The organism is Fodinibius sp. AD559 (assembly GCF_052712805.1).
Window position 1 is genome coordinate 173,014 of record NZ_JBQPVW010000005.1, and the last position, 57,671, is coordinate 230,684.

Sequence of the window (57,671 nt, forward strand, 5' to 3'; positions counted from 1 at the left end):
GCAGGCCTGCGCCGTATACTTCTGGGGTATGCCATGCGTTCGTCGGATGATCACCTCTACGACGATATTTATGCTTATCATGAAGTGGAGACTTCCGATGATGCAAATTTGGCCGGAAAAATGTCATTTTTCCTCAACAAGCTGTTTTCTATTTCCAATCGTACGGATACGCCCCGAAAACCGGAAGAGTGGCGTGAAGTATTAAATGAGATCACTAATAACTTTCTTCCGGATAATCAGGATTACTTTTGGGAGCTATCCACCATCAGGGAAGGATTTAATACGTTGACCGAATACGTATCATTGGCCGGATACAATCATAACATTCCGTTTTCGGTTGTACGTCGCTGGCTTGGGGAGCAGTTACAGCAACAGTCTACCGGTGGGGGACGCATTGGTCGTGGGGTTACCTTCAGTTCGCTGATGCCGATGCGGAGTATCCCCTTTAACGTGATTGGAATGATCGGGATGGGCGAAGGCGCTTTTCCGCGCTCCAAAATCCCCATTGAATTTGATCTGATGCATTTGGATACACAGACCGGAGATCCGGTACAGTCGGAGCAAGACCGATACCTGTTTTTGGAAAATTTACTCTCGGCCCGCAGTCATATTTATTTTAGCTATGTGGGACAAAGTAATCGTCAGGATACGGATTTTCCCTCATCGGTAGTGCTGAGGGAGTTTCTCGATTACCTTGAGGAATACTATGACCTCAATACTGATGATATCATCCACAAACACCCTTTACAGGCTTTTAGTCCCGCCTATTATAGCGAGGAAAATCTGCTTAGTTACTCGAGTTCTCAGCTCAAGATAAGCCGTAACCTTGCAGATGAGAATTCCAATACAGCATTGTTTATGGATGAGGCTCTTCCCGAACCTGATGAAGATAGGAAACATCTTTCTGTTAGAGATCTGGTCGGCTTTTTTCAGCACCCGGCCAGGTTTCTTTTGCAAAACCGGCTGGGTGTATATTTAAAGGAAGAAGAGGTATTAACGGAAGAACGCGAGCCGTTTACGCTTGAAGGTTTAAGTAATTATAAAGTTGGTCAGGAGTTGTTAGATCGGTTTTTCAAGGAAAAACCGCTGGAGTCGTATCAAAAAAATATACAGGCTAAAGATATGTTACCCCAAGGGTGGAGTGGAGAGCGCGCTTTCCAAAAACGACTCAAAGAGGTTCGGGAATTCGGTGAGAATTTGAATTGGATTCTTGATCAGCAGCAAATGGAAGATAAGGAAGTGGATTTACATATCGGAGAATTTCGGCTATCGGGAAGGTTGTCAGATATTTACGAGAATGCACGCATAGCCTATCGTTTTGGGAGCATGCGTCCAAAGGACGTAATTGATTTATGGATTAAGCATCTCTGCCTGCAAGCTGTAAAACCTGAGGGACATCCCGGAATTAGCCGATTATTTACGCGTCACAAGCGAAAAGATTTTGTGGAATACCAGTTAGGAATAATAGAAGATTACGAGGTGATTTTGGAGCAGCTGCTGGAAATGTATTGGCAGGGGTTACAGCAGTGCAGCTACTTTTTTCCAGAATCCACATTTGCTTATGCGGAGGAGATCTGTTACAAAAATGGAGATCCGGAATCGGGGCTAAATAAGGCCGGCAACAAATGGATTCGGGACTATGGTTCCTATCCCGGTGAGGGAGAAGATCCCTATAATAAATTACTGCTCGGTTCCGTAAATCCCTTGCAGCAGCAAGCCTTTAAGTCGGCTGCCGAACAGTTTTGGGCACCGTTCTTTAACGCTATCGTAGAGGAGGGAGCCTAAAATGAAAGAACTTCAGCCGTTTGAAATATCGTTTTCAGGCATTAATCTCATTGAGGCCAGTGCCGGTACGGGAAAAACTTATAATATTACCTCGCTGTACATTCGAGCGCTGATTGAGCAGGAAATTCCGGTTAGTAAAATTCTGGTTGTAACGTATACCGAAGCCGCTACCAAGGAGCTAAAAGATCGTCTATTACAACGGATGCGTGAGGCTGTTTCGGTACTCAAAAATGGAGAAGTGGCTAACAAACAGGATCAGTTTCTTCATGAATTGCTTCACCATACGGATGAAAGAGATCATGCGATTGAACAACTGGAAAAGGCAATACGATCGTTTGATGAGTCAGCTGTATATACCATCCACGGATTTTGCTACCAGGCCCTGCAGGAACAGGCATTTGAAAGCCGGGCGATGTATGACGCAGAGCTTATCGGGGATGATTCTGAGCTGGTGCTCGAGGCGGTGGATGATTATTGGCGGAATTGGGTGGCCGAGGTATCGGAACATCCTAACAAACAGCCGCTGTTCAACTTGCTGTTGGATAACGGATACGAACCCGAAAAGTTGGCAAAAGAGCTGGGTCCACATCTCGGTAAACCTTACCTGAAGGTTCTTCCTGAAAATATACCATCCGTTTCTGAGATAGAAGGTACACTGCAGGAGCTCCATGCGATATTTAAAAAGTTACAGGATAGCTGGTTGAGCAACCGCGAGGAAATTTTATCGTTGTTGCTATCAGATTCGCTAAATGGTCGAAAATATCGCAAGGACTATTTAGCAAGCTGGTTTGAGTATATGGATGATTTTTTATCGTCTGAATTTGTTACAATCAAGCCATTTGATCAGTTTGCAAACTTTAGCAGATCAATGCTGGAAGAGAATCTCAATAAAGGATATGATGAGATTCCTTCTCATCCCTTTTTCGATCTGACTGAGGAATATTTATCGATGTTGGATTCGGTATTGGGATTTGAAACAACATTTAAGAAAAACCTTATAGAGTATTTGTGGGATGAACTCGAGCAGAAAAAAGAGGATCTGCAGGTCTTATCCTATGATGATCTGTTGCTGCGGCTGCGTAATGCCCTCGTAGATGGTGATCACGGGGATATATTGTCTGATAAGCTGAGAGAAAAGTATCCCATAGCCATGGTTGATGAATTTCAGGATACTGATCCGAGCCAGTATGAGATATTTAGCCGGATTTTTGCGGACCAACCTGAGTCGGCACTTTTTATGATTGGTGATCCCAAACAGTCGATATACAGTTTTCGAGGGGCAGATGTGTTTTCCTATTTGAAAGCAAAGCGTGATGCCCCCGGAGAAAATACGTATGATTTGGGACGCAATTTTCGCTCGGTGCCGAAGCTTTTGGAGGGATTCAATACACTTTTTGGGGAGCACGATAATCCGTTTATACTTGATCGTATCTCATATGATACGGTGGAGCCTGGTATGGATGCAGATCACTATAATGAGTTATTAGAGCATGGAGAATCCCATCCCCCCATTCGATTTCGCAACATAGCCCTGGGTGAAAGAGATCAGTTTAATAAAAAAGAAGCGGCAGAGCTGGCGGCTGAAGATACCGCCCAGGAAATTTACCGATTGATTGAAGAGGGGAAAGTCGAAGAAGCTATTATTGGGGAAAAGAAAGTTGAGGCAAAAGATATCGCTGTTTTGGTGAGGACGCACAAACAGGCCGCCCTGATGAGTGAGGTGCTACGTGAAAAAGGAATCAAAAGTGTACAGTATAGTCAGGAAAGTGTTTTTGAAAGTGAGGAAGCACATCAGCTCGAAATATTTCTCAAAGCCGTAACTGAGCCGACTAATGAGAACCTTATTACAACAGCACTTGCGATGCCATTGGTCTCATACAGTGCAAATGATCTTATCGATTTAAAAGAGGATGAAGAGCAGTGGGTTTCAATATTGGATCAGTTTGCTGAATGGCACAGAATTTGGCAGGAAAAAGGATTTTCACCGATGTTTCGCTCCGTGATTAAAGAGGCAAATATATCTGAACATCTCATCGGGTATCCTGTTGGAGAGCGCAAGGTTACCAACTTGCTGCATCTGGGCGAGCTGATGCAGGCTGAGGCCCAACAGCAAAAGGAGGGAATGAGAAGCTTGGTGAAGTGGTTGGCTCGTAAAAGAAAGGAGGAATCCGGCGATCGTGATGAAGAACAGCTGCGACTGGAAAGCGACCAGGAATTGGTGAAAATTGTGACCATGCACCGGAGTAAAGGACTGGAATATCCCATTGTGTTCTGCCCGTTTTTGTGGTATGGTCCCCGCTATCAGGATCAGGGAAAACCACTGGTCTATCACGATCCGCATGATTTTGAACGAACATATTTGGATCTGAATGGTAAGTTCGACAGTGACCGTAATGAAAAGCGATTACTTGTAGCACGCGAAGAGCTGGCGGAGAGCCTTCGCCTGGCATATGTGGCTATGACCCGGGCTGAGCACTGTTGCTATTTGAGTTGGGCGTATGCAAAAAGATCGGAGTTTTCACCACTTGGCCATCTGTTGAGTGATCCGGAAAAATGTGATGATCTGTTAAAGGAAACCATTGAGCAAAGTTATAATGCAGTTGGATATCAGCAGTTTGAAAGTGAAATAAAGCGATTGTGTGAAGATTATCCGTCTCTTTTTACGATGGATACTCCACCGCTGACCGAGTCATTAAATAAGCAGTCGGATCTTTTTGATACTAAAAATGATCTGCAATTATCCGTCCGCAGGTTCGATAGAGTGACACCTATTACAACGAGTTATGAGGTGTCAAGCTTCTCGTCGCTGAGCAGCTGGATGGAGGAAGATGATCCTGATGTACCTGATTATGATCAGTTCACGGATTATGGGGAACTGGAGGAGCCGGCCACTGATCAGCCTGAGAAAAAAACAATGTTTACTTTCCCAAAAGGACCGCAGCCGGGGACGTGTATCCATAACATTTTTGAAAATTATTTTTCTAACTCAGAGGACAAACATGAGGTAATCACCAATCAATTGCAGCTGAACGGTATAGATCTGGAATGGGAAAATACCGTTTCTGAAATGCTTGACTTAGTGTTGCATAAGTCACTCCATCAAGATATCAAAGGACTCAGCTTATCTGTTGTAAAAGACAGCCAAATTCCGGAGATGGAATTCTATTATCAAAATGAGGAGATCGAAACCCGTAATCTATTATCTATAATTCGAAATGGTGCGGCCCCGCATTGGGAAAATAAGGGCAGGGCGGCCTCCGGTTTTTTAAAAGGGTTTATCGATCTAACTTTTGAGTTTGATGGGAAATATTATCTTTTGGATTACAAAACGAATTATCTTGGAGATACGATAACTGATTATCATCAAGATGAATTGCAGAAAGAGATGCGGGAAGCGTCTTACGATCTGCAGTATCATATCTATACAGTGGCACTCCACCGATTTTTGAAGAAAAGGGTGCCTGGCTATTCCTATAACAAGCATTTTGGAGGTGCTTTCTATCTCTTTTTACGAGGCATGAACAAAGAGGATAGTGAAGGCATATTCTTTGATCGCCCCGATGAACAGGTGATTATTACACTGAATGAATATATAAAGGGAGGGAGCGATGGATAATACAATACAGAAGCTGGATCAGCTTCGTCAAAAGGAAATTATTCGTCCCATTGATCTGGAGCTATGTCGTTTCCTCAAAGAGCGCCACTCGAATATTTCCCCAAAAATTTTAATAGCGGCTTGTTTGGTTAGTCACCTGTACCAGCAGGGGCACGTTTGTTTACCGCTGGATGAGTATGCCGGTGAACCTATCTTTGATGATGAACGGGTAGAGACAACACTAAAAGCCCCGGCCTTGGATCCATGGCGTTTGGCCTTGGCGGAATGTTCTGCTGTTGGCAAACCGGGTGATTATAAGCCGTTGATCCTGGATGATGGAGATCGCCTATACATGCATAAACTATGGCATTACGAACGCACGCTTGCCAAGGAATTGATAGAACGAAGCCGTCGGCAGGATGACAATATTGACGAATCGCTATTGCGGGATGGGTTGAGTCGCCTTTTTTCTGATTCATCTCAAAAACAGGACTGGCAGCAGGTAGCGGCAGCAACTTCGATTCGCAATAACCTCTCCATTATTTCAGGCGGACCCGGAACAGGGAAAACCTCAACGGTGGTTCGCGTGCTGGCATTGATTCTTGAGCAGTATCAGGACAGAGACAAAAAGCTACATATTGCTTTGGCGGCACCAACAGGTAAGGCGGCAGCCCGTCTGCAAGACTCGATTATTAGCGCTAAAGAGGGGCTGGATGTTTCTAAAGAAATTCGAGAAGCGATCCCAGAAAAGGCTCAAACTCTTCATCAGCTACTGGGTGCCCGCCGCTACAGTTCAGAGTTTAAGTATAATGCCGACAATCCAATCCCATACGATCTGGTAGTTGTGGATGAAGCCTCGATGGTTGACCAGGCGTTGATGAGTAAGCTCGTAGAAGCGTTGCTCGACGATACGAGACTTTTATTATTAGGGGATAAAGATCAGTTGGCCTCGGTGGAAGCGGGATCGGTGCTCGGTGATATTTGTGATATGGATGGGAATCAGTTTTCCGAAAATTATACCGACTGGCTAAATACCTTATCGCTTAATATTTCGGATGAATTTGTAGTTGATGACCCCAGATCACTGACTGATAATATTACATTACTTACCAAGAGTTATCGGTTTTCGTCAGACAGTGGTATTGCTCGATTGAGCAAAGAAATTAACGATGGGAATGTTGATCGTACTTTATCACTACTTGAGTCAACTGATATTGAGGATGCTATATTTGAGAGCATTGTTGATAGCGGCGAACTGGAGTCCGTTTTAGAACAGAAGATTCCAAAGTATTTTCAAGATATTTTGGAATCTGAAAATCCGCGCGAGGCCGTTGAAAAGTTTAATCAGTTTGGTATTTTAGCCGCTCATCGTAAAGGGCCCTGGGGGATTGTACATCTGAACAAACTTGTTGAAGATATACTCCAAGATCATTCTATAATCCCCAAATATGCGCAATGGTATCCCGGAAAACCGGTTATTATTAACACCAATGATTATACGCTGGAGTTGTTCAACGGGGATACCGGAGTCTGTTTTCCTGATCAGAATGGGGACTTGAAGATTTTTTTTAAGAATGAAGGGGAGGTTCGGGGGATAATGCCCAGCAGGCTGCCTACCCACAATACCGCCTATGCACTGACCGTCCATAAAAGCCAGGGATCGGAATTTTATGAAGTGATGCTCGTATTACCGCGAACAATTTCAAAAGTAGTGAACAGAGAACTTTTATATACGGCTATTACGAGGGCACGCACAAAAATTACTATCATGGGTGAAAAGCCAACACTTAGAAAAGGGATACAAAAGAAAATTCGCCGCTCATCGGGTTTAAAAGACTATCTTTGGTCATAAAAAGGATGCCTTTAGGCCCTAATAAATAGGTAATCTGATCGTTATCACATCTCAATAATTAATAAAAAAGATCGGAACAAAGCCGATTCTTTTGAGTAATAACTATTGAACATACTGATCCCTGGTTACTTATCTATTGTAACCATTGATTTGTACCCCGAAAAGCCAACGTACAAAACAGGACCGGTTGATCCCGGTCCTGTTTATTTTTTTGCTCTTCTTAGCCATTAATTTTTCATATCTTTCGATATTCAAATCAATTTAAAATTAAGGCCATGAAACGTTCAAATATTCGCCGTTTCTTAAAGCTATCAAAACTGTTTTCAAAGCCACATCCCTGGCACGGTATTGATATAGGAGAAGAAAATCCTGATGTCGTAAAAGTTTTTATCGAGATTGTGCCCGGAGATACGATGAAATATGAGTTGGATAAAGACAGTGGTTATTTGAAAGTCGATCGCCCCCAAAGATTTTCAAATATTTGTCCAATGCCGTATGGATTTATCCCCCAGACATTATGTGATGAGCTTGTGGGAAAATATTGTATGCAAAAGACGGGGAGAGATGATATTGAAGGTGATCAGGATCCACTGGATATTTGTGTGATTACGGAACGCAATATTCCTCACGGCAACATCATTCTTGATGCTATTCCGGTTGGGGGATTTCGTATGATTGACGGGGAAGAGGCCGATGATAAGATTATTGCCGTGATGAAAGGCGATGCTTCTTTTGGAGGCATGAAAGATATTCAAGACGTTCCCAACCATATCGTAGAACGACTATCTCATTATTTCCTGACGTATAAACAGCGTCCCTTTAGTGATGAGAAAAGGGAAGTAGAGATCACGCATATTTACAATCAAAAAGAAGCAAAAGAAGTTATTAATCGAAGTGTAAACGATTATAACAACCGCTTTAATGTTGATAAGAAAGAGCTGTTTGAACTCATTGGATCAGGATTGGAATAGGGAAAATAGAAAAGCCTGACAGGTTGCTTGGCCCTGCCAGGCTTTAAAGTAGTAAGTAAAAAAGTAGTTTATTCTCCTGAAGTATCTTCGGGATTAACTTCAAGAAGTTCGACTTCAAAAATTAGTGTTTCATCCGTACCGATAGAACTTCCGGGGGGAGGATTTTGTCCATATGCTAAATCTCCGGGAATAAAGAATTTATATTTCGCGCCTTCTTTCATCAGTTGCAGTCCCTCGGTCCATCCCGGGATAACACGATTTAAAGGGAATGTAGCAGGTTCCCCTCGTTCGTAGGAACTGTCAAATACCGTTCCGTCTATCAGCGTGCCTTCATAATCAACTCGTACCTGGTCTCCTTTGCTTGGTGATTTGCCAGTCCCTTCCTCAAGAACTTTGTATTGCAGACCGCTTTCGGTTACCTGTACGCCTTCTTTATTTTTATTTTCGGCCAGGAATTCTTCTCCTTCTTTTTTATTACCCTTGCTCTCCTCAATTTTCTTTTGCTGAGCTTGTTGGCGTGCCTTGATTTGGAATTTTTGAATGGCCTGTTTCATTTCCATATCAGAAAGTAGTCCTTCTTGCTCATTCAGGGCTTGTTCTAATCCGGCTTTTACCAGTTCCGGATCAATATTATCACTCATGCCGCTTTCGGCCATGAATTGTCCGTTTTGGAAGCCTAAGCTATAGCTTAAACTATCAGCCTCGGTTTCGAGAGATACATCTCCCGAACTGGAATTACAACCGGAAAAGGCAAGGGCACCGGCCAAAAGAAAACAAAAAATATAAGTTGTATACTTCATAAATATTCGTAGAGGTTAATTCTTGTTATGAATTTCTGAATAGAGTTCGAAGTTATCTAAATTTTACCTTTTAAAAAATTACAGACTCTGTTAAGTGAATTGCTTAGAAAATCGTATCTTAGGGCTTCTTATTGAAAAGAATACTATATCAACGTAATTAGAAATTAAAAGAAAGCATATTGAGTTTCGAGAAGTTTGATTTGAGCAATGAGCTCATGATGGGATTAAAGGATTTGCGATACAGCGAGCCTACACCCATTCAGGAAGAATGTATCCCACTTATTTTAGACGGTAAAGATGTTATCGGGGCGGCACAGACAGGAACAGGGAAAACAGGAGCCTTTGTTATCCCGTTGCTGCAGAAAATTACACAGAATAAATCTGATGATACGCAAGCGCTTATCTTATCGCCAACCCGTGAGCTTGCCCAGCAGATTGAAGAACAGATTTTTGCGTTGGGATATCATACGGGAATCACATCTGCGACGGTAACCGGTGGCAGTGATTACGGTACACAGGTAAAAGCCATTCGGGCAGGTGTTGATATTATTGTAGCCACGCCCGGTCGGTTGATTGATCAAATGAATGTGCTCAACCTTGATTTCAGTGGGCTGGAGTACCTCGTCTTGGATGAAGCCGATCGAATGCTTGATATGGGGTTTTTACCTGATGTGATGAAAATTGTAGAACAGCTCCCCAAAGAGCGTCAAACAATGCTTTTCTCAGCTACTATGGTTGAGGAGGTACAAAAAGTCGTTGATCAGGTGATGGTAGATCCTGTAGAAGTAGAGTTTGAGGTATCTAAACCGGCCGACAGCGTTGATCAGCAGATCTACTTTGTACATCCCAAAAAGAAACTTTCTCTCTTTGAACAGCTTTTTGATGCGGATAAGTATAAAACGGCTATTGTATTTTGTGCAACTAAACGCGGGACTGATGAAGTGGAACGGATGCTCAAGAAGCGGGGCGTAAATGCTGTAAGTATGCATGGTGATCGTGATCAGCAGGAGCGAAACGAAGCCCTGCGTCTATTTAAAAACAAGACGCATCCTGTAATGGTTGCCACCGATGTGCTATCGCGGGGTATTGATATTGACGATGTGTCACTTATTGTCAACTTTGATGTACCAAATAATCCCGAAGATTATATTCACCGGATTGGTAGAACGGGTCGTTATGATAAAGAGGGGACGGCTATTACGTTTGTAAGTAATAAAGACAAAAAGTATTACCATGCCATTAAGAATGTCGTAGGTGATCAGCTAACAGTCAAGGAAATTCCGGACGAAAGCTCTCCGAAGGTAAAGGAGAAAAAAGAGCGTACTCCCAAAAAAGAATCTCGACAAGAATCAAAGCAGCAGGAGAAGAAAGAGAAAAAAAAGAAAAAACCTGTTTCAAGGGAAGAAAGCAAGTTCGCCAAAGAGTCTGAAAAGAAGAAAGACAAGCAGACTAAAAAACAGAAAAAAGAAACTGAAGATCCCGAAAAACAAGAGTCCAAACAGAAGCCTAAGCAGAAAAAAGAACGTAAACCTCGTCCGAGTGGTTCAAAAGGAAGGTCACAAAGGCAGAAAAAATCAGAGAATGGGAAGCCGGGGAATAAGAAAAGTTCTCCCAAGAAAAATGATTCAGCACGGTCGGGCAAAAATATAAGTATTCCCAAACATATCCGGGAAGCGGAACAAGAGGAGGATATTTTCCAGCCCGAAATTATTGAGAAGGCTGTTTCCCGAAATAAGAAATCCCTAAAACCTGCCAAGGGTATATGGGGTGTTATCAAAAGTCTTATCCCAAAGTTATAGTGGGATATGAAGTGGCCATTACATTTTATTTCGATTCTGATTCTAACCTTACTTTTAGGTTGTTCTCAGGATAAACAATCTTCCTCCCAAACGCTGTTATTGGCTTTGAGTGATAGTGATGGGTTGTTAAATGTTGTCGATTATCAGGTGCGGGATAATACATTCGTGAGATCCCGCCAACAGGGCCGTTATCAAGCGCATATCTTTGATGATAGCAATGTATTGCAAAAGATTAATTTTGAGAGGATTGGAATCTCTGCCGCTAATAATAGTAATCCGGAGATCGATTTTTATGTAGCTATGCCGTTACTTGCAAATGCAGACCGGATAGAAATCTATATGCTTGACGGTAGTTCCGGACACTACCAGTTGAAAACTGATAATCCATTACTGGAATGGCAGATACCCAAAAATATTGTGCCCAAAAGCCAGCGAGTGAAAGAATAGGATCTTTGTAAAACGTTCTGTAATTATGGATATTAACAACTTTTATGTTATCGACTGTTAAATCAATTGCAATTTGGATAGGGATTGTGATCCTTATTTTGATATGGTTGCCTCTACTGACGGTAAGTCGATTATTTGACCGAGATCCGGCTCGATATAGAACAGGAAAACTGTTTCGGAAACTGGGAAAGTACATTTCTAAGATAAATCCCAACTGGCAGATTACCATCACGGGGTATGAAAATATTGATGATCGCAGGCCTTATGTAATGGTCTGCAACCATCTGTCACAGGCCGATATTCCCTTAATTTCGAATCTGCCCTGGGAGATGAAATGGGTGGCCAAAAAAGAACTTTTTGATACACCGGTTATTGGATGGATGATGAAACTTGCAGGCGATATTGCGGTAGATCGGAAGGCGCCTGACCGTAGAGAGCATACCTTTAAACAAGCAATATATTACCTTAGTCACGACTGTTCTGTAATATTTTTTCCGGAGGGTACGCGATCGCGAAATGGTAAATTGAATCGTTTTAAAGCCGGTGCTTTTGATCTTGCTATCCGAGAAGAAATACCCATTTTACCAATGGTTATCGACGGAACTCAAAATACGTTGCCCAAACGCAGCTGGAAGTTCGGCGTAGCCAAGCATATTAAGTTAAAGGTGCTTGATCCCATCTCAACAGAGGGGTTGGAGAAAACTGACATTCGAGAACTTACGAATCAGGTCCGTCAGGATATTTTAGACCAACTGTCTGAGTGGCGGGATAAAGGGCCAGAAAAAATTGATAACTTGTCTTAAGGGGTAAGGGACATTTTCTGTGTAATTACCTTTGTTCCCGTACTATCAGATTGTGTCCATGCAAAAAATAAGGCATTACCCATTTGTTCCATTTGAGGATAACCGGTTCTTCGGGATTCACTAAGTTTTGCAACGGTCTTAGATTGATTAATCTGATTTCCCCCGTTAAAAGAAGCAACTTTTAGCAGTGCTTTGTTTTTCCCTTTCTCCAACCAAGACAGGTAAGAAATACCCTTGTATATTTCAGCATCTACGCGACCCAGCGAGGTACTGTCATTAAGTATGACCGGTTCACTGAACGTTGTTCCGCTATCGACAGAATAGGCATATTTAGCAGTGGGATTATCATTTGCGCCTGTATGCCATGCAATGGTCACCAATGAGTCCTCTGCAGCCAGCATGGGACCGTTTACCGGACAAGCTCCAATTTCCCAGCCGTCGTTATAAACAGCTTTGGGACTGGTCCATTCCTCTCCGTTAAATCGACTGGTATAAATATCTCGAATTTCATTATCGGTACGATTTCGATAGGCGACAATAGCTCCTTCGGATGTTTTGATGAGTGAAGTTGGACAGCAGTCGCAAACTGCATCATCTATTAGAAATCGTTCTTGTATGTTCCCATCGCGATCGATAAGCGCCCCGCGTAACGTCATTGCATAATCCAGGTTATAGTATTCCTCACCAGATCGTCCGTCCGTTTTTCGTCCGTCCAGCCAAACGACTAAGAATGTATCTTCGCCCCACGGAACCATTGATACAAATCCGTGTTCGGTAGGTGTGTCGTCGTTATGAGGCACTAAAGCCTGATTCCAATGGCCGGACTTATCTGTAGCTGAAATGTTAACATCGTAAGCATAAGGTCCGCCCGGTTTTTTGTTCAACCAATGGGCTGCAACAGGACCATCGTTATTGGCAATAATGGAAGGGAAGTCGGCCCAGTTTACAAACCAAGTTGAATCGGTGGCGATTGTTTTTGGAGCACTCCACTCGTCGTTTGAATACGAGGCGTAATTGAGGGAATGGGTTTCATCACTATTATTCGTAATCCAGCTCATATATAGTTGATTATTGGTACTATACAGGTATGGATAAACACTGTTTTGTGAAGCAGGATTTGAAAATTGCGTAGCGCTCTTAGGGGATGAATTACATCCCATAAAAACTACCGCGAGTACGAAAACGAGAATGAGGTTACTATTCTTCATTGGACGTTGTTTTTGATTCTTGCGTTTGGAGGCGGTATCCCATATATATGCCGCTTATGGTTAATATGGGTGCTGTGATCAGATACCACAGTGGTTCACTATCGGGCATCATGGAGTAGTTGATGAGCGAGACCGCTACCATCGTTAAAATAAATCCCAGGATAACTTTGGAGGCATTTTTGGCAATGGTGGTGGCGAGCAATCCCCCAAAAAGGCCGAATGCAAATTGTAAAAAGGTTACTCCTATGATCCATTGGGTCGATGGTAAATGACTAATGCCCGTGAGCGTAATATCAGCTCTAAAATAGATCGAAGTAATGACATGTATAAAACTATTAAGCGCAGCAATGGAAAAATATCCTGCTGCAATGGCGATCATGGTTCTGACCATAGTTTATGAACGATTTAAAGCTTAAAGTTGTAAAACAATAAAATTTAAATAGATAAAATAATTTTTATGCCAGAAGGACCAGAAATTTGGAGAACTGCTGATTCATTAACCAAAGCCCTGAAGGATCGACCGACAAAAGAGCTTTATTTCGCTTTTGATGAATTAAAGGATTACGAAGCAAAGCTTAAAGGACAATCTGTGGAAAATGTTGAGGCTCGCGGTAAAGCCCTGCTTACTTTTTTTGGGAATAACAAGGTCATGTATAGCCATAATCAACTGTATGGAAAGTGGATGGTGAGTGATTCCGGTGAGCAACCCGATACCAACCGATCGTTACGGGTAGCTATCCACAACGGCAAAAAGTCGGCCTATCTTTATTCGGCATCCGATATTGAGATGTTGGATAGGGAAGAGGTGGATCAGCATTCGTATATCAAAAAGTTGGGTCCAGATGTGCTGCACCCGGATACTACGTATGAGGATGTTCTGAGGCAGTATCAGTCTGATGAGTTTAAGAATAGGAAGCTGACGACCTTACTGCTGGATCAGGGATTTGTGAGTGGAATTGGTAATTACCTGCGCAGTGAAATTATGTTTTATGCTAAGGTGAACCCCCGCAAGAAATTGCGCGCATATTCTGATAAACAAAAAGAAGCGCTTGCTAAAGCTACATTCAAGCTTACTACGCGGTCATATGAAACGGGCGGTATAACCAATGATCCTGAAATTGTTGAAGCACTAAAGCGCGAGAATGCCACTTATGATGAATATCGGCATTTTGTTTACAAGCGAACAGATGACCGTTGTCACAAATGTGGTTCAATAATAAAAGAGGAGAAAAATGGAGGCCGTAAAATTTATTTTTGCCCCAATTGTCAATTGGAAGAATAATACCATCGGATGGCTGGTTTTGCCATCCAATAGATGGAAAGCTGGCTTCTTTTACCCATCCAATGGGTGAGAAAGTTATCAACTTGAAAATTAAACCTTAAAAAGGCACTCTCACGGTATGAGCTCGTTCCAACAAGATCTTAATGCACTTTTTCAACGTGATTTGAATCGTCTCATTGAGAATCTTCGAGATACACCTGAAGAAATGCTCTGGAAAACACCGGAGGGTATAACCAACAGTATTGGTGTACTGGCACAGCACCTGACAGGTAATATAAATCACTTTGTTGGTGAAGGGCTTGGAAATACAGGATATGAAAGGGATAGGGAACGTGAATTCAAAAATATACTCACCCCGAAAGAAGATCTTATCTCAAATATAGAAGATCTAAAGCATACATTGGCGACTATTTATGACGATATTGAGGATGAAGAAATTGACGCTGAATATCCAATGGAAGTGCCTTTTGAGGCAACAACAAGAGGTTTTTTGATCCATTTATATGGACACTTGAATTATCACTTGGGACAGATTGATTACCTGCGACGAATTATGTCTGAAAATGGATGAAAAGATGGCCACAGAATCATACCTTTGGGAGCCACGAAATTCTGAATTTAAAATAGAAGATGTACGTCTATGAAAGACAATGATTTTTTGAAGCCCGGAGATACCGTTGCCCATAGTAACAAGCAATTAATGGAGTCTCCTGAAATAGCCAAAATTGCGGAAACAGTGATCGAGCGGGAAAGCCTTGACTTTGGTCCTGCCTCAATCGGGTATTTTTTGGTATATCCAAACCTTTCGAAATACAAAGCCGCCAAATGCAAAAAAGCATCCCGGGAAGTAGAGTATTATTCCGGACACAATTACCTCATCGAAATTTCCGGCGAAATGTGGGATATGCTTGATCAAAAGACTCGTGAAATGGTGGTATTTCATCAGCTCTTGCATGTGGATCCCGTATACAAAGCCAAAAACCAAGAATGGAAGATGAAGGTGCGTAAGCCCGATTTTTCCGACTTTTATGAGATTAACGACAAGTACGGCAACGACTGGTATAAAACCGTGCAGGCAACGGTCTCGTCGCTTTACGATTTAGATCCCAAAAGAGAAAGTAAAGTGAATCTGTAAGTAACTTTTTTCTGTAAAATCAGGGATATGGTTCGTTCCATATCCCTTTTTTATTGGTAGCCGCCAGCTAATTGATTTCTTTAATACTGAACGTTTTATTTCCTATTCAGATTTAGTAGGGTAGCAGGGATCAGTGCAGACTTGATAATACTTAATTAAAAGTATTTTAATGAGCTTACGATCAGAGGATACAGAAGAGAAATCCGAGCAAGAGGGTATTAAAAAATATTTCGAGGTTCATAAGCCCGTCTTTTGGCCATCCGTTGTTCTGATCCTCACTATGATTGTAACCACCTTGGCGATGGGAGAGCAGGCCCAAACGGTGTTTGAGGGCGTCCAGAGTTATATTTCAAATAACATGGGATGGCTCTTTATTTTATCAGTAAATGCTTTTCTGATATTTTCGCTTGCCATAGCCTTTAGTCGTTTTGGGAGCATCCGGATTGGAGGTGCCGATGCCAAACCGGAATTTAGCACTATGGCATGGTTTGCCATGCTCTTTAGCGCCGGAATGGGAATTGGGATCATGTTCTGGAGTGTAGCCGAGCCCATCTACCATTTTTTGAGTCCGCCTATGGCAGAGGGCGAAACGGTGGAAGCGGCTCGACAGGCAATGAGTCTGACGTACCTGCACTGGGGATTTCATGCCTGGGGCATATATGCCATCGTCGCACTTTCATTAGCCTTTTTTGCGTTTAACCGGGGGCTGCCACTTTCATTCCGATCGGTTTTTTATCCCATTCTCGGCGATCGAATCGAAGGATGGATTGGTGATGTTATTGATACACTGGCTGTATTGGCTACTCTATTCGGTTTGGCTACCTCACTCGGGCTTGGTGTAAAACAGGTGAGTGCCGGCTTGAATCACCTTTTTGCTTTTCCCGATACGGTCTGGTTACAGGTTGGATTAATTGTAGGAATTACAATGATAGCTACAGGTTCAGTTGTTTTAGGGATCGATAAAGGGGTGCGCGTACTCAGCGAAGCGAATATTCGCATTGCGGTCTTGTTTTTGGTTTTTATGATGATTGTTGGTCCCACCATCTACATCATGGATTCTTTTGTTCAAAATCTCGGACATTATGCTAATAATATTTTAACCTATAGTTTTTGGACGGAAACTTATGAGGGATCAACCTGGCAAAACGGGTGGACTGTTTTCTACTGGGCGTGGTGGGTTTCATGGTCTCCCTATGTAGGTATGTTTATTGCCCGAATATCCAAAGGAAGAACGGTGAAAGAGTTTGTGCTGGGCGTGCTTATAGCTCCGAGCATTGTTACCTTTTTGTGGCTTGCGGCATTCGGTGGAACGGCCATAAATTTGGAAATGCAGGGAATAGGCAATATAGGATCTGCAGTTGAAGAGAATGTGGCAACTGCACTTTTTGTATTGCTCGAGCAATTTCCTTTAGGATTTGTAACTTCCATCGTTGCCATCATTTTGATAATGAGTTTTTTCGTAACCTCATCAGACTCAGGATCGCTGGTTATTGACAGCTTAACGAGTGGTGGAAAGCTGGATGCACCCGTCGGTCAGCGTATATTTTGGGCACAGACCGAGGGAGCGGTAGCAGCCGTGTTGCTTATTGGAGGAGGATTAAATGCCTTGCAAACGGCTTCTATAACCACAGGGCTTCCGTTTCTATTTATCCTACTATTGATGTGTTACAGCTTGTATAAGGGATTGAGTGAGGAACATCAGCGAAAAATAGAGCGTAAAGAGAAAAAACAGCGCGATTCGTATAAAGAGTTAGTCTCCAAGCTGGTTAGCAAACAAAAAGATGAAACTGCTGAATAAAACATTAAAAGGTGTCCGGTTATGAATTCTTTTAATCATTGGATGGTTGGCCTCGACCTAACGAATATGGATGATCTTGTGTTGGGCTATCTGAATTTTTTGTCAGGGATTAATGAACCTGAACATCTTACCTTTATTCATGTCATTGAGGATGAAGGAGTTTCAGAAGAGCTTAATGAACTATTTCCTGAAGTGGAGACGTCCAAATCACTTGAAAGTATTATTCGCAAAGAACTTAAAAAGAAAATAGATCGATACTTTGATGCTAACGGACCGCATGTCAATATTATAATAAGAAAGGGCAGTACAACAGAAACTCTGTTATCAGCTTTAAATGAATTTGATCCCGATCTGTTGGTGTTAGGCAAAAAAACAGGGTATGAGGGAGAAGGTGTTTTGGCACGAAAAATTACCAAATACGCGCACTGCTCACTGCTTTTTGTGGCCGAGAACTCCCAGTATAAACTTGAAAATCTTCATGTTCCCATAACCTTTTCAAAGGCTTCAGCAAGAGCGTTAAAACAGGCTCAAAAAATGTCAGGGTCAGTAGGTGCAGATCTCCATGTTCAGCATGTTTATAACTATCCGGCACAATTTTTCCCTTATATACCCTCAGATAAATACTCCGAGCGGATGAATGAGCATCTGAATAAAAAATTTGAAAAATTTAAGAAGAAGTATGACTTATCGAGTATTCCAAACTGTACTTTTACAGTGAATGATGAGGGAAAGGATGCTGATCAGATCTACAATTTGACTCTTCGCACCCGGGCAGATTTGATTATGGTAGGAGCAAAAAGTAAAAGTTCTGTGGCTGCGTTACTTACCGATGAGATGGCAGACAGTCTCGCGGAATATCATTTTGGAGTACCGGTGCTAATTTATAAAGAAAAAGAAGAACACATTGGTTTATTAAAAAGCTTATTGGATAAGGATTAGATAATCATTCTTCCTCTTCTTCAAAGAAGCGCATTTCGAGAGCTTCCAGCCGGCGCTCAATCTGTAGCAGTTTCTGTAGAATTAGCACATGTGTTTTACCGGCATCAATACCCACAGGGCTGTCATCATCCTTAATTTGTTCTAAAATCTCTTGGTATTCTTCTTCTGAAATATTCAGGCTCATAATTGTTGATTTGCTTAAGTTATTTTGACTCAAAATATTTAATCCCTCTTACATCTTTCCTGAAAGATGAGAACTGGTCAGCCACTCAAATATAACAGGTCTCAAATTAGTGGAGGTTGAAAGAGATTTTCGAAAAGTTTAAAAATACAAGATATACGGTTAAATAAGTTGAGATTATTTACCGTCATCCCCCTAATCACGATAAAAGAATCGTGAGTTTCCCCCTTCGAAGGGGGACAGGGGGATGATAGCCAATAAACTTTATATTGTAACCTTAAATTGTTATTTGATGGATATTAGTCGGTACTTTTTTAACAATCCTATAGGGATATTCATCACTTTACATTATACCCTTCGTCCTGTAAAAACGAGCGGACTTTATCTACGTGATCACCCTGGATTTCAATTGTTTTGGCATAACTCGTTCCACCGGCTCCACACTTTTGCTTAAGCTGTTTTTCCAGCTTCTCAATGACCTGCGGATTATGCTGAATATTCGAGATCATCGTAACCGTTTTGCCTCTTCGTCCGCTGGTATCCAATTTAATATTTATGGCCATAATAGTCTTTACTGTCTTTCAGGTTTGTTATTCTGATACTCTTTTTGCTGCTTTTTCCACTCATTATACTTCTCTAAATGTTCCTCATAAATCTCGTAAATACATTTTGTACATCCTGAACCGCAACAATCGGTGGGAAGGGGCCTAATAGGTTTGCGCATTTAAACAGAAATTATCCCGTTTCGCCGTACGCTTCGGGACGAGTAGTTTTGAGTTCGAATCCGTGTAGCGAATAATTCTTAAGATGCCACCACGCGCGCTTTAGCTTGGAATCTGGCAACGTAAATGATACAACCGAATGAGCAGCCCGACGTAATGTTTTATCGGCATCCGAAAACTGTTCAATATCGATAATAACGAGCCCGTTAAATGCCTTCACTTTTTTCAGAAAATAGCGCTCCTGCGGGGTCGCATACTTCGTATGAGAATGGGAGTAACTGGTATATACCCCGCAGAGCTTTTCTCCATTTTTGAAATAGAGTATATCGTCGGATTGATCAATATTGTCAAAAAAGTCATCCAATTTATCGAATGATTCTGACTCAATACGGGATGACAAGTCTGATGTATCAACTACGCGCACCTTTCGATTTAATTTTTGCTTCAGGTCCTGCAGTGCTTTCTTTTTATTGGCCATATAAAGTCCCAAAAACAAACTCAGATGATGCCGATCTTTTTCAACATCAGTTACCAGGTGATCCAATAGTTCGGTGTATAATTCTTCTCCATAAGAGACATCTTGAAACTTGTTTTCGGGCGTTTTAATATCCATCAGACTAATAAATTTTGCAGAAAGTTAGGTAAGCAGTTACAGTGATTTTGAATTTCAATTAAATATATGAAACGTATCTATCAGACCGAAGAGTTAACTTTACAGATTGTCAGCTTCTTTGGCTGAACTGGCGCAAATATCTAAGTCGTTTAGGAGGCCTGTTTTGAGGTCATAAATCAATCCATGAACGCTTAGGTCTTGTCCTTCTTCCCAAGCCTGCCGTACAAAAGGGGAGTGACAGATATTTTGAACTTGGGCCAATACGTTGAGCTCACAAAACTGTTTTAATTTGTCTTCCTCGGAGCTATTATTTTCGATCTCGTTTTTGTGTTTTCGATACACGTCCTGAATTTCTGCCAGCCAGTTGTCGATTAATCCCAAATTCTGATCCTCATACGCTGCCTGCACGCCTCCGCATCCGTAATGACCGCAAATAACCACGTGCTTAACCTTGAGCACGCTTACAGCATACTGTATCACCGATTGACTGTTGATATCAGAATGGGATATGACATTGGCAATATTGCGATGCACAAATAGATCGCCGGGACCGAGCCCCATAAGCTGGGCGGGAGGAACGCGACTGTCTGCACAACCAATCCATAAATAATTGGGACTTTGTCCTTTTGCTGATTCTTCAAAAAAATTCGGTTGTTGTTCTTTGATGTTGTCAGACCACTCTTGGTTTTGATCAAAAAGTGTAGAAAGATTTCCCATTGTTATTTCGTTACTCGTTTTGTTCAAAATTGAAGGCTAATATAACGAGACTATCGGGCTTAGTGAAATCCCCATTTTAATATTTAAAATTTTAAAAAGCCCGAGTTTGATCTATCTGCTGATATCTGGATGAAATGGGTTTTATGCTTGCTTTACCCATCTATCGGATGGCAGTTTCCGCTATACGATAGGGTTTGATCCCCATCCGGCCGCTGGGTTTGCGATCAGATGGATTTGAAATTGCTTGTTTCATCCCCGATTGGGGGATTAAATATCTATTGGATGAGCTGCCTGCACGAAGCCTTCTCGTAGCGCAGTAATTTGAAATAGAAGTTTCAGGGTAGGCGGGCAACCCCAGCCATCCGATAGGGGATTACAAACATAAAAAATAAAACCCCGTCAGCCTTTAAAATACTGACAGGGTTGATAAGCCTTTTTATTACAATTTATTGTGTTTTTGCACGACTTCCATCTATTGATTTCGTGGTTGTTTCTCCAAAAGGAGAGGTAACGGTAATAGTGAAACTCCCTTCCGTGTTAACTGCTTCATCCGGATCAGAATCTGAAATAGTTAACTGGAATTCCGTAGTTCCGGGTCCGGGTTGGAAGTAATCCCCCAGTTCTAAATCAACAATATCACCGCTTGCTTCTAATCCCTGACCAGTTGAAACTTCAATTCTGGTATCTGCGGCCATGGGATATCCGTTAACATCCGTTATCGTCACGTCAAATGTTTGACTACCGCCATTGCTGATATTAAGGGTTGTTGGATTTATATCTATATCAGCTCTTGGTGTAGTGAGCAATAGTGCAGTTGTTTTTTCAATATAGTTATTGTTTTTATCAATTGTTTGGGCAGTTACATCAACAAAGCCTGGTCCCATTGGGTGCCCTGTAGGTTCACTACCATTGGCCGATAAATTTACAGTGGCATAACCGTTCTCATTTGTTACCGCACTTCCGTTAACCAAACCTCCATTAGATGATGAAAAGTAAACTGCTGTTCCTTCCTCAACAGGATTTCCTTTGAGGTCTCCAACACTAACTGTAATACTGTTGGTATGGTCTTCGGCTACTATTCCATAGGCATCAAAATTATTTACTCGCGGAGCAACATGGAAGTTCTCTTTCACAGGAAAACCACTGGATATAGAGATAAGAACGGGCGAAGATCGAATTGTTATTCCATGATCCGGTCGCTCTATAACGGCTTCAATACGTACGGTTCCTGATGAATCCCCGGCTGCCAGGTTTGATTTCACCGTCCCCACGGGACTTCCCACACCGGTAGTTGCTGTTTGAGGGGTAATACGTTCACCGCCATTGGGACCTCGTATAATTTGGAAATTGACATCAACAGGGGAATCGACCACGCGTCCTGCCGAGTCCGTCACTTCAAATGTAAAGGTCGCATTTACATCACCCCCTGTTTCACGCACACTGATTGTACTTTCGCTTAGATTTATTAGTTCCATATTGGCCGGTCCACCTGCTTCTCCTCCAACCTGATCATCTTCGCCCTCATCACCATCGCCACCTGCATCGTCTGTGGATGCTAATTGAATTACAAGATCATCCACATCCGTATCCGGAGCCATTTTGAAATTGGTTGTCTGTGTTTCGTACCCTTGTTTTGAAGCCTCGAGCGATATATTTTGAGTTTCATTACCGGGATCTACATCAAAAGAGAAGTTTCCGGAGGAATCCGTAGTCGCTGTTTGCTGCAAATTTTCCGGTTGTACAACCTCGACCACAGCTTGATTGACGGGGTTTCCGCTTTCGGATTCAATGACTTGTCCGGCAATAATAACAGAGTCATCAGCTCCGCATGCCTGAATGAATAGTAAAACTGCGATGGGGAATAGGAATAGTAGACGATTTTTCATTGCACTAACGATGTATTAAGAGAATAGATTAGGTTCACTTTAATGAGTATCTAACACCAACGTGATTACTAATATTAAAAAATATTAATACTGAGCTTAATCTTAAGGGGATCAAATGGTATTGTCAACTATAATAATTGCTGATTAGTGAGAATACAATTTTAATTTTTTAATCTGTTTTGGTCTGTATTGGTTGTCATCTTACAGGAGGAGAGGATAATAGAAAAAATGATAAACTCGAATGGGTTTTGGAAATTCTTATATTAATGCTTAGAAACTCTTTTAACTCAAATCAACTCTTCGAAGCTTTTGTAAAAGCGTAGTTGAGAGAGGGACCGGAAAGTTTTGAATGGGAGCTAAATTTGGTTAGCATTGAGACTGAAAATATTTGAATATTAGAATTTTTTAATATTTCGTTTGCATTTGACGCTGTGAGGTGTAATCTTAGTGTTAAGATATTCGAATCAGGTTTAAGAAAAATTAACTTGTTTCATCATCTGTGAAGGCTTAATGTTCAATTGAAACAAAATTTGTAACAAATATTATTTTGTTCACTCTTGATGGGTGAACAAAAGCGAAAAGTTATTCGGGGTTCTTCGGAGCTTTTCAAAAATGATCTAACTAATAAACAATCATCTAACAAATAGGTAACAACCATGGGACAACAACAACTTTTACTCGTAATTTTGGTAACGATTATCGTAGGTATTGCTACGGTCGTAGCTATTAACACATTCTCAAGTGCAAGCGACAGTGCTAACGTAGATGCTGCTCGACAGGATATGCTAACTATGGCCTCTAATGCTCAAGGATGGTTTATGAAACCTGCTATGATGGGTGGCGGTGGAAATGCATTTGATGCTTCCAGTGGTGATGCTATTACCTTGGAAGATATCTGCCCAGGAACTGTTGAAACTAGTACTTGTAATACTGAAAATGGTTCTTATACTTTAGGTACTATTAATGCTGATGGTTTTGTTCTAAATGGAACACCAAATACTGCAGGTGGTACATTAGAAGCATTTGTAGCCCAAGATAATATTTTCCAAACTTCGGCTATGACTAATGAAGGTATAACTTATACTGCAGGTTCTTAATTATTTTTTTTAGGAACTTACTTGTTAAAAAGGCCCCAATTAATCTGGGGCCTTTTTTATTTTTAAAGAATTAATGTAGAAAATATTTTATGCATCGCATTTTCTTTATTGTGTTGTTATCGGTATGTGTGATTTTACCGGTAGTTTACTTTACCGATATCATGTTTCTCTACAATGAGAAGCGGATTATTCAATCTGGATTACTAATATTAGCTGGGATAGTGGCTTTATTCTCATCTACGCAAAAAATAAGCCGATTCGTTTCGTATTTGCCGGCATATTTTTGGTGGGGAATTCTTATTTCTTTGGTGATATTAATTATTTCAATAATAAAAGCTCCCTTTCCTTTTTATAGTGTCGTAGAGATTAGTTTGTTTATGCTTTTGCTTTGGACTGCTATGATAACGGCTCATGTAACCCAAAATAATAATTTTGGTAAATATGCAGTTATAGCATCAGCCTGTTTTTTGGTTTTTTTTTATTCGTTGAAATTTGGTCTCGGCTACACATTTTATTTGTTGGAATTTAAAGATTTTCCACTTTGGCCCGCTTCGGGATTGAAAACAGGAATTATTGGTTTTGCCAATATTCGGTTCTTTAATCAGGTACAGGCTTTTACGTTACCTTTGTTAATTGGGGGAGCTGCCATAGCTTTTTCAAAACAGAAAATAGCGGGATACTTTCTGTTATTTCTGGCAGCAATTTGGTGGATGCTGTTACTTCAATCTGCGGGCCGCGGAATTATTTTGAGTGTTCTTATTGCTGCCTTAGTCGTCCTCGTGTTTTTTAAAAAAGATACCCACAAATGGGCGTGGTATTTTTTAGGGACTTTAGCAGTGGGATATATAGCAAAAGTATTATTATTTGAAATAATAACAGACCTGGAACAAACAAAATCGATTTTGCGTGGGGGCAGTGGTCGTTTAACATTGTGGCCCAAATTATTTTTAGCTTCATTAGAGAAACCTATATTTGGTCATGGGCCAATGTCATTTGCATCTATAAATACAGATTATTCCAGAGGCCATCCCCACAATTCATTGTTACAGTTGCTCTATGAATTTGGATATCCAGTTACGATAACAATTGTGGGGGGTGTTTTTTACGGGCTAAAAAAATGGATTGATCAGACTAAAGAGCAGTTTGAGATAATAAAAGAGGATTTTGCTGAAGAGGTCGTTATTCGAATTTCTCTTACAGCCGCCTTATTCGGAGGACTTATCTATAGTTTACTCAGTGGAGTAATCGTCATGCCGATGAGCCAACTATGGTTGGCTTTGGTTTTTGGAACTATGTTAGGCTTATACGTAGAAAATGATTCAAAAGAGAAGAAACTGGCATCTATAAAGCTATATAAAGTTATTTGTTTTAAACTATTACTTTTAATTGCCTCAATTACTTTGGCAAGTGTCTTAATAAAGGACCTTCCACATTTACGTGAAAATGAAAAGAAATTTGTGAAAGAAACAAATCGAAATGTATTTCGTCCCCGTTTTTGGCAGCAGGGTAAAATTGGTGTTGATCAGATGCCAAAGATTGAAAAAAAATCGAATACTGAATCTAATTTGTAACAAACATTTATTATTCTGATCATTGTATTAGCAAAGTCATCTACGAAAAATAGGAACAAGGATTATGCCGCAGTTTAGATTACGTGCCATTTCGCCGCAGGGAAAGATGATCAAATCGGAGTTTGAGGCGGACAGCAAAAAAGAAGCCGAAAATAGAGTAGAGAAGCTCTCCCGAAAAAACGGCTTTAAGGTTAAAGGAGTTGACAAAAAAGAAACCTATCAGTACAAAGTTCAAAAGGGAAATAAAGATCCCGTTACTGGCGAACAGGAGGCTTATTCCAAAGAGGAGGTCGAAAAAGCTCTGGTAAAGCTTGGTTACAAAGTCATCCGTATTAATAAAAAGTGGTTCGACTTCAAAGGGGGCGTCCCGCAAAGTGAAGTTGTGACCTTTATTAGTCTCAGCGCTGATTTGTTAGAGCAGCAGCTTAGCTTTGATGAAATTCTTGAGTTGCTGTATGAGGACACCACCAATGCCCGCATGAAAGAGACGATTGGCACCATTCAGAAAGACCTAAAGGATGGTAAAGAGGGCGATGAGGTTTATGGCAAGCATGAGGATGTTTTTGGAGAATTTGCTTCTTATATGTTAAGTGTGGCTTCGACCAGTGGTAATATGGCGCAGGTATTTAAAAGTACGGCTAAGTTTCTTGAGCGTGACGCCGAGTTTAAAAGCAATTTGCGCCGTTCGTTGTTGATGCCCGCCATTACGGTTGTTGCAACTATTGGAGTTATCCTGTTTTATGTGGGGTATATTTTTCCCGCTACTGCTGAGGCTTTTGTAGAGATGGATATTAAATTGCCCCCCATGACGGCTGCTACACTCGAGTTGAGTTACTGGCTGCAGGACAACTGGCTGATGCTTACGCTGGCGCATGTTATTCCCATTTCCGCAGCATGGTATTGGCTTACCCAAACTCCCAAGGGGCAGCTTTGGCGGGATAAAACCATTATCAAGGTTCCGGTTATCGGTGATCTTATACACAAGACCAGTATCGAAATTTTTGCGCGCGTTTTTTATACGCTCTACAGTGGATCGGGACAAAATATTGAAGTTATTAAAGTAGCAGCCGAAGCCTGCCGCAATAAATATATGGAAAAGCAGATCAAAGAAGTGGCCATTAAAATGATGTTAAAAGAAGGCGCCGGACTTATTGAATCACTTAAGGCTACGGGAGTTTTTACGGATACCGCAATCAGCAGGTTTAAGCTTGGGGCCGAGTCGGGAGCGTTAAAACAAAATGCCAAACAGTTGGCAGAATATTACGAAACACAGACGACCTATAAAATGGATACCATTGTGGATATGATTAGTCTGGGGGTAAACCTCTTTATTATGATAGCGCTTATTGCCATTACGATTGTTTCGGCTGAATCAGCATTAATTAGCCCTAATACAGGAGGCATGTAATCTGAATTAATATTATCAACTACATAAAGGAAATAATGGGGCTCTCGATTTTTTCCTTACATTTCTGAAAGGATCATGTATATTGTAAAAGTATTTTTGCATAAATATTAGACTACTCAGCAAATTGTTTCATTTTAAATGGGAAAAGTAAATACGCGTAGACATATTGGTGATATCCTGGTAAATAGGAGTATTATTACCAACGATGAGCTTATGGAGGCCCTGGCGATATTGCGGGAAGAGCCGGACTCTTCGAACCGACGCTTGGGACAGATTCTTTATCAGGATCTTGGAGTCGATCGGCACGAGGTGATGAGTGAGATTGCCTCGATATATGCTTTTGAGGAAGTATTTGCTGACCATGATACTATTGATGAAGAAACTATCGAAGATATTAAATCTCATATTGACGAACTTCCTACCGAAGTAGTCGATGAGTTAGTACATCAAAAAGCAGTACCCCTTCATGAAAGTGAGAACACATTAACGATTGCTGCTGCCGACCCTTCGGATCCCACGCTTTCAACGATTGTCAATAAGTTAAACTTTAAGCAGCACCAAATTGTCTATTGCCGGTATGAGCTGGTAGAACAGATTTTAACTCAGGTATATGAACAGAAGAACGAGTTTCTGGATCTACTCGAAGAGATTGAATACGATGAACCGGATTTAGAGGAAGATACCGAAGAAATTGATGAGGAGGAGATTGATGCAGAAATCAACCAGAGTATGCTTAACTCTCTGGTTGAGGGTTTTCTTGTGGAAGGCGTTCGCAAAGGCGTAAGCGATATTCATATTGTACCCTCTGGGCCTACATCAACAGATATCCGATTTCGTATTGATGGTAAGCTACAGCTCTGGCATCAACAGAATAATGTAAAACCGGAAGCTATATCGGCGGTTGTTAAAGATAAAACACGTAATGTGGATCGTTTCGAGCGTGATGCTTCGCAGGATGGTTTTATTCAGCGTCAGGTAGATGGGCACAACATCCGTTACCGGGTTTCCATTATGCCTATGGTAGGGGCACAGTTCGATCGAAAGTTTGAGTCCATTGTTATTCGTATTCTTGATGATCGGGAAGTTATTACAGATCTGGATGTGTTGGGGCTTCAGCAGAAGGCCAAAGAGGATTTTGTAAAAGCGATTGAAAAACCTTCGGGTATTGTCATTGTTACGGGGCCTACAGGAAGTGGTAAGTCAACGACCCTGGTTGCAGCCCTTTACTATGTGATTACTCCGGAAGTGAATGTACTCACGGTCGAAGAACCGGTCGAATATCTTATTGAAGGGGCCCGCCAGCTTAAAATTGGCACCAATATGACTTTTGATCTGGCAATGCGCGGTATCTTGCGTCACGATCCGGATATCGTACTTGTGGGTGAGATTCGCGATCTTAAAACGGCTGAGATTGCCATTAAATTGGCGAATACGGGTCACCTTACCTTTTCTACACTGCACACCAACGATGCGCCCAGTGCTATTTCCCGACTCTACAAGATGGGGGTTGAAACCTTTTTGATTGCGAATGCCGTTAATTTGATTATGGCTCAGCGCCTGATACGCACGCTTTGCAAGAATTGCAAGGAGGAATATGAGCCTCACATTGAAACAGCAAAAGGGGTAGGCTTTACCGAACAGGAATACGAAGAAACTACGTTTTACAAAGCAGTGGGGTGCGATAAATGTACCAATGGCTATAAGGGACGTACCGCTATTATGGAAGCTCTTTATTTTGATAAGGAGATTCGAAAAATGATTCTGGAATCAGGAGATGAGATTAATGAGGCCGCTATCAAGGAATATGCAATGAGTCAGGGAATGCTGAGTTTGCGGGGTTCCGGACGTGAGCGGATAAAGAATGGACTTACAACCATTGAAGAAATTGCAGCAATTACCATTGAAGATTAAAAAACTCTTAGACGTTTAGGGTAGTACTAAATAATCATTAATATTGTTAATGACTATAAGGGGTTAGCATAAGTTAAATTTGGAGATAAGTTATGGCAACTGATAACCAGGCAGAAAAAGAGGCAGCGCCCGAATACATCCGGCAGTTTTTAAAAGAACCGCCCTTGTTATTGAGGAATTTTCATTACGAAGATATTATGGAGTTTCTAAATTTAGGGATGGAAGAGCGGTTTGTTCAAGATGATGTAATTATAAACGAAGAAGAATATGTAAACTCTGCTTATCTGATATCAAAGGGTAAAGTTTCTATTTGGAAAGATAATATTCAGCTTGCAACCCTTACCAAGGGCGATTTTTTGGGAGAAACCTTTCTTTTCAGCAAAAATAACAGAATGGCTAAAGTCGTTTCGGAAGGGGACTCACAACTGCTCAAATTTGAACGATATGAAGCATTGAACTTTTTCCGTAAAAAACCGGAAAAGTTATTTAACATTTTTACACGTAATATTATTGAGATTCAGCAGAAGAAGATCAGTAATATGAATGTACAGTTATTACAGCTTAAAAAGCGTCTCTTAGACGATAGCAGTTGGTAAGTACTCTGTTTGTTTGCTTTATGTTGTATCCCCAACCCTGGCCACACAAAATATTTTTGGAAATATTAAAAATATTTAATGTTTTATGGTGTATCTTAAGAAAACAAGCATTTATTTGGATTAATAATCAGATGTATGTTCATTAATATTAAAATATCTCGTAACAAAGGACCTGATTACGGTTCTTAATGAATGGTAGGCTGCAATTATTAAATGAAGAAATACGAAAATTTAGGTTATAGATGGAAGTAGGGGTACAAAAAGATAAAGTTAAAGAACTAATCAAACCGCTTGCTGCTCAGCTCAATGACAGTTTGAAGGGATTGGAACGGCATAGAGAAATTGGCAAAATTATTGATAGCCAAGATGATAGCACTCGTGCCGAACTTCGTGATGTTATTGAGAATTTACTCCAAAGGATGTATGAGAATGAAGCTTCTGATATTGATCTTGGAGGCCCCGGTTGTGGTAATAAGGTTTGGTATCGTATTCATGGTGATAAGTCACCGGATAAAAGCGCACCTGAATTTAGTCTTATTGAAACCGATTTTTTGCTTCATAATTTAATAATGCCCAGCCAGCGAGAGCATCTGCTTGAAAATCGTAATTTAGACTTCTCCTATTCTCTATCGGGTACCGATTCAATAGCTGGTGCTCGTCGTTATCGTGCCGATATGTATTTTGACTTGGAGCACTTGGCGTTGAACATGCGTAAGATCGATAATGAAATTCGTCCCTTTAAAGGGCTCCACCTGCATCCCGAAGTAGCAAAAGCGCTTAGCCTTAAATATTATAAATATGGTATGACGCTTGTAACGGGAATTACAGGCTCAGGTAAATCATCAACGCTTGATACCGTAATTGATGCAAACAACCGAACGGTTGATTCTCATATTGTTATAATTGCTTCACCGGTAGAGCTTGTTCATGAGCCCAAAAAATCAGTAGTACGTCATCGTGAAGTAGGACGAGATGTTGGGTCATTTAAAGAAGGGGCTATACAGGCTCTTCGCCAAGATCCGGATATTATTGTTATCGGTGAGCTTCGTGATCCGGATACTATAATGACTGCTCTTGAGATTACAGACTCGGGACATAAAACGTTTGGAACACTCCATACAAGTTCGGCGATGGAAAGTATCGAGCGTATTCTTGGTGAGGTTCCGCCCGATGAACAAAATCGTGTGCGTACACGTCTGGCCGATGTGCTCACTTGCGTAATAAGTCAAAAGTTAATTCCCAGCCTTGACGGGAAACGAGTATTGGCCAAAGAAGTACTTATGGTAACCAGTTCAGTAAAAGCTGCCATCAGAAATAACAATGTCAATGAGATTTACCAGATGCTGATGGAGGGTAGTGAACAGGGGATGATGACCATGGAACAAGATCTTAAGCGCCTCTATGATCAGGGAAAAATTTCGCAGGAGGAGGCAATAAATAACGCTAATAATAAAAAGCGATTGAAACAGCTTATTTCAGAAGCTCAATATTAACCTACGACATATAACTTTACGGAATGTTTGGAAAAAATGAATATGTTGGTTTAGCAGTACAGGATGACCTTATCCGCGTGGCAAGGCTACGTGTAGACGGAAGTTCGGTTAAAGTTATTAAATTAGATCGCTTTTCTCTGGTAGAAAAAATTGAGGGCCAATCACAGAATATAAAACTCCAAGCAGATTCTGAAGAGGCCGATGCTTTTGATGAAGAAGAGGATGCAGATTCGATATTTGGTTTAGAAGAAGATGAAGAAAAATCTAAGGATGTTGAAGAAGAACTGGATTTATCTGGTTTAGAGGAGGGAGAGGAAGAGGATGAGGAAATGGAGCTTGACATGGTTGAAGAAGCCGAAGTTCCTCAATCCAATGAGCTTCTTATTTATGATATTCTCTCTGACATTAGCAATGAAAAAATTTATTTGGGATTAAATATTCCCGCCGGTCATACCATTTTTCAGGTTATTAGAGATACGGATTTTTCTGAAGTTAAACAGAAAGATCTTATCCAAGACCTTGAGGATAAGCTTGCATCTATCTACGGTACTCCCAAATCAAGTGATAACTATTCTTATGAAGTTCGTGAAGATGGATCACTCTTACTTGGCTCCGTTGAGGACGAATCAATCACCCTTAAGGCTGTAAACAGAGCTCGGGAGCTTTATACGGGAAAACTTGCCATACAAAGTGTTATCCCCGATGAGATTGCACTTGTTGGATTAGTACGGGCTAATTATGAGTTGGATCCTGATGAAATGACTGGAATTATCCAGTTTGGCAAGGAAAAGTGTCGTGTCGTTTTCATGAAAGGCGATGAGATATGGTTGGTTTCCCCTATAATCAATGAGGGGACCGAGAAGAAATCCTTCATGAATACGGTATTTAGTAAGATTCTTTTCCAGCTGGATACTGGGGAAGTACCCAGTTTGGATCGCATCCTTTTAGCCAATAATACCAGGGGAAGTGATGCGGTAGAGTTCTTTGAACAGAACTTTCCCGATATTCATGTTGAAAATCTTTCGCTGAAAGATGAGTTTATTGACAATGAAAGCGTGGATCCCTCCAGTATTCCATCATTTACGACTGCCATTGGTTCTGCATTGGCAGCTTCTGGGGCAAAAGATGATATTTTTCCAAACTTATCATTCGTCCCTAAATATGTTGAGGATCGCCAGAAGATATTTCAGCTGCAATGGCACGGTATGCTCATTCTATTCCTCATATTTTTAACTCCCATAACTTTTAATTATTTCTATACGCAGAATGCCCGACAGATAGATTCCTATGAGAGTGAGTTAAACCAAATGAATTCTCAGCTTGAACGATTAGAGCCTATTGTAAACGAAGTAGATGTTTTACAGGAGGATTTGTCGGTATTAAAAGAAAAGTTGACGATGTTAGATACGCTCGCACAGGGAAGTAAAGAATGGTCGGCAAAATTTAATTTGGTGAATAGAGGTTTTCAATCAGTAAGTAATACATGGTTAACCTCTTTTTCTCAATCCGGGGATGGTACATCTATTCAGGGATACACTTTATATAGAAATAGAATTCCCAGAATCGTAAATATTTTTGATGAGGCTACTCTGTTAAGTGTTAATAACGAAGAAATACGCGAAAAACAGGTGTATACATTTTCAATACTGATAAAATCTTTTGCCGCATCTGATTCCATTTATTCACCTTCATCGCCAGAAGAAGTAAAAAATCTGATAGGTAAATAATTTAGCAAAAACACGATATATGTCCTACGGTGTACGAAATACAATTATTCTTCTCGTTGTCTTGACCACTTTTATAGGTGGGGGATGGAGCTATATTTATTTTTATCAACAACCCACGTTGGAAGAGCTGGAGCAAAATGTCGAGCAAACGCGGCAAGAGTTGAATCAGAAACAGCAGAAAGCTGATCAATTGCCGATGCTGGAAAACCAGTTTAAGGAGGCTACGAAATTTTTCAATAATTATAATAAAGGGTTATATCCCAACAGTAATGAAGATAATGTCTATGATTTTCTGAACCGGGTAAATACGGGATCAGCCTATACAGAGTTTACCTTTAGTTTTTCGGATTCAACGACCTATAATCAGTATGGGGTGATTTCGATGCAGGTTACCGGTCAGGGATACTATCGAAATTTTATAAACTTTATCCGTCAAATCGAATTAAGTAAACCTTTAAATAAAGTTGGACAGGTCACTGTAAATCCCATTAATGAGCTGGATTCCTATGGAAAGGTTAATTATCAGTTTTCTTTGCAAAGTTTTTATGACCGTGTAAAATTATTGGGCGAAACAGACTTAGCAATTAATAATAACTTACGTGGATCAGTTTATAATCCATTTTATCCCTTGATAAGGTCGGTTAAAGAGAATGAGAATAATCTTGTCAATGTAGAAAATAGTAAGCTTTTGGCCATTAGTGCTGATAAAGTTTTTTTACTGGATCAACAGGGGATGATGCAACGACTTTCTGAAGGAGACGAAGTATATCTTGGAAAACTTTCATCAATAAATATTGATGAAGGAACCGCTTCTTTTACTCTTAACAAAGGTGGAATCGTTGAGCGAATAACCTTGCAGGTTAATAATGATGAAGATGAAAATGAAAGCAGTAATTAATATGAAATTATTTAGATACCAAAAAACGATACTTTTCGCACTGGCATTTCTTTTTGTTGCCATTGGTAGTGTGTATAGTCAAAACCGGGATAACCTGCCTGCAGAGTATAGAGAATATACGAATCCCGAAGAAGTTGTACGTTTTGATAGAACTACTTCATTTGCTCGTGCTGTTGATGTTATAAACGACTTTTCGCAAGAATTCCGAGGAAAAGCGGTTATCAATCGTACGGATACAGAGGGAGAAATTGGTATTCCGGTTCCACCGATGCATTGGATGGATGCCCTGAAGTTAATTTTGCGTGTTAATGAGCTTCACTTAGTTGACAAACAGGAGTTCTTGGAAATTGTAACCCGTGAGTCTATAGAAGCCGAAGCAGAAGGACAGGCGGCACCTCAAACAGCTGCGGGCGGTGGAGAAGGCGAAGGACCGGTAGCGACAACCCAAACACATGAAGTTAGAATAAACGCTATCTTTTTTGAAGGGAACCGCCGCGCTCTGCAAGAAATTGGTGTAGATTGGTCTACTATATCGGAAAACGTCCCTGAATCTGTACTTGGTGGTGGACAAGGCGGACAAGGTGGTGGAGGCCAAGGAGGCGGCCAAGGTGGACAAGGCGGGGGGCAAGTTCCCAGCTCAGAGTTTGATGGTCCCTTTGTACAAGTAAATTCAAAAGGAGCGCAGAACGTGTCTCAGGATGTGTTTAGTGCATTAGTTAATGTCGGTGAGATTGGGAATACCGGAATTGATGTGCAGGCACTATTTAGTGCATTTGAAGCTGATAACCTTGGTGAAATTCTTGCCTCACCCACCGTAAAAGTGATGGATGGACAGGAAGGGAATATCCAGGTAGGACAGGACTTTTCCATCAAGCAGCGCGATATCGCGGGTAATGTAGTGGAACAATTTTTCTCAGTTGGTACTATCCTTACGGTTACTCCGCAGGTTATTACTCAGCAAGATACGACTTTTATCCATCTTAATATTGATGCTGAAAGATCATCAGCACAACCTGATCCGGTAAGTACCATTATTAATAAGCAGGAAGCTACAACACAGGCACTGTTGCTCGATGGAGAAGCAACGGTAATAGCAGGATTATATAGGACTGAAAAAGCTGACGTTCGACGGGGTATTCCCGTTTTAAAAGATCTTCCCCCGTGGTTCTTTGGGTTGCGATACCTGTTTGGATATGAGTCTCATGATTACCAGATGAGAGAGCTTGTAATATTGATTCAGGCATCTTTAGAACCTACTATACCGGAACGGTATGGTAAAGAGGATTTCAGAAATAAGTATGAAGTTCTCCAGAATGAACGAGAGCGTATGCAGGATGAGGCTTCAAAAGGTCAAGAAATATTGAATCGTGAGAATAAAGACCTGCAAGAAGTTTTTGATGGTGAAACAGAAGAAGATGATCCCCAGTCTCAGGAAAAACAAAAAGAAGACAAGCCTGAACCGGACTCTAAACCTGAGAAAAAAGATCAAAGTGATGATCAAGAAGCTAAGAATACTGAACCCGATTCGTTAGATCAGGAAAGTGATCAGCAGGATCAGCCCGAAACTATTAAGGATCCGGAAGTAAAGACTGAGAAAGTCGAACTTAATCTTGGGGGAGAAAAGAATGATAGTGTTAAAACAGTTGCTGAGAGCCAAGAGAATGACTCTCAGCCTGAAACACTGGAATCCAGAAATAATAATGGTGAACAAAACAGCGAAACGCTTGCCACCTATTATATTGTTGGCGGATCATTTCAGGTTCTGGAAAATGCAGAAAAGCATAAACAAGAACTTTCTGAGAAAGGATTTAATGCTTCAATAATTAAGATGCAGGATTCAGATATTAACCTTGTCACTTTCCAGGGATTTGATAATGTGAACAGTGCTGAAAAAGCGCTTGCTGATATCCGGCAAAATCAGAATTCCGAAGCTTGGTTATATAAAGCGAAATAAATCTAATTCACATTTTAAGATATATACTTTTAAAGGCACTCAAGTAATTGAGTGCCTTTTTTTAATGAATTATTTTATCATATTAATTGTGATTCTATCTCTATCTGTTAATTGATACTCTCCCATAAGATTAGCAGTAAGGCATGAATGTACGGGCAGGATGGTTATAGTATCACCAATATTATAATTCTTGAATACGTGATTGGAGCAGTAGATAATGCCGTGCTCTTGGGAGAGCTTTGTAAGGTGTGGAGTATGATCTAAAGGCTCCCAATGCTCATCAACTTTTTTCACAACAGCTCCGTAATGAGTGAGTTCCTTTTCAGTGATTGATTCTTTGGAAAAGTGGACTGCTCCTCCATGAATAATCAGTTCGTTTCTTTCGGGATATTTATCTACAACAGGACATTCCATTGCAACGGCAATATTTGAAGGTGTACAACTTCCAATTTGATTTTGCATTAGGTCATAAAACACAAAGTTACCCGGACTTATAGCATCAATTGGACCAAAGCTTTCGGCAGCGGAACAACAAGGGGTATCACCGGAACATATTTCAAAGGTTTCAAAGTCTGGCTCAATATTATTTTTCAAGTATTTAAACTGACTGATAACCGATTCATGAATCTCTAATATCTGTTGTTGGGAACGGCAACGGTATGAATGACCGGGATGAGAATAGAATCCTAACCAGCTGATATATTTTGTTTTTTTAATGGCAGTTATTAGCTCTTGTATTGCTGTGATACTATCAGAAGTAAAACCTGTTCTGGCTGATCCGGTATTAATTTCGATATAGGTATTAATCGGGCTTGTCAGATGTTCTTCTAAAAGTTTGACCGTTTTCGGCTTATTAATCAGTAATGTAAGAGAAATGTTCTGGGCAAGCTCGTTCAGCGCTTGAACCTGGCCGACATTACAGGGGAAAGCAATGGTGATATCTTCCCAACCGTTTTCAGCAAAATACTGAGCCATAGCTACAGAAGATACCGTGATTGCCGAAACTCCCGCTTCCTTTATCCATTCTCCCACCTGTGCTGATTGATGGGTTTTCATATGGGGTTTGAAGCGCAAGTTATGTTGTTGAGCTTTATTAGCCATCCGCCTGATATTAGCTTTGCAAATATCTTTATCCAACAGGAGCGTGGGAGTTGTAATCTTTTGCATGGGCACAAATTTGTTTAGGATTAAAAAAGCCCCGACCAAATATTCCTCAGCCGGGGCGTTAAATTTATTTACCGAATAGTTTAATTATCTGATTGTTCCATGTTATCAGCAACCTCGTTTACTTTATTCCAGACTCTGAAAATATTCCCGGAGGCAATTTTTTCAATTTCCTCTTCCGTGTATCCACGCTCTAAGAGTTCGGCGAATAGGTTGGGATAGGTGGATACATCTTTAAGTCCTGTTGGCAGGGTAGGGCCTACGCCATCGTAGTCTGAGCCTAATCCTACATGATCGATACCTACCAAGTTAACAACATGGTCGATATGATCGGCTACCTTTTCCACAGTGCTAAATTTGAAATTTTCCTGAAAATATTCCGACCGGAACTCATCTGCTTCTTTACTATCCGGATCTAAATCTTTTTCCTTAATACGTTGAGCCATTTCTTGTCGTACCTTTTCCCGACTGTTTTGGGATACACTATCCAAAAAAGTAGAGCCAAAATTAATCATGATAACGCCGTCATTTTCGCCAAGACGTTTTATAAGGTCATCACTCATATTTCGTTCAAATCCGGGCGTGAAATGCCTGCTTGAGGAGTGCGTAGCCACAACAGGTGCTTTAGTTACATCCATAACATCATAAAAAGCGCTGTCGGTAATATGAGATACATCCACCATCATTCCCAGTCGGTTCATCTCTTTCACAACTTTTTTACCGTAATTACTTAAACCGTTGTGCGTATCTTTGGTGGTATCATAAGAAGAGTCGCTGAGGCGGTTATCCTTTGCATGAGCAAGAGTGATATAGCGGACTCCGCGATCGTAGAAGTGTTGCACGTTCGATAAATCTTCTCCCACAGGAGCTCCGTTTTCGATTCCCATAGGCAGTGAAATTAACCCCTTTTCAAAGTTATTTTGTATCTCATCCGGTGATGTAGCAATAGCAAATTTATCGGGATTGTTATTAGTTATGCCCTCCACCATATCGATAAGACTGTCAGCAGCAGCTTTAGCTCCACCGGTTTCTTGATACTCTACCGGGATATAAATAGACATGAATGGAGCATCTAATCCACCTTCTTTTGCTCGGGGATAATCAAAATCCAGATCGGGTGCTGCCTTTGAAATATCCACCCATTCGTCTTTTAGCTGATAGGGGACATCAATATGTCCATCTACAATAATTACTTTTTGTGCAAGCTCATTTGCCTGTTGTTGATACTGATTAGTTTCGGTACAGCTGGCAAAAACCAGTACCAATAAAAGTACAACGCTGATATTTTTTATACTTTCCATCCTTTAATTTATTTAGTTAAAAAAGTTTGTTTTGAATGTTGGTCAAAAAATGATCCTTTGCAAATATTATAAATTATTTTACAACATTATGGATAATGGAAGTTTTTTAAAATCTCCAGTTTCCAATCGGAACGGCTTGAAGATTGCTTTTCAACTCTTTCCAAAGAAATAGGCGGCAGTCTGGCGTTAGGTTACATGTTCGTTATAGTGAGTTCACGCATCCGAATATTGATGAGTCTGCTAAGATTATAACTATTGTTGTTACTTTAACTGGTATCTGAGCTGTAAATAGGGTAAATCTATTGGGATGCGTTCTTAAAGAATTGGAGAATTTCTTCTCGGGAATTTTTGCTGAACAAAAGGGGACGTCCACTGAATTCAAACATATTTAGGTCTTTATCGGTATCGGTGAAACTGACCTTAAAGGTTTTGATTGATGGTTTTAGTTTACGTAGTAAAAAATTTACTCCCGATGTAGTAGGATATATCTCTTTGATAGTGTCTTTTTCGAATTGTTCCTCATGAATATTTCTACCATTTTTTTGATACGAGACAAGGACGATTTTGTCAGTAATCTTTAGTGTTATCTCAATAGGCCCGTTCATAATTTGCAGGTAGCAAAGAATCATCATTGCAAAAAAAATAAATGCTACCAACCTTGTAATACCTATCCAAAATGGATCATCTATATTCCAGAATACAGTAAAAGTAATTGCAGACAATACTGCCGAAATAATGGCTCCGGTTTTCCAGAAATCATAATTTTCTTCTGAAATAGTTATTGATTTATCCATTAGGCAATTTTGAGGTTAAGAGTTAAATTGTTAGTAAGATATCGATTTATATTTGCAACTCAACAACCGGTCTGGTAGATTACTTTTAAAGCAAATAGGTTAATAAACTGGTAAAACAAATTATAGATTATGGCTTCAAAAAAGAAAGATTCTGAAGGTAAAACAATAGCTATTGCTGTTATTTTGTTTGCCGCTGGACTGGTTGCATTTATTTATGCCATCCAATTTATTATTGGCTATTTCTTTCCCAATTTTTAGCTTCTCTCGAACAGAATATCTCTTATATTTTTAACATTGCCATACAGATAGATTATTATTTGTATTAGCTATTACTAAACCCCTTCTGAGTGGCAGTAGAGTTTATTATTTGGAAATATTAAAAAATTTTAATATTTCTGTAACAAATCACCGATGAAGCTCTCTATTAAATACAAAGGGCATTGCCCAGGTTAATAATTAATATTCGGGAATATATAAACGGTATGAACGTATGAAAACAATAGCTTTTACCAATCAGAAAGGCGGAGTAGGAAAAACTACATCAACAATTAATGTCGGCGCCGGACTTGCCCGGGATGGGTTTGAGGTTTTGTTGGTTGATTTGGATCCCCAGGCAAATCTCACATATTCGCTTCGATTAAGCTCCAATCGTTTGGAAAATAGCATTTATAATGTCTTGAAGGGGGAAGTAGAGGCTGATGATGCTATTATAAGTCATAATGGTTTTGATATAATGCCTTCTTCTATTGATCTGTCAGGAGCTGAAATGGAGTTTGCCAATGAACCTGCTCGCGAAATGATGCTTAAGAATAAATTGAGCACCTTATCAAAGGACTATGACTATATCTTGATTGATTGTCCGCCCAATCTGGGATTGTTGACGCTCAATGCTTTTACAGCTGTTAAGGAAATCTTTATTGTGCTCCAGTCGGAGTATTTAGCATTACATGGGCTGTCAAAGCTGATGGACGTTATCCAGATTGTAAAAGAGCGATTGAATCCTGAAATTGAAATAAGCGGTATTATTTGTACGCTGTTTGACGGGCGGAAAAATCTCAACAATGAGGTTGTGGACCATATAAAGGACTATTTCGGGGATAAAGTTTTTGATACGATAATCAGAGATAATGTGGCGTTGGCAGAGGCACCGAGTCATCACAAAACTATTTTCGAATACGCACCTGAGAGCCATGGGGCAAAAGACTACAAGGCGCTGGCTCAGGAAATAAGAAATGGTCAGTTGCAACACGCGTAGAATATTAATAGGGATCAGCTTATTATGTCAAAGAAGAAGAGTTTAGGGAGTAGTCCCATTAGTTTTAAATCACAAAAAAGTGCAATGGGATTTATTCCTGATCGTGGTGTATCAGATAAAAAAAAGGATACAGATACTGCTGTTATAACTACAAAACAAAATAGGGACGAGAGGTGTGAAAACGGGAACAATGATACGTCCCGCAAAAATGAAAAAAAGAATAAAAAGAAAATTGTCAGCTATTACTTGGAAACCGACCTAATCGACAAAGTGAAATCGATGGCTGATAAAAAGGATATGTATTACTCTGCCTTGATAACGGTGGCTCTTAAAAATTGGATTGCTAAAAACAACTGATATTTCCGCTTATCTATTTAAAAATCAGGTTATAAAATCATTTTTCGATTCTTTTTTTATCTTCAGTTGCTTATTCTAAGGGACCACTAAGTATAACAGAGCTTTTTACCCTGTGGATAAAACATTATCGGGACAATTATTTGCCACCAATCGGTATAGCCTGCAGTTTGCCAAGACAGAAGCAGAGTTACGTGCTGCTCAATCACTGCGATATCGCGTATTTAACCTGGAGCTTGGCGAAGGATTGGAAAAATCCCATCAGCAGTGTCTTGATGTTGACCAATATGATTTGCAATGTGACCATCTTATTGTTGTAGATCGTAAAACAGACGGTGTGATTGGTACCTATCGATTACAAACCTATCAGAAAGCAATTCAAAGACATGGGTTATATACATCTGATGAATTTGATTTGTCTTCTATTCCACAAGAAATTTTAAAACAGACGGTAGAAGTAGGTCGAGCGTGTATCCAAAAAGAGCACCGTAATGGACGTGTGCTGTATTTGTTATGGCGGGGGATAGCAAAGTATATGGAAATAACCGATTTGCGCTATTTGTTGGGATGCTGTTCTATCAAAAGTACAAATCCTGCCGAAGGATGGACGGTATGGGATTATTTGCGAGAAAATGATCACATCCACAGTTCTTTAAGTGTTGATACCAAAGATGATTATCATTGTCCGGATGTTGATAGGGATGCCGAAGCCTGGAAACATATAACTTTGCCTCAATTATTTAATCTCTATATTGATTTAGGAGCCAAAACCTTATCGAAACCAGCCTTGGATAGAGCGTTCCAAACAATTGATTTTTTAATATTGGTAGATCTTGAGAACCTTGATGAGCGTTCAAGAACACTATTTTTTCGATAGTTATGAAAAATATGATTGAGAATACAAGGGCAATTCTACGTCTCATACTTTTTTTTCTGCTTACTTTATGTACGGTAATTTCGGTTGGCATAGGTAATATTCTCTTTCGTTTTATAAAACCGTCGATGGTTACCAAATGGAAAAACCGTATAATAACTATTTGGGCTTCGCTAACAGCCAACATTATGGGACTTAATATTTCTTCTGAAGGATTACCGCCCAAGCCTCCTTTTTTCCTTGTTTCCAACCATTTAAGTTATATGGACGTGGTGCCGCTATGGTATTTTTTGGATGGTACTTTTATTGCCAAAAGTGAAATAGCCTCATGGCCGTTTTTTGGATGGGGCACTCGAACTCTGGGGGTTCTTTTTATTAATAGAAAGTTACAGGGCGATGTACGTCGGATGAATAATCGTGTAGAAGAAACGATATCTGATTCGGAGGGTATCATCTTATTTCCCGAGGGAACAAGCTCGAAAGGGGAAAGGGTTTTACCTTTTAATTCCTCTTTGTTAAACTATCCGGCGGAAAAAGAAATGCCGGTCAGTAGTACAGCTATTTCATATTGTTCTGTAGATGCCGACCGTCCGGCATGGTCACACGTTTGTTGGTGGGGAGATATGGCTTTCTTGCCTCATTTTTGGGAGCTGCTGAAAATAAAAAGGGTTGATGTCACGATCAGTTTTGGAGACAAAATTACTGGTAATAATAGAAAGGAGCTCGCAAAACAGTTGCAAAAAGAAGTATCACGATTGTTTGTTCCAATTGTTGATTCAAAAAATTAATAGCAGAGATTAATTAGATGTTAAAGGGCATAAAAGGCTGGAAAAAATACGTTTTAATTTATCTCGTTGTTCTGGCATTATCTCATTTTGTAACAAGCTTTTTTCAAAGTCCATTACCTGATCAAGAAGATCCCAATAAAACCGTACAGCTGAATGTCGTCAATGCCGATCAGTCACTTTCTGATGAGGAGATTACCATTGGGTATCAGGATATTTATAGGGGATCAGAAGATAATCCTTCCGTTTTGTTGCTTTTGCCCGGTGGACCGGAGGGGCCGGAGTTATTTGAAGAGATAATCCCGAATTTATCTTCAGAATTGAGGGTTTTAGTACCCCATTTGCCGGGTTATGGAGGTAAAAACGATGATCTTCCAAGCTATTCGTTTAGGAGCTCATCGGTATACACTTCACAGTTCTTAGATTCGCTAAATATTTCCAGTGCCCATGCTTTTGGTTTTGGATTGGGAGGTCCCAGTGCCATTCATTTAGCACATAAACATCCGCAAAAAATAGCCTCGGTGGGGCTTATTGCCTCAGTAGGGGTTCAAGAGTTGGAACTATTAGGGAGCTATCGCTTAAATCATACGGTGCATGGCATACAGTTGGGAGCAGTATGGCTGTTACACAATGCCGTTCCGCATTTCGGGCTTTTTAAAGCTATTGATATTGATGTTTCTTATGCTAAAAGGCACTATGAGTCAGATCAGAGGCCGCTTCGATCCCACCTTAAACAGCTTGACAAGCCCATGATCATATTGCATGGTAAGGAAGATCCTTTGGTGCCTCTGGCCGTTGCCCAGGAGCATTACCGGATTGTTCCGCAAAGCAAGTTGCAATTATATGATGCAGATCACGATCTCTTGGAGACCCATAGTGATTCGGTTGGTCAGACCATTAAATCATTTATTGCTGAAGTTGAGAAAGGTACTGCAACTACGGTATCTGATGCTTCAAAAGAACGTATAAAAGCAGCTGATAAGTCGTTTTCAAATGTCGAGTTTGCAAAATTCGAAGGCATTTCACTTCTAATCATTATGCTGATTATCATTTTAGGTACGCTGATCAGTGAAGACTTAACCTGTATTGGGGCGGGTTTGCTGGTAGCACGGGGACTTATCGGGTTTTGGCCTGCAACACTGGCTTGTTTCCTCGGTATTTTAATTGGGGATGTAGGACTTTACGTGGCCGGAAGGGTGCTGGGGCGACCTGCGATTAAAAAAGCACCTTTAAAATGGATTATTTCAGAAAAAGATCTTGAGAAAAGTGCGCAGTGGTTTAAGGTAAAGGGACCGGCAATTATTATAGCAACCCGATTTTTGCCGGGCAGCAGAATTCCAACATATTTTAGTGCAGGGGTAATTCGAGCCGGTTTTTGGATGTTTATCTTTTATTTTATTCTTGCCGGACTTGTTTGGACGCCCATGCTTGTGGGAATCTCTAAATTACTCGGAAACGAATTACTACGCTATTTTGCGGTTTATCATGATTATGCTATCTGGGTATTTCTGGGGGCTGTGGGGAGTATTATTATGTTTATAAAATTGATTATTCCCGCCTTCAGTTATAAAGGCCGACGACTTTTGTTGTCCCGATATCGAAAATTAACGCGCTGGCAATATTGGTGGCCTATGGTCATTTATACCCCCGTAACGCTATATATCATTTATTTAGGCGTCAAATATCGTTGCTTTACGTTGTTTACTGCCGTTAATCCTGCTATTCCTGACGGTGGATTTGTAGGAGAATCTAAGAGTGCTATTCTGGATTTATTTGGAGACTCATCAGCAGTAGCTTTGTATAAAAAAATCTCTTTTGATGAGAAATTAGAAAATATGCTTGAAGCTGCTGACCAATTTTTAAAAGAGAATGATTTGAGTTTTCCGGTTGTGCTAAAACCGGATGTAGGGGAAAGAGGGAAGGGAGTTGAGGTCATAAAAGATCGATATGCTTTACAGGATTATCTTTCCGAGTGTTCTGAGGATATCATTATCCAAGAATTTATAGATGGTAAGGAAGTGGGAGTCTTCTATTATCGAAAACCCGAAGAGGAGCAAGGCGATATTTTTTCTATTACCAAAAAAGAACTCCCCACACTGGTCGGAGATGGGCAAAAAACAGTGCAAGAGCTTATTTTGTCAGATGATATAACCGTGAATATGGGCAAAGAGTATCTCAAGCAAAATGAAGAACTCTTGTTCGAGATACCGGATAATGGAGAAACAATAACTTTGGTTGATTTAGGAACACATGCCCGTGGTGCTATCTTTTTTGATGGCGAGGAGCTTATTACCGAAGCCTTAACAAGGAGGATGAATGAAATTTGTAAATCAGCAAAAGGCTTTTACTTCGGAAGGTTTGATATAAAAGTTCCAGATTACGACCAATTAAAAGAAGGAAGTAATTTAAAAGTAATTGAGGTAAATGGCGTAACTTCCGAATCAACAAATATTTATGACGATAACTATTACTTTATTGATGGGCAGAAAATATTAATGGAGCAGTGGGAAATTGCTTTTGAAATAGCAGATCAGCTAAGGAAAAATGGGAGGGAGGTATCGCTACTCTTCCCATTTCTAAAAAGGGTTTTCAATCAAATGGTGAAAACAAAAGAGTGATACTGTTAGAAGTATTTTTCTAACATCTCGTTGGCTTTATCATGATTAAGTTCAGCCGCCTGACGCAAGTCCTGCTCTGCTTTATCCATCTGCTCGGATATCATGTAGCTGCATCCGCGGTTAAATAACAGTTCCATATCTTGCGGATTGTTTTCAAGTGCTTTTGTAAAGTGAATAATGGCTTGTTCATGTTCTTCCAACATATGGGCATAGACCATGGCGGCTCCCTGTTGGGCAATCGTATTATCAGCATTTACATCGATGGCTTTTTTAAATTGCGCAAGCGCCTTTTGAGGCTTCCCATTATTGTGATAGAGCGTACCTAACAGTTGATAGAGCTGATCATCGTCCGGAAGTTGATCTAAAGCAAACAGAAGAAATTTTTCAGCTTCTTCGTCATCATCCAAAACTTTAATGAGTGCCTTATTTCGAAGGGCTTTTGGGTGGCCCGGCTCTCTGTTTAAAACTTGATTAAACAGTCGCAGTGCATGCTCATGGTTTTGCTTATCTAAATACTCTTTAGCCCGGTTATAAATTTTTTCTGTCTTCTGACCCATAAATTGTTTGAGAGTTCTCTTTTTTAAGTTTTATAGTAATTTTATCAGTGTATGAAAGGTTAATTTGACCAGTTTTTTGTTTTTTTCTGAAGGAATCAATGGCGATCATATTGTTAAGAACATTGGTAAGTACTGTCGGTACCGAATCGTCATTAATAACCGCATCCGAGAAAGCTTTTGCCTGCAGGGTATATTGATTTACAGGCAGAAAAGTGATCTCTTCTTTTCGTCAATTTATATGCAGCTAAACTCTTGTTGTATTACGGGAATATCTTTTTCAACGCCTATCCTTGCGGTACTCAGGAAGCCCGAAGTTACGGTGTACATCAATAATTAGTGATGTTAAAATTGACCTTAGTATCCCAAAATATTAGCTGGCCAACAAATATAAGACGGCAAAACGCGCATTTTCTTTGATATTGCAGCCAGGATCGGGCGCAAAAAAGTTGAGGGTTATTGGATCTTCGTTATGTTGGTTTGGTAACATTGATGCATTGGTAATAATACCTGCTTTACGAGCATGTGGATGTAAATTTATAAATGCTATGGTGTCTCCTGCTTCTTTGATAGTTTCATTCATGCTTGCCTGGTAGTGTCCCTGAGGGAGGTTCCACCATCCGTAATCGTCACCTTGATTCTTCTGCGGCTTGATTAACTCCTTCTCTGCTGCCTCAAATTCACTGCCTCCAAAATCAAGCGACCCGGCCTTCGTGAATTTATAAATACTATCTATAGTTAAATCGAAATGTGTTTTGTGTTGCTGGGTATCTTTGTGAATAATAGAATGAAGATGGTTGCGAAGCTCATCAGATTTTAGGAAAAACATAGCGTAATACTTTATTGTGAATGGTTAGGGATTTTCAACAAAAAATGAAGAATTTATGATTCCTTTACGAATATTAATTGCTAAAATGCTGTAAGTCATCAGTTGATTGAGGGGGTAAATATATGCGTTCAAAGCTCCGCCTCCACCAGTTGCCGGTTTCTTTATATTCTTTTTGACTGGTAAATTGATACTGAAAAAGACGTACTCGTATATAATTGGGAGATTTATTGTTAAAGGGATTATTTGATAAAAGTTTTAATATGTCTTTATCGGCTTTTAACAATTTATAAATGAATTTCAAAAGCCAGGTGTTGGACCGAATGGAAGTCATGGCTGCAAACCATATCTGCCAGTCAAGCCGAAGATGGTAGGGAGCCCACTGGCTGGGTATTTGTTTTGGGTTACCGGGCTTCCCTTTAAATTCATATGCTTTCCAGGTTGTTTTTGTATCAAGCTGATGGTCGGTGGTCCCTTCAATTACGATCTCATATCGAGTTCGGGTTACCGATCCAAATGCACCGTAGGTATTGACTAAGTGCAGCGGGTTAAAGCTCGCATTCATCCGCTGCTGAGGAGAAATCAAGTTCTTAATGGGACCAATGCTTAGATAGGCTACAATGATCCCAACAATCATTGAAATGATTTCCAGTATAAAACTATCGTAGAGTTCGGGCGGCAGAGAAACGGGCATCAGGAAGGCTAAGTATTGGTTACTTATACCACTGAATGCCAGTAGGAGAGTCAGCCAGTTTAACCAGGCGTAATTTCCGCTTATAATGAGGTAGAGCTGAGATAAAATGATTAATAGCGCTCCGATAGTAGCAAATGGCTGAGGTAAAAACAGTAACCAAACGGCTCCCAATTGCACAATATGATTACATAGCGTTTCAAACTTGTGGATTTTTTCGGGAAGTAAATGAAAAAATCTGCTTAGTGGATTAGGCATCGGCTGGGTTTCGTGGTGATAGTTGAGGCAGGTTAGGTTGCTCCAGCACTCATCGCCGCGCATTTTTATGAGTCCGGCTCCAAATTCGACTCGAAAGACCAACCAGCGCAGGATAAATACCATAATTATGGAACTTTCGTACTGTATGGGACCGAGAAAAATAGCGTAAAACCCGGCTTCCAGCAGCAGCGATTCCCATCCGAAACCGTAAAAGAGCTGACCAACATTTACAATTGAGAGGTAGAGTACCCAAAGAAAAAACCAGATCAGCATGGAAAGCCATAAAGGGCCTACATCAGAAATGCCGAAAGCCGCAAGTAAGGAAAGGGTAAATCCTGCCCAGGCAATTAGGCTAAAAAAGCGATCGGAATAATGCCAGTGAAAAATGCTGGGAGATCTCTTGAACGGGATACGGTTTACAAAACGGGGGACAGGCAGTAAGCCATTTTCTCCCAATAGCGGCCTGAATTGATTTATCGCAACCAGGAAGGCAATTGCATAGATGAAACCCAGTCCTCGCTGAATTATGAAGGTGCTAAGCCAATATTCTGACTGATATAACCCTTCAATCATAACAAGAGCTTTTATATGTGTGTAGAGCTTAATGCATTATGCATAAAGGATATAAAAATATTGTAGTGTCTTATTTTATATCAAGTAGATAGTTATTTTTCCATTCAAATAAAAAAAGCTGCTCCTCAGAATTGAAGAGCAGCTTTATAGAAACAAAAAAGTGATTAATAGGAGTTGCTTCGTGTATAGCTTGTGCAGTTACCGTTTTCCTTTCCATCTTTTTTACATTCTTCTTTGTCTTCAAATCCGCCATCGGAGTAGGCTTCAATATCACCATTTTTGGAGGTTTGTCTCCATCTCCATTCACCTTTGGCATCTTGGTAAATTTCACATCGTGGCATAGAGCTTTGCTACCTTTATTTACTTAAAATTATAACTACTTATGTAAATAATGATTCTATTCACTATTTACAAAATTTGAACGTGTATAATTGTAAATTATTCGGAAGTTTGTTAAAAAAACACCTAAAAAGCTTAACTGCTATTCAACTTCAGGTAATAACTGTATTCAGAGGAAAAAATTAATTCAAATCCATTTACGTGGCTTACTATGGCAAGCATCAGGAACAGAAGTCCGGATATAATGAATACAATATTTGCGCCTTGCAACAGATGAAAATATAATCGTGAGTATTGATCACGAATAATTTTCTTTTGAAACTCTTTCCGATTGTTGATATACGCTCGAAAACTAAAGAAGATGATTATCAGGGCACCAGAACCGATCCAGATCATAAAACTTTTTTTAGTTTTATAGGTACAAATGGATCAGGGTGTTCCTGAAAAATCAGGGTCAGGGCAGAAGTTTAAAATCGTATTCTACATTGTCTTTAATTTCCATATTTGGAAGATCGATGGGTACATCGTGTTCATCAGCCTCCTTTTTCAATTTGGTATAGAAAGTTCTCGACAAAAGTAGCCGCTGGTATTCTACCCCTTTTTCATTGATATAATCTGTGATAGCATCACGAAGTCGATCCATTTTTTCCATAAATGTAATAGTCCTTAGATAAAATTGGTTAACTGTTCCAAACATAACATAAAAAAAGCAGATCAGTAAGGTAGAAGTTTAAAAAGGCAGGGTAGCTTACCCACAGGATTTAAAGGGGGTATGGCTGTCCGCTTTTTTTATCACTTGGTCTGGCAGGAATTAAATAATTCAATAAAAAGTCTCCCTCCTAAATATCGGAGTATTATACAAGTGCAAGTGTGGGTCAGAAAAGTAAATGTGAATAATGTGCATTAGCTAATAAAATGGTTACGATTCTTCCATTCATTTTTCTGTAACGAGTTCCCCCATATCGTAAACCTGCTCACTGGTAACATTTCCTTCTTTATCCCACTCTTTGAACGTTCCGTGTTTAACACCATCGGTATACAGCTGCTCGGATTTTATCTGACCATTCTCGTACCATGTAGCCGATTTCCCATGTAATTTTCCATCCTTTAATTGCATTTCAAATTGCGGCTGGCCATTTTTGTACCACTGTTTCATAACCGTTTGATCAGTTTTCACTCTCTGGGTTCCGTCCTCGTCCCAAGTTTGGAACGCTATTCGATCAGATAGATCGTCACCATGGAGGGTTACCATCCTGGGCTGGCTGCTTGTGGTGTAATAGGATGTTTTCATGAGGCCATTTTCAGTTGTGTAACGGATTGTTAGCACCCCATCACTATGGAAAATTTTACCCTCCGAAATCATCCCGTCACTGAACGTTATATCGGCTTGGAGGGACCCATTTTGATAGTTGGACCTGTAGTGCCCGTTAGCCGGTTGCCCGGATTCGTCAATATAGAGGTTGAGCTCTTCAGAAACGGAAATATCACTGAAGATTTCTTCAACATGGCCTGTATATTCTTCGGAAATTTCTTGGCTGCAGCCAGTAAGCAATAAAAGTATAAATAGTACTGAAGTTAGTTGTCTCATAATCTTGATTTAAGTTGATAAGTAACGAACGGAAAGTTAAAAACCCCAAAATTAGCAAGACCAGGTGAGATACGTCCCTTTAATGCACGTTATGTACCCAAAGTTATTGTTTATAAGTAATTTCTTTAGAACTGGTTAATTGCTGAAGATAGTTTTTTAGATTTTTCATCTGGTCATCTGTATAAATAGGAAGTTGGATTCTTTCAGTAGAGCCAATACCCTTTGTTAATTCAATTCTGTTCTTTTTTACTTCAATAGCTTTAACTGAGGCCCAATCATATTCTTTTTTACCACTCAAGAAGGAATAGTTTTTTAGGGAAATTCCTTTATCATCAATGATAAGAACTTTTTTTCCAGCTGTATCTGGATAAAAAGCAAACACAAGACTAAGTGTTACACCGGTGAATGAATTGATCCAATCGATTGTACCTTCATATCTATATTTGAAGAGTATAGCTCCAATAAAGAACCCAAGCATTAGCGTCCCTATAAAGCGGATTATTTTTATATAAATCGTATTGCTATCAACTTTCAATTCAAACGGTTCCATTTTTTCTCCCTTCATTAAAATTGATTACTAATGGTTGAAAATTTTGTATAACGATATTGCGGTCTATTACGCCGAAGTAGCTAAGCTACGTAGGCTGTACATAAGCTGCAGGCCCTGTGGAATGCCACTTTGTGACCCCGCTCTGCGGGATTCCAGAGGGTAGGCGCCAGAGCGTTGAAACTGTTTGCAAAATGAAAGATTAACTAATAAATGGAAGAGAGGCAAAGGGATGACGGGGCCTGTCTGAGTAAATACGTTGGTTAGGGTAACTTTTACCCTTGCTGAAGAATAATTAATACAACAAAACCACCAATCACCAAAATAGCAGCAATAATTGATACGGGATTTGCAAAATTTATTGTAAACCCACCACCTGTTTGTTTGGGTACGAAAATCCTATTGTCATCTAAATTGAAATAAAAAAGATGCCAATGAAAATGCTCTGTTTCTGTAATTGTTACTTGACCTCTATTTTGTTGGTTAAATTTTTGCGAAGTTATAGAACCATAGATCATAAAACCAACTATAATCGCAAGAATTCCTATGATTATAAAAAGTGTCATGATGAAAGTGGTTTATATTGTCCTTTATAGTAGTACCCCTAACGACATTGCGCATAACCGGCGCACGGACTGTTGTTAATTCAATTTCCAGTTTACTATTTGACGCTAAGAAAACAAAACGGGCAAGAGAGGGCGAGGTGCGTCCGAGTTAATGCGCTGGTTAGGGTGCTGGCATGTTTTATTTTGATATTTCAAAATTATTCGAAGTCAATTCTCTCTGTTTATTTTGGTCTTTTTGACTAGCTACTACATCAAGTCGGTACGTTCCAGACGCTAAATCATTTTTATCGAATAGGTTCAAATTGACACCAGTCTCTATCTTTTCTCCCGGCTCAACTTTAACAGGACTTTTAGCATATTGAGGGCAAAAAATAGGAATTGAAATAGATTTCCAGTTTTTATTTTCATGCTTTTGCATTTCAGCTATTGTACATATCTGATAGCTAAGAAAAAGAGTTTGGTCAGATTTATTTTTAAATGTAGCGTTGACGGTATCTTTTAAAGAGTATTCAGTTTTGTCCGTTTTAAACTGGTATTCAAAACGCTGCCCTTCGTCATAAGAATTGAAAACGTTACATGCACCTATAAATACTAAAAAAATGAGAAATGATATGAAGTTTAGCTTTTTCATATTGATCAAAGTTAAATTTAACCTATAAGCATTGATAATGCTAATAGTAGAGTTTTACTTTTTGATACACATATTTTTGGAGAAATAACTACTTCATTTTTTTAAAGCAGCCTAACCTTAGCATATTCATATTATAATCCATGGTAGATATCTAAACCGTAATATACAAAAGAGGGCAAGGAGATGGTGAGCTCTGCCTGTGTTAATCCGCGGGCTATACGGCATTTATACCTAATATTCTATTAGATCACTTAGATGTATCACTTCAATTTCCATCATTTTTTTTAGGTATGAGTCAAGAAATGACTTATGAGAAGCCCCTATAGTAATTAAAACGCGTCCGCCGGGCTCACGAGCAGTTGCAGAACGAATATGAGCAGCAATTCTCAGGTTGCGTTCTTCCCAAAGAGCCAGCCGGGAGCGCAGGGTTTCATTAGGTGTTTCAAGAAAAATATTACGCCATTGTCTTTCTTTGTCCCTATTAACAAAGGCAGGGGAATTCATATACTTATATAACGGAAGCCATGTGCTGTCTTCGACTCCTTGTTCCAAAAGATTTTCCTGTTTGACTAAATATGGAGCATTTCTTAGTGCTTGTACCGTAGAATCATCTAATGCTTCTTCAAGTTGAAGTTCAATTTCATCATAATAATCATTTCTCCAAATGATCATCTATTGGATATACCCGCTGGAGATTCAATCGGTGAGCAAGCCGAAGGGAGATCGATGTAGTTTCGTCTGCAGCGTTGAGGATTTTCCTGAGACCTTCAACGGTACTTTGGGGAATAACCGATTGATTCGATTGATCCTCCTCACTCAGATAAGACCATTGCAGGACAGCGGTATGCAATCGGTAGGATGCAAGCAGATGGTTGATCAATTCTAACCTTGTACTATTAGCAATTTCTTTTGCACTTTGCACGTTCCCCAACAGAGAATCGGCTTTCATGTCTGCATCTTGCCAAGAAATATCAAGAGCCTTTTGCGCTGCTGATCCATACTTAAGTTGTTCTTTTGCAAAAGAAATGAGCCATGACTCATAAGGGCCGCCCCTCCGTTCCATTTCGGCAATCTGGGCACCTGAAAGTTCTTCTACGCCAATTATAGTAGGCGAATAGTTTTCCAAAATATTAATTAACGAATCAACAAGCGTTGGATAAAAATCGTCTTCATAGTGGCTAATGTGATGCGTCGCTAAAACAAGGACTTTCGTTTTGTTAATGTCGTCTCTTGTGGCCGATGATGCCTCTGAAGACTGGCCAACAGCGCTATCAGATAAAGCGAAACTAAAAATTGATAATAATATTAAAACTAAACGCATAACATATTAGTGTTATGTATATATTATTTATACTCTCTATGCTCTGTAACTTCGTAATGCTGTGCGTGATCATCGTATCTTTTTAGAACTTTCTTCGCGTTAGCAGGCACATAGGAATGCTCATAATCTTCTCCTGCGAATTCCTTGACTCCGTCCCAGGAATCAAACGACATAATAGTAATAAACTCAACTTCTTCTTCATGAGGCCTTCTCAATAATTGAAAACTCTTGTAGCCATCTATTTCCTTCTCAGCTATTCCCGGAAGTACTTCGTCGCGGAGAAGTTGTTCATATTCACTTGCATTTTCATGAGTTGTCCATCCATGCCAAATTCTACAAATCATCGTATATTTTTTATTTGTGTACCTAATCTTGGTTTATCCATACTAAAGCCAATAGTAGATATCTGAATCCCAATATGCAAAAGGGAAGCTCTCAATTCAATGCTTCTGGCGGGGCACCTTCCTCATCCTCTGAATCTGCAAAGAATACGTAAAGTACACCTGCCGCTACTATTACGGACAGCACTTCTATAGCCAGGGTGCCAACGGCAATATGCAACCGCTTTGCTGGGTGTCGTAGATCTGAACATAGGTCATGGGCGACTGATATATCGGACTCCATCTGAGTTCATGTGATGATTCGATGCGCCACGGACAAAGAAAGACCAAAACCAAAATAAGTCCTGAAACGGCAGTTGCCACTACGGTATTTTGTTGTTCGTTTATCTTGTGGGAGATATTGTACTATTCGTGGGTATAATATCTTATTTCACATCCCGAATCCATCGTAAATTTAAAACTAAAACACCTAAGGGAGAGGATATTATAAAAATGTAAAATTTGGGATTTGATATAAGGTTGTGATTGGCGGGCAAACCCATCCATAGAGTGGGGATTGGTTACTTTTGATCCAGCTTACGCTGAGTCAGGTAAGAAATTAGCCAAATTATACCCCATCCAGCGCCGGCATACCACCACTGAAAATAAAGGAGCACTCCTGTATTGGTGGCATATAAAAGATGGGTAAACCATTCGGGAGCAGGCGTTTTAGCTTTATTCATCATATTCATAAAGCCATCCCCAAAATAGACGAGCAGTTTAACAAAAAGCAGTAATCCCGTATATCCCCAAACAAGGCCATTTAAGAAGATGTTAGAATATAGTACTGCAGCGATAATGGCAATGGTTGCCAGGATATCAACAATAACATCTTTAATCCACGACATAGAAAAGATATTCTTTAATTGGATGTGATTTTATTGCATCCAATTAAAGGATTGTAAGGCTTTTTATCCAAACTAATTCGCTGGAATCTTTCCCAATATCATCTCTTTTTAACGAACTTTTGAGTGTCCATCCCTCTTTGGGAGAGGTGGCATTGACCAAATAGCCTTCGATACGAATAATATGACCTTCTCTGAGTGTGTTTATCTTCTCTCTTATCTGCTTGGTTGAGCCGATTAGATGCATGTTTGAGGCATTTTTCCACATCTCGTTTTTCTTGATAGGGGGTTTTGCCATCTCGTAATAAAATGAGCGATCGGACTGACGAACCATTAATGAATTTAGATTACGCTCATCAGACATTGGTCCCCAACCAACCACAATATCGGTAGGCATGAGCTCTGAATACTGGTCGAAATAGTAATTTTTAATGGAAAGCACCCGTGCTTCGAGATCAATATTGGCTTTGGGTGTTATTTCAAAACCCTTGTAAGTAAATTTATCGGCATTATAAGTAGCTTCCTGAACAGGGGTTTCAGGGGCTACTACACCAGGTCCATGCTCTACCGGACGTGTTGTCCAGTAATAGTAGATTCCACCAATCAATAAAATGATAAAAAGAAAGTGTTTAATCATAATAGGCTCTCGTTTACTATCATGTTTATATAATCAAGATAGTAAACGTGCTATTTGTTACAAGTTAAAATGGATTTATGTAGATTAGGTCTTTTTAAAAGTTTACCGAGATACCTGTCTGCCAGTTTCTGCCGGGCGCTGGCTCAAAATATCGCCCCCCAAAAGCGTTTACAGTAACAGAGCCGTTGTATCTGGTATTAAATAGGTTGTTGATATCCATAAATGGCTGAACTTCAACATCTTGCGTACTGAAAATATTTCGAAAGCTGAATGAAGCATCAAACACATTGTACGCCTCATTTTCTGCAGTATTTAGATTATTAGCCATATAACTACTAACATGCTTATAGGTGAGCGAAAGCAAAAAGTTCCCGGGATTCCAGCTTACTTTACCATTCAGTCGAAAAGGAGCAATGCCCGGAACTTCGTTTCCTTTTAATGAGAGGCTATCGACTGTTTTGGCTTGTTTAAATTTAGCTTTCATAACGGTTGTGTTGGCTGATATTTTTAGATCCCGGTGGATCTGCCATCCAAGTTGTGCTTCAATACCGGTGTGGCGAGTTTCTCCCTGATTCTGATAAAAGGTAGGGCCATTGTTTTCAAGCTGATAGGGAAATAGTAGGTCCTCAATCCAGAGCCGATAGAATGTTAGGTCATAAGTAAGAGTGCGGGATTGGATACTGCCCCTGATTCCGGTTTCTAACCCTACAGTTTGTTCGGGTTTTAAGTTTGGATTAAAACCATTACCGCCCCCCGGTCTATTAACCAGTTCGGTTGTAGTTGGAGCTTCGAATGATGTGCTAATATTTGCAAATATATTTTGATTCCCTGGCAGATAGTTAATTCCCAAGCTTGGACTTAATGACTGAAAGGTACGATCACCGGACTGTGAAGCCGTGTTGGCATCGGTACTGAAATTTATTCTGTCGTATCGCAAACCACCCAGAATATTGAATTTCCCTATCGAATAGGTTGCTGTAGAAAAGATAGCTTGGTTCCAAACCTCTTCAACTTGATTTACGGTTATAGCACCCCGTTTAGCATCCCCTGTATTCTCAAACTCTTCGCGATCGTCACTTTGGAACTTTGTTTCAAGACCAATTTTTATTTTAAACTGATTCCAATCTTTATCAAAAGTAGTTCGCAATCCTCCGGCCGAACGATTTACGGTAATAATCCCAAAGGGCAGGGGATTTGTTAAATCTCGATAAATACCATAACCGGTGATATCCAATGTACCTGCACTGGTTTCAAGCATATATGATAAACCCGCTTGCTGCTGTGTTAGTTGTTTTCCGGCTCCTGCATCAACAAAAGAAGAGACTGCATTCGTGGGATTGTTTTCAGCATCTTGCGCAGTCAGAGCACTGGGATGCTGAGCATTGGGCATATTGATAGTTGCTGCCTGGTACTCAAGCCGACTTTTGGAAGTAAGATTGACAGAACCCGTAACTCCTGAACGAAATACTTGGGCAGCGCTGTAATTCCGAAATCCATCAGTATTTAAATAACTCGTGTACCCATTAACCTGATGATTGGAACCTGAAACAGAAAATTGTCCTTCAACTTTCTGGGTACCATAGGAACCCGCCATTGTTTTTAATCTGAAATTGTTTTCTTCATTTGCCGAAGGAATTGTTGACAGATATAATACTCCACCGCTGCTGTTTCCCCAGTAAGTAGCGGCTGGACCGCGAAGGAGCTCAGCCCGGCGAATAAAACCGGGATCGACAATGTTGAGCATCGTTTGTCCATCGGCTACAGTTAAAGGCATATCATTCAGTACAACCTGAACGCCGCGAACGCCAAAGGCAGCACGCCAACCCACACCTCGAATAGTGAGTCGTTCTCCCAACGCATAATTTTGGCGATCACTGACCCAAATACCGGGCATTTGCTGGCTTATATCTTCCAGCGACAGGGTAGCCCTACCATTGAGTTCATTCAAATCTCTTGATAGCGTACTCAAAGCCACAGGAGCTTCTGTCGTGCTTATCACAGAATGCATAGCCGTAACTTCAATTGGCTCCAGGTCAACCTTTAAACTGTCATCAATCTCTTGGGCATGAGCGGTAATTGAGAGGGATAAAAAGAAAACCGTGTATAAAAATAGATGACGGCTAAAGGTATTCAAAAGCGGAAGAGGGTTGAGGTCTAATTGGGTTTGTTTAATCATGCTTTTTATTGGAGATTTAAATCATCAGATAATTCAGACGTGTTAACAAAGCGGGATAGATAGTAATTCCTGAATTTCAGTTCCAATCAAATAAAAATTTCTTACACTTTTAACTTTTATTTACTTCTTTGTTGTAACCTCAACTAATGAATGATCGTACTCACTACTATGATAAAAGAATCCATAGCACATTTTTATCGAAATTACTTTGAAATTGCTGCCTTTAGTATGGGACTACTGTTGATGGGATTGATGGATCCATATACTACCAGCGGCCCGGGACTGTGCTTGTTGGAAAATCTGAGCTTCCCGTATTGTCCGGGAGATGGATTGGGACATTCGATATCTTTTATTTTTCGAGGTGAATTTGATAATGCGTTGGAAGCAAATATCTTAGGGCCTTTTGCCTTAATTGTTTTATCGGGAAGAATTTTTTACCTGTTTTCTCAAAACTATTTAAATTATAACAAAACTGAATAATATTATGGCTAATGTGATAGATTATTTACCTGAACTTGAGGGGGATGAGGCGGCTTATATCTCTAAGGTGATGGAATCTATGGATGAAAAGTCGGCTGATCGATTTGCGAAAGTTTATAGAGCGCGAAGAAAAGATCCGCAGACCATTTTATTAACCGCTCTCGTCGGATTTTTTGGAGTAGCAGGTATCCATCGATTTCTTGTTGGCCAATTGGGAATGGGGCTTTTATATCTGTTTACTGCGGGACTCTGTTTTATTGGGACGATAGTGGATGTTATCAACTACAAGAATTTGGCTTTTGAGTATAATAGAGAAGTTGCCCGGGAAGCTGTTTCGCTGATACAATAGTATTTACAAACCGAATATTCGGTTGACATTAAATCCAAATCGAAAGTCCCCGGCCCAAAATAGTTCACGATTTTGAGCCAGTACATACTGTTCCAGGTGCCACCGGGTAGAGGTAAAAAACAGCTGGAACACATGTCCACCGGTCTGGATATTTAATCCAAGAGAAAAAGCATTATTGGTATTTAGATTTTTCTCTCCAATTATAGGGTAATATTCTGCTATAAATCCGAATCGTTCGGATAGATTAATTTGGGTTCCCATACCAAGAGAAAAAAGATGGTTGTTATCTCCTGTATCGACTGAAGTGAAATATCCATACATCGGAGACAACTGAAAACTGATCTGTTCATTAAATTTTTTAGATATAATGGCAGATGTTAGTGTACTTATATCATCTTTAAAGGGTTGCCTGTTTTCCTGCGTAACTATCCCTAAATCTCCTTTTAAAGATATACTAATCGGTTTTGATCCATCCGTATTTTGCCGCAACAGGGCATATTTCGTTCGAAAATCAACCACATTGAAAAGGGAGGAGCGACCAATTCCAGCTGACCATCTATTAGTAAGACCAAAATCG

The 57,671-nt window shown here is 40.2% G+C and carries 59 protein-coding genes (2 of these 59 only partly in view); 29 read left to right on the forward strand and 30 right to left on the reverse strand.

The annotated features are described in order from the left end of the window. The 4 genes from recC to ACQ4LT_RS10940 all read left to right on the forward strand — a co-directional run. On the forward strand, positions 1-1,785 hold the 3' portion of the coding sequence (gene recC, locus ACQ4LT_RS10925; protein ID WP_445666082.1) for an exodeoxyribonuclease V subunit gamma. Its footprint begins 1,431 nt before the window's first position; only the last 1,785 of its 3,216 coding nucleotides appear in the window; its start codon lies beyond the left edge, outside the window; it ends in the stop codon at positions 1,783-1,785. 1 nt (position 1,786) lies between these two features. Further along, positions 1,787-5,401, forward strand: a complete 3,615-nt coding sequence (gene recB, locus ACQ4LT_RS10930) for an exodeoxyribonuclease V subunit beta (protein WP_445666083.1) — start codon at positions 1,787-1,789, stop codon at positions 5,399-5,401. Continuing rightward, positions 5,394-7,232 carry an exodeoxyribonuclease V subunit alpha gene (gene recD, locus ACQ4LT_RS10935; RefSeq protein WP_445666084.1) on the forward strand — a complete coding sequence of 613 codons (1,839 nt, stop codon included), beginning with the start codon at positions 5,394-5,396 and terminating at the stop codon, positions 7,230-7,232. Before recB ends, recD begins: the two co-directional genes overlap by 8 nt. A gap of 275 nt (positions 7,233-7,507) precedes the next feature. Further along, positions 7,508-8,203, forward strand: a complete 696-nt coding sequence (locus tag ACQ4LT_RS10940; protein ID WP_445666085.1) for an inorganic pyrophosphatase — start codon at positions 7,508-7,510, stop codon at positions 8,201-8,203. A 68-nt stretch (positions 8,204-8,271) separates the two neighbouring features. On the opposite strand, the gene ACQ4LT_RS10945 is transcribed toward ACQ4LT_RS10940, so the two are convergent. After that, positions 8,272-9,003: an FKBP-type peptidyl-prolyl cis-trans isomerase gene (locus ACQ4LT_RS10945; protein WP_445666086.1), complete on the reverse strand. Its 732-nt coding sequence runs from the start codon at positions 9,001-9,003 to the stop codon at positions 8,272-8,274. A 179-nt stretch (positions 9,004-9,182) separates the two neighbouring features. On the opposite strand from ACQ4LT_RS10945, the gene ACQ4LT_RS10950 reads away from it, so the two are divergent. From ACQ4LT_RS10950 to ACQ4LT_RS10960, 3 genes are read left to right on the forward strand one after another with little or no spacing between them, the layout of a single operon-like run. Then, entirely contained in the window at positions 9,183-10,802 is a 1,620-nt protein-coding gene (locus tag ACQ4LT_RS10950; RefSeq protein ID WP_445666087.1) for a DEAD/DEAH box helicase, read from the forward strand. Positions 10,803-10,808: 6 nt separating this feature from the next. Beyond that, positions 10,809-11,249: a hypothetical protein gene (locus tag ACQ4LT_RS10955; protein ID WP_445666088.1), complete on the forward strand. Its 441-nt coding sequence runs from the start codon at positions 10,809-10,811 to the stop codon at positions 11,247-11,249. 44 nt (positions 11,250-11,293) lie between these two features. Beyond that, positions 11,294-12,052: a lysophospholipid acyltransferase family protein gene (locus ACQ4LT_RS10960; protein ID WP_445666089.1), complete on the forward strand. Its 759-nt coding sequence runs from the start codon at positions 11,294-11,296 to the stop codon at positions 12,050-12,052. Here the strand turns inward: ACQ4LT_RS10960 and ACQ4LT_RS10965 are convergent. Both ACQ4LT_RS10965 and ACQ4LT_RS10970 read right to left on the reverse strand, forming a co-directional pair. Then, positions 12,049-13,260, reverse strand: a complete 1,212-nt coding sequence (locus tag ACQ4LT_RS10965; protein ID WP_445666090.1) for a sialidase family protein — start codon at positions 13,258-13,260, stop codon at positions 12,049-12,051. The two genes, ACQ4LT_RS10960 and ACQ4LT_RS10965, sit on opposite strands and share 4 nt — an antisense overlap. Next, positions 13,250-13,651: a hypothetical protein gene (locus ACQ4LT_RS10970; protein WP_445666091.1), complete on the reverse strand. Its 402-nt coding sequence runs from the start codon at positions 13,649-13,651 to the stop codon at positions 13,250-13,252. The genes ACQ4LT_RS10965 and ACQ4LT_RS10970 overlap by 11 nt, the downstream gene beginning before the upstream one ends. Positions 13,652-13,717: 66 nt before the next feature. Here ACQ4LT_RS10970 and nei point away from each other — a divergent pair, with 66 nt between their 5' ends. The 5 genes from nei to ACQ4LT_RS10995 all read left to right on the forward strand — a co-directional run bounded on the left by nei (position 13,718) and on the right by ACQ4LT_RS10995 (position 18,414). Further along, positions 13,718-14,542, forward strand: a complete 825-nt coding sequence (nei, locus tag ACQ4LT_RS10975) for an endonuclease VIII (protein WP_445666092.1) — start codon at positions 13,718-13,720, stop codon at positions 14,540-14,542. Positions 14,543-14,660: 118 nt separating this feature from the next. After that, the gene (locus ACQ4LT_RS10980) at positions 14,661-15,113 is read left to right on the forward strand and encodes a DinB family protein (protein ID WP_445666093.1); all 453 of its coding nucleotides are present in this window, start codon (positions 14,661-14,663) and stop codon (positions 15,111-15,113) included. Positions 15,114-15,182: 69 nt separating this feature from the next. After that, positions 15,183-15,677 carry a putative metallopeptidase gene (locus ACQ4LT_RS10985; protein WP_445666094.1) on the forward strand — a complete coding sequence of 165 codons (495 nt, stop codon included), beginning with the start codon at positions 15,183-15,185 and terminating at the stop codon, positions 15,675-15,677. A gap of 169 nt (positions 15,678-15,846) precedes the next feature. Next, a complete protein-coding gene (locus tag ACQ4LT_RS10990; RefSeq protein ID WP_445666095.1) occupies positions 15,847-17,475 on the forward strand; it encodes a BCCT family transporter in 1,629 nt (542 codons plus the stop codon). Between the two features lie 21 nt (positions 17,476-17,496). Further along, on the forward strand, positions 17,497-18,414 hold the full coding sequence (locus ACQ4LT_RS10995; RefSeq protein ID WP_445666096.1) for a universal stress protein: 918 nt from the start codon (positions 17,497-17,499) through the stop codon (positions 18,412-18,414). Between the two features lie 4 nt (positions 18,415-18,418). On the opposite strand, the gene ACQ4LT_RS11000 is transcribed toward ACQ4LT_RS10995, so the two are convergent. From ACQ4LT_RS11000 to ACQ4LT_RS11025, 6 genes are all read right to left on the reverse strand, one after another. Then, a complete protein-coding gene (locus ACQ4LT_RS11000; protein ID WP_445666097.1) occupies positions 18,419-18,598 on the reverse strand; it encodes a hypothetical protein in 180 nt (59 codons plus the stop codon). 335 nt (positions 18,599-18,933) lie between these two features. Then, positions 18,934-19,158: a translation initiation factor gene (locus ACQ4LT_RS11005; protein WP_445666098.1), complete on the reverse strand. Its 225-nt coding sequence runs from the start codon at positions 19,156-19,158 to the stop codon at positions 18,934-18,936. A gap of 8 nt (positions 19,159-19,166) precedes the next feature. Continuing rightward, positions 19,167-19,319, reverse strand: a complete 153-nt coding sequence (locus tag ACQ4LT_RS11010; RefSeq protein ID WP_445666099.1) for an oxidoreductase-like domain-containing protein — start codon at positions 19,317-19,319, stop codon at positions 19,167-19,169. 11 nt (positions 19,320-19,330) lie between these two features. Continuing rightward, a complete protein-coding gene (locus ACQ4LT_RS11015) occupies positions 19,331-19,930 on the reverse strand; it encodes a hypothetical protein (protein WP_445666100.1) in 600 nt (199 codons plus the stop codon). 99 nt (positions 19,931-20,029) lie between these two features. Then, a complete protein-coding gene (gene can, locus ACQ4LT_RS11020; protein ID WP_445666101.1) occupies positions 20,030-20,647 on the reverse strand; it encodes a carbonate dehydratase in 618 nt (205 codons plus the stop codon). A gap of 446 nt (positions 20,648-21,093) precedes the next feature. Further along, positions 21,094-22,533, reverse strand: coding sequence for a carboxypeptidase regulatory-like domain-containing protein (locus tag ACQ4LT_RS11025; RefSeq protein ID WP_445666102.1), 1,440 nt, complete (start codon positions 22,531-22,533; stop codon positions 21,094-21,096). A 656-nt stretch (positions 22,534-23,189) separates the two neighbouring features. Between ACQ4LT_RS11025 and ACQ4LT_RS11030 the strand changes: the two genes are divergently transcribed. The 9 genes from ACQ4LT_RS11030 (at position 23,190) to ACQ4LT_RS11070 (ending at position 35,188) form a co-directional block, all read left to right on the forward strand. Beyond that, positions 23,190-23,630: a hypothetical protein gene (locus ACQ4LT_RS11030; protein WP_445666103.1), complete on the forward strand. Its 441-nt coding sequence runs from the start codon at positions 23,190-23,192 to the stop codon at positions 23,628-23,630. Positions 23,631-23,719: 89 nt separating this feature from the next. Continuing rightward, positions 23,720-25,201: an O-antigen ligase family protein gene (locus ACQ4LT_RS11035; protein ID WP_445666104.1), complete on the forward strand. Its 1,482-nt coding sequence runs from the start codon at positions 23,720-23,722 to the stop codon at positions 25,199-25,201. Positions 25,202-25,265: 64 nt separating this feature from the next. Continuing rightward, a complete protein-coding gene (locus tag ACQ4LT_RS11040; protein WP_445666105.1) occupies positions 25,266-26,609 on the forward strand; it encodes a type II secretion system F family protein in 1,344 nt (447 codons plus the stop codon). A 138-nt stretch (positions 26,610-26,747) separates the two neighbouring features. After that, on the forward strand, positions 26,748-28,520 hold the full coding sequence (locus tag ACQ4LT_RS11045; protein ID WP_445666106.1) for a GspE/PulE family protein: 1,773 nt from the start codon (positions 26,748-26,750) through the stop codon (positions 28,518-28,520). Between the two features lie 92 nt (positions 28,521-28,612). Next, complete coding sequence (locus ACQ4LT_RS11050) at positions 28,613-29,116, forward strand: cyclic nucleotide-binding domain-containing protein (protein ID WP_445666107.1); 504 nt, start codon at positions 28,613-28,615, stop codon at positions 29,114-29,116. 242 nt (positions 29,117-29,358) lie between these two features. Then, positions 29,359-30,609, forward strand: a complete 1,251-nt coding sequence (locus tag ACQ4LT_RS11055; protein WP_445666108.1) for a type IV pilus twitching motility protein PilT — start codon at positions 29,359-29,361, stop codon at positions 30,607-30,609. Positions 30,610-30,632: 23 nt separating this feature from the next. Next, entirely contained in the window at positions 30,633-32,336 is a 1,704-nt protein-coding gene (locus ACQ4LT_RS11060) for a PilN domain-containing protein (protein ID WP_445666109.1), read from the forward strand. A gap of 19 nt (positions 32,337-32,355) precedes the next feature. Beyond that, positions 32,356-33,234, forward strand: coding sequence for a type 4a pilus biogenesis protein PilO (gene pilO, locus ACQ4LT_RS11065; RefSeq protein ID WP_445666110.1), 879 nt, complete (start codon positions 32,356-32,358; stop codon positions 33,232-33,234). 1 nt (position 33,235) lies between these two features. Further along, positions 33,236-35,188 carry an SPOR domain-containing protein gene (locus ACQ4LT_RS11070; RefSeq protein WP_445666111.1) on the forward strand — a complete coding sequence of 651 codons (1,953 nt, stop codon included), beginning with the start codon at positions 33,236-33,238 and terminating at the stop codon, positions 35,186-35,188. Positions 35,189-35,257: 69 nt separating this feature from the next. Here ACQ4LT_RS11070 and ACQ4LT_RS11075 read toward each other — a convergent pair whose 3' ends face one another. The 3 genes from ACQ4LT_RS11075 to ACQ4LT_RS11085 form a co-directional block, all read right to left on the reverse strand. Then, positions 35,258-36,355, reverse strand: coding sequence for an alanine racemase (locus ACQ4LT_RS11075; RefSeq protein WP_445666112.1), 1,098 nt, complete (start codon positions 36,353-36,355; stop codon positions 35,258-35,260). An 80-nt stretch (positions 36,356-36,435) separates the two neighbouring features. After that, the gene (locus ACQ4LT_RS11080) at positions 36,436-37,653 is read right to left on the reverse strand and encodes a dipeptidase (protein WP_445666113.1); all 1,218 of its coding nucleotides are present in this window, start codon (positions 37,651-37,653) and stop codon (positions 36,436-36,438) included. Positions 37,654-37,952: 299 nt separating this feature from the next. Beyond that, positions 37,953-38,447: a hypothetical protein gene (locus tag ACQ4LT_RS11085; RefSeq protein WP_445666114.1), complete on the reverse strand. Its 495-nt coding sequence runs from the start codon at positions 38,445-38,447 to the stop codon at positions 37,953-37,955. Between the two features lie 129 nt (positions 38,448-38,576). Here ACQ4LT_RS11085 and ACQ4LT_RS11090 point away from each other — a divergent pair, with 129 nt between their 5' ends. From ACQ4LT_RS11090 to ACQ4LT_RS11115, 6 genes are all read left to right on the forward strand, one after another. After that, entirely contained in the window at positions 38,577-38,705 is a 129-nt protein-coding gene (locus ACQ4LT_RS11090; RefSeq protein ID WP_445666115.1) for a hypothetical protein, read from the forward strand. A gap of 232 nt (positions 38,706-38,937) precedes the next feature. Next, positions 38,938-39,702, forward strand: a complete 765-nt coding sequence (locus ACQ4LT_RS11095; protein WP_445666116.1) for a ParA family protein — start codon at positions 38,938-38,940, stop codon at positions 39,700-39,702. A 24-nt stretch (positions 39,703-39,726) separates the two neighbouring features. Further along, complete coding sequence (locus ACQ4LT_RS11100; RefSeq protein ID WP_445666117.1) at positions 39,727-40,059, forward strand: hypothetical protein; 333 nt, start codon at positions 39,727-39,729, stop codon at positions 40,057-40,059. Positions 40,060-40,171: 112 nt separating this feature from the next. Then, positions 40,172-40,933: a GNAT family N-acetyltransferase gene (locus ACQ4LT_RS11105; RefSeq protein WP_445666118.1), complete on the forward strand. Its 762-nt coding sequence runs from the start codon at positions 40,172-40,174 to the stop codon at positions 40,931-40,933. 2 nt (positions 40,934-40,935) lie between these two features. Further along, positions 40,936-41,718: a lysophospholipid acyltransferase family protein gene (locus ACQ4LT_RS11110; protein WP_445666119.1), complete on the forward strand. Its 783-nt coding sequence runs from the start codon at positions 40,936-40,938 to the stop codon at positions 41,716-41,718. Positions 41,719-41,735: 17 nt separating this feature from the next. Further along, complete coding sequence (locus tag ACQ4LT_RS11115) at positions 41,736-44,333, forward strand: alpha/beta fold hydrolase (protein ID WP_445666120.1); 2,598 nt, start codon at positions 41,736-41,738, stop codon at positions 44,331-44,333. A 5-nt stretch (positions 44,334-44,338) separates the two neighbouring features. Here the strand turns inward: ACQ4LT_RS11115 and ACQ4LT_RS11120 are convergent, their stop codons facing one another. From ACQ4LT_RS11120 to ACQ4LT_RS11200, 17 genes are all read right to left on the reverse strand, one after another. Next, positions 44,339-44,890 carry a tetratricopeptide repeat protein gene (locus ACQ4LT_RS11120; protein ID WP_445666121.1) on the reverse strand — a complete coding sequence of 184 codons (552 nt, stop codon included), beginning with the start codon at positions 44,888-44,890 and terminating at the stop codon, positions 44,339-44,341. A 370-nt stretch (positions 44,891-45,260) separates the two neighbouring features. Further along, a complete protein-coding gene (locus ACQ4LT_RS11125; protein WP_445666122.1) occupies positions 45,261-45,716 on the reverse strand; it encodes a hypothetical protein in 456 nt (151 codons plus the stop codon). Positions 45,717-45,789: 73 nt separating this feature from the next. Then, positions 45,790-47,235: a lipase maturation factor family protein gene (locus tag ACQ4LT_RS11130; RefSeq protein ID WP_445666123.1), complete on the reverse strand. Its 1,446-nt coding sequence runs from the start codon at positions 47,233-47,235 to the stop codon at positions 45,790-45,792. Positions 47,236-47,399: 164 nt separating this feature from the next. Beyond that, positions 47,400-47,576, reverse strand: a complete 177-nt coding sequence (locus ACQ4LT_RS11135) for a hypothetical protein (RefSeq protein WP_445666124.1) — start codon at positions 47,574-47,576, stop codon at positions 47,400-47,402. A gap of 133 nt (positions 47,577-47,709) precedes the next feature. Next, the gene (locus tag ACQ4LT_RS11140) at positions 47,710-47,970 is read right to left on the reverse strand and encodes a hypothetical protein (RefSeq protein WP_445666125.1); all 261 of its coding nucleotides are present in this window, start codon (positions 47,968-47,970) and stop codon (positions 47,710-47,712) included. A 58-nt stretch (positions 47,971-48,028) separates the two neighbouring features. Continuing rightward, positions 48,029-48,226, reverse strand: coding sequence for a hypothetical protein (locus ACQ4LT_RS11145; protein WP_445666126.1), 198 nt, complete (start codon positions 48,224-48,226; stop codon positions 48,029-48,031). A 282-nt stretch (positions 48,227-48,508) separates the two neighbouring features. Further along, positions 48,509-49,162 carry a toxin-antitoxin system YwqK family antitoxin gene (locus ACQ4LT_RS11150; RefSeq protein WP_445666127.1) on the reverse strand — a complete coding sequence of 218 codons (654 nt, stop codon included), beginning with the start codon at positions 49,160-49,162 and terminating at the stop codon, positions 48,509-48,511. A gap of 103 nt (positions 49,163-49,265) precedes the next feature. Then, the gene (locus ACQ4LT_RS11155) at positions 49,266-49,727 is read right to left on the reverse strand and encodes a hypothetical protein (protein WP_445666128.1); all 462 of its coding nucleotides are present in this window, start codon (positions 49,725-49,727) and stop codon (positions 49,266-49,268) included. Positions 49,728-49,984: 257 nt separating this feature from the next. Continuing rightward, on the reverse strand, positions 49,985-50,275 hold the full coding sequence (locus ACQ4LT_RS11160; RefSeq protein WP_445666129.1) for a DUF5808 domain-containing protein: 291 nt from the start codon (positions 50,273-50,275) through the stop codon (positions 49,985-49,987). A 178-nt stretch (positions 50,276-50,453) separates the two neighbouring features. Next, the gene (locus ACQ4LT_RS11165) at positions 50,454-50,906 is read right to left on the reverse strand and encodes a hypothetical protein (protein WP_445666130.1); all 453 of its coding nucleotides are present in this window, start codon (positions 50,904-50,906) and stop codon (positions 50,454-50,456) included. 231 nt (positions 50,907-51,137) lie between these two features. Then, positions 51,138-51,578, reverse strand: coding sequence for a DUF5694 domain-containing protein (locus ACQ4LT_RS11170; RefSeq protein ID WP_445666131.1), 441 nt, complete (start codon positions 51,576-51,578; stop codon positions 51,138-51,140). Beyond that, entirely contained in the window at positions 51,559-52,227 is a 669-nt protein-coding gene (locus ACQ4LT_RS11175) for a hypothetical protein (protein ID WP_445666132.1), read from the reverse strand. The genes ACQ4LT_RS11170 and ACQ4LT_RS11175 overlap by 20 nt, the downstream gene beginning before the upstream one ends. Positions 52,228-52,250: 23 nt before the next feature. Beyond that, complete coding sequence (locus ACQ4LT_RS11180; RefSeq protein ID WP_445666133.1) at positions 52,251-52,571, reverse strand: antibiotic biosynthesis monooxygenase; 321 nt, start codon at positions 52,569-52,571, stop codon at positions 52,251-52,253. Positions 52,572-52,662: 91 nt separating this feature from the next. Further along, positions 52,663-52,788 (reverse strand): hypothetical protein, encoded by a 126-nt coding sequence (locus tag ACQ4LT_RS11185; RefSeq protein WP_445666134.1) that lies wholly within the window; start codon positions 52,786-52,788, stop codon positions 52,663-52,665. A gap of 340 nt (positions 52,789-53,128) precedes the next feature. Continuing rightward, on the reverse strand, positions 53,129-53,455 hold the full coding sequence (locus tag ACQ4LT_RS11190; protein WP_445666135.1) for a hypothetical protein: 327 nt from the start codon (positions 53,453-53,455) through the stop codon (positions 53,129-53,131). 43 nt (positions 53,456-53,498) lie between these two features. Then, positions 53,499-54,089 carry a hypothetical protein gene (locus ACQ4LT_RS11195; protein ID WP_445666136.1) on the reverse strand — a complete coding sequence of 197 codons (591 nt, stop codon included), beginning with the start codon at positions 54,087-54,089 and terminating at the stop codon, positions 53,499-53,501. Between the two features lie 94 nt (positions 54,090-54,183). Further along, positions 54,184-56,265: a TonB-dependent receptor family protein gene (locus ACQ4LT_RS11200; protein ID WP_445666137.1), complete on the reverse strand. Its 2,082-nt coding sequence runs from the start codon at positions 56,263-56,265 to the stop codon at positions 54,184-54,186. Positions 56,266-56,433: 168 nt separating this feature from the next. Here ACQ4LT_RS11200 and ACQ4LT_RS11205 point away from each other — a divergent pair, with 168 nt between their 5' ends. Further along, a complete protein-coding gene (locus ACQ4LT_RS11205; RefSeq protein WP_445666138.1) occupies positions 56,434-56,745 on the forward strand; it encodes a DUF2752 domain-containing protein in 312 nt (103 codons plus the stop codon). A 4-nt stretch (positions 56,746-56,749) separates the two neighbouring features. Then, positions 56,750-57,094 (forward strand): TM2 domain-containing protein, encoded by a 345-nt coding sequence (locus tag ACQ4LT_RS11210; protein ID WP_445666139.1) that lies wholly within the window; start codon positions 56,750-56,752, stop codon positions 57,092-57,094. A gap of 3 nt (positions 57,095-57,097) precedes the next feature. On the opposite strand, the gene ACQ4LT_RS11215 is transcribed toward ACQ4LT_RS11210, so the two are convergent. Next, positions 57,098-57,671, reverse strand: partial view of a DUF5777 family beta-barrel protein gene (locus ACQ4LT_RS11215; RefSeq protein ID WP_445666140.1) — the 3' portion only. The gene runs 269 nt beyond the window's last position; 574 of the gene's 843 nt are visible here — the last part of the coding sequence; its start codon lies beyond the right edge, outside the window; the stop codon is at positions 57,098-57,100.

Bases quoted from the DNA above. Each gene is read 5' to 3' on its own strand.
- recB (WP_445666083.1), top strand. From the start codon at position 1,787: ATGAAAGAACTTCAGCCGTTTGAAATATCGTTTTCAGGCATTAATCTC.
- recD (WP_445666084.1), top strand. From the start codon at position 5,394: ATGGATAATACAATACAGAAGCTGGATCAGCTTCGTCAAAAGGAAATT.
- ACQ4LT_RS10940 (WP_445666085.1), top strand. From the start codon at position 7,508: ATGAAACGTTCAAATATTCGCCGTTTCTTAAAGCTATCAAAACTGTTT.
- ACQ4LT_RS10945 (WP_445666086.1), bottom strand. From the start codon at position 9,003: ATGAAGTATACAACTTATATTTTTTGTTTTCTTTTGGCCGGTGCCCTT.
- ACQ4LT_RS10955 (WP_445666088.1), top strand. From the start codon at position 10,809: ATGAAGTGGCCATTACATTTTATTTCGATTCTGATTCTAACCTTACTT.
- ACQ4LT_RS10960 (WP_445666089.1), top strand. From the start codon at position 11,294: ATGTTATCGACTGTTAAATCAATTGCAATTTGGATAGGGATTGTGATC.
- ACQ4LT_RS10965 (WP_445666090.1), bottom strand. From the start codon at position 13,260: ATGAAGAATAGTAACCTCATTCTCGTTTTCGTACTCGCGGTAGTTTTT.
- ACQ4LT_RS10970 (WP_445666091.1), bottom strand. From the start codon at position 13,651: ATGGTCAGAACCATGATCGCCATTGCAGCAGGATATTTTTCCATTGCT.
- nei (WP_445666092.1), top strand. From the start codon at position 13,718: ATGCCAGAAGGACCAGAAATTTGGAGAACTGCTGATTCATTAACCAAA.
- ACQ4LT_RS10980 (WP_445666093.1), top strand. From the start codon at position 14,661: ATGAGCTCGTTCCAACAAGATCTTAATGCACTTTTTCAACGTGATTTG.
- ACQ4LT_RS10985 (WP_445666094.1), top strand. From the start codon at position 15,183: ATGAAAGACAATGATTTTTTGAAGCCCGGAGATACCGTTGCCCATAGT.
- ACQ4LT_RS10990 (WP_445666095.1), top strand. From the start codon at position 15,847: ATGAGCTTACGATCAGAGGATACAGAAGAGAAATCCGAGCAAGAGGGT.
- ACQ4LT_RS10995 (WP_445666096.1), top strand. From the start codon at position 17,497: ATGAATTCTTTTAATCATTGGATGGTTGGCCTCGACCTAACGAATATG.
- ACQ4LT_RS11000 (WP_445666097.1), bottom strand. From the start codon at position 18,598: ATGAGCCTGAATATTTCAGAAGAAGAATACCAAGAGATTTTAGAACAA.
- ACQ4LT_RS11005 (WP_445666098.1), bottom strand. From the start codon at position 19,158: ATGGCCATAAATATTAAATTGGATACCAGCGGACGAAGAGGCAAAACG.
- ACQ4LT_RS11010 (WP_445666099.1), bottom strand. From the start codon at position 19,319: ATGCGCAAACCTATTAGGCCCCTTCCCACCGATTGTTGCGGTTCAGGA.
- ACQ4LT_RS11015 (WP_445666100.1), bottom strand. From the start codon at position 19,930: ATGGATATTAAAACGCCCGAAAACAAGTTTCAAGATGTCTCTTATGGA.
- can (WP_445666101.1), bottom strand. From the start codon at position 20,647: ATGGGAAATCTTTCTACACTTTTTGATCAAAACCAAGAGTGGTCTGAC.
- ACQ4LT_RS11025 (WP_445666102.1), bottom strand. From the start codon at position 22,533: ATGAAAAATCGTCTACTATTCCTATTCCCCATCGCAGTTTTACTATTC.
- ACQ4LT_RS11030 (WP_445666103.1), top strand. From the start codon at position 23,190: ATGGGACAACAACAACTTTTACTCGTAATTTTGGTAACGATTATCGTA.
- ACQ4LT_RS11035 (WP_445666104.1), top strand. From the start codon at position 23,720: ATGCATCGCATTTTCTTTATTGTGTTGTTATCGGTATGTGTGATTTTA.
- ACQ4LT_RS11040 (WP_445666105.1), top strand. From the start codon at position 25,266: ATGCCGCAGTTTAGATTACGTGCCATTTCGCCGCAGGGAAAGATGATC.
- ACQ4LT_RS11045 (WP_445666106.1), top strand. From the start codon at position 26,748: ATGGGAAAAGTAAATACGCGTAGACATATTGGTGATATCCTGGTAAAT.
- ACQ4LT_RS11050 (WP_445666107.1), top strand. From the start codon at position 28,613: ATGGCAACTGATAACCAGGCAGAAAAAGAGGCAGCGCCCGAATACATC.
- ACQ4LT_RS11055 (WP_445666108.1), top strand. From the start codon at position 29,359: ATGGAAGTAGGGGTACAAAAAGATAAAGTTAAAGAACTAATCAAACCG.
- ACQ4LT_RS11060 (WP_445666109.1), top strand. From the start codon at position 30,633: ATGTTTGGAAAAAATGAATATGTTGGTTTAGCAGTACAGGATGACCTT.
- pilO (WP_445666110.1), top strand. From the start codon at position 32,356: ATGTCCTACGGTGTACGAAATACAATTATTCTTCTCGTTGTCTTGACC.
- ACQ4LT_RS11070 (WP_445666111.1), top strand. From the start codon at position 33,236: ATGAAATTATTTAGATACCAAAAAACGATACTTTTCGCACTGGCATTT.
- ACQ4LT_RS11075 (WP_445666112.1), bottom strand. From the start codon at position 36,355: ATGCAAAAGATTACAACTCCCACGCTCCTGTTGGATAAAGATATTTGC.
- ACQ4LT_RS11080 (WP_445666113.1), bottom strand. From the start codon at position 37,653: ATGGAAAGTATAAAAAATATCAGCGTTGTACTTTTATTGGTACTGGTT.
- ACQ4LT_RS11085 (WP_445666114.1), bottom strand. From the start codon at position 38,447: ATGGATAAATCAATAACTATTTCAGAAGAAAATTATGATTTCTGGAAA.
- ACQ4LT_RS11090 (WP_445666115.1), top strand. From the start codon at position 38,577: ATGGCTTCAAAAAAGAAAGATTCTGAAGGTAAAACAATAGCTATTGCT.
- ACQ4LT_RS11095 (WP_445666116.1), top strand. From the start codon at position 38,938: ATGAAAACAATAGCTTTTACCAATCAGAAAGGCGGAGTAGGAAAAACT.
- ACQ4LT_RS11100 (WP_445666117.1), top strand. From the start codon at position 39,727: ATGTCAAAGAAGAAGAGTTTAGGGAGTAGTCCCATTAGTTTTAAATCA.
- ACQ4LT_RS11110 (WP_445666119.1), top strand. From the start codon at position 40,936: ATGAAAAATATGATTGAGAATACAAGGGCAATTCTACGTCTCATACTT.
- ACQ4LT_RS11115 (WP_445666120.1), top strand. From the start codon at position 41,736: ATGTTAAAGGGCATAAAAGGCTGGAAAAAATACGTTTTAATTTATCTC.
- ACQ4LT_RS11120 (WP_445666121.1), bottom strand. From the start codon at position 44,890: ATGGGTCAGAAGACAGAAAAAATTTATAACCGGGCTAAAGAGTATTTA.
- ACQ4LT_RS11125 (WP_445666122.1), bottom strand. From the start codon at position 45,716: ATGTTTTTCCTAAAATCTGATGAGCTTCGCAACCATCTTCATTCTATT.
- ACQ4LT_RS11130 (WP_445666123.1), bottom strand. From the start codon at position 47,235: ATGATTGAAGGGTTATATCAGTCAGAATATTGGCTTAGCACCTTCATA.
- ACQ4LT_RS11135 (WP_445666124.1), bottom strand. From the start codon at position 47,576: ATGCCACGATGTGAAATTTACCAAGATGCCAAAGGTGAATGGAGATGG.
- ACQ4LT_RS11140 (WP_445666125.1), bottom strand. From the start codon at position 47,970: ATGATCTGGATCGGTTCTGGTGCCCTGATAATCATCTTCTTTAGTTTT.
- ACQ4LT_RS11145 (WP_445666126.1), bottom strand. From the start codon at position 48,226: ATGGAAAAAATGGATCGACTTCGTGATGCTATCACAGATTATATCAAT.
- ACQ4LT_RS11150 (WP_445666127.1), bottom strand. From the start codon at position 49,162: ATGAGACAACTAACTTCAGTACTATTTATACTTTTATTGCTTACTGGC.
- ACQ4LT_RS11155 (WP_445666128.1), bottom strand. From the start codon at position 49,727: ATGAAGGGAGAAAAAATGGAACCGTTTGAATTGAAAGTTGATAGCAAT.
- ACQ4LT_RS11160 (WP_445666129.1), bottom strand. From the start codon at position 50,275: ATGACACTTTTTATAATCATAGGAATTCTTGCGATTATAGTTGGTTTT.
- ACQ4LT_RS11165 (WP_445666130.1), bottom strand. From the start codon at position 50,906: ATGAAAAAGCTAAACTTCATATCATTTCTCATTTTTTTAGTATTTATA.
- ACQ4LT_RS11170 (WP_445666131.1), bottom strand. From the start codon at position 51,578: ATGATCATTTGGAGAAATGATTATTATGATGAAATTGAACTTCAACTT.
- ACQ4LT_RS11175 (WP_445666132.1), bottom strand. From the start codon at position 52,227: ATGCGTTTAGTTTTAATATTATTATCAATTTTTAGTTTCGCTTTATCT.
- ACQ4LT_RS11180 (WP_445666133.1), bottom strand. From the start codon at position 52,571: ATGATTTGTAGAATTTGGCATGGATGGACAACTCATGAAAATGCAAGT.
- ACQ4LT_RS11190 (WP_445666135.1), bottom strand. From the start codon at position 53,455: ATGTCGTGGATTAAAGATGTTATTGTTGATATCCTGGCAACCATTGCC.
- ACQ4LT_RS11195 (WP_445666136.1), bottom strand. From the start codon at position 54,089: ATGATTAAACACTTTCTTTTTATCATTTTATTGATTGGTGGAATCTAC.
- ACQ4LT_RS11200 (WP_445666137.1), bottom strand. From the start codon at position 56,265: ATGATTAAACAAACCCAATTAGACCTCAACCCTCTTCCGCTTTTGAAT.
- ACQ4LT_RS11205 (WP_445666138.1), top strand. From the start codon at position 56,434: ATGATAAAAGAATCCATAGCACATTTTTATCGAAATTACTTTGAAATT.
- ACQ4LT_RS11210 (WP_445666139.1), top strand. From the start codon at position 56,750: ATGGCTAATGTGATAGATTATTTACCTGAACTTGAGGGGGATGAGGCG.